Source organism: Catenisphaera adipataccumulans (assembly GCF_014202755.1).
Lineage (GTDB): Bacteria > Bacillota_I > Bacilli_A > Erysipelotrichales > Erysipelotrichaceae > Catenisphaera > Catenisphaera adipataccumulans.
Map to the genome: position 1 here is coordinate 112,776 of NZ_JACHHK010000005.1, position 56,926 is coordinate 169,701.

Here is a 56,926-nt window from a genome sequence, read left to right on the forward strand (position 1 = left end):
ATACGGACGGGTAATGTAGTATAATGTGGATATGTCAGAGAAATTAAAAAATAAGCTGATTTACTTTATCAGCCTCGCGATCATGATCGTGGTGTTATACGGCATTGCTTATATGTCCTTTATGCGCAAGGTCGATGTGAATGTAATGGAGAATGCCAAATTTGAATACAGCGGTGAAAACGGCAACGCGACGCTGACGGTCACCATGGATGACAGTTCGGAAATCAATCAGCGAACGGCGGCTTTTCTGGAGACGGTAGAATTCGAAGCCAGTCCGAATACCGAATTATCGAACGGTGATGTCGTGCATGTGACCGCAACCTATGATGAAGCGACAGCGGAAGAATACAATTTCAATCCTACACACCTCAGCGAAGATATCAAAGTTTCCGGTCTGCCGGATCAATATAGTTCATTAAAACAAATTGATAAGAGTTATCTGAGCAATATTCTGGAAGCAGCGGACCAATATATTGATGATCATGCGACAGAAATCTATCGGACAGAAGTCGGCGGATCTTCGGAACGGATTTCATTGGATAAATCGCGGGTGGTCTATTCGGCTTTCATGAAATCAAAAAATTCTGAAAACAGCGACCGTGTCATCCGGATCTATCAGTTGACTTATACGGCCGGTGAAACACAGACGGAGCTATACTATCTGGTCTGTGTGCCGGAAATCAATGATTCTGATGATGTCGCTGAGCAAGATATCTACGGCCTGAAGGCATACTTGACCGACGATGAAAAAAACAACCGCCAATACGCAGAATACGTACAGCGGCTGTATCAGGAACAATATACGATCGAAGAAATCACGAAGTAACATTACTTCGTGATTTTTAATAACTCTTCGAAATCTACTTCCGGAATCTCATGGAATTCCAGCGTAAGCGTATCGTTGTCGGCATAGCGCGGGATCAAATGCACATGAAAATGCATGACACTTTGCCCGGCTGCCTCATTGATATTGGTCAGCACGTTCATACCATCACAATGCAGAACGTCACATAAACGGTTCGCTAATTTCTGGGCTACTTCAAAGACATGATCCCGTACGTCGGCCGGGCAGTCCAGGAAGGATTCGCAGTGCTGCTTCGGCACGACGAGGCAGTGGCCGTAGCTGGTCGGGTTGATATCGAAGAATGCGATGACCTGGTCATCTTCGTACAATGTGTTGCTCGGGATCTTTCCGGCAGCGATATCACAAAAAATACACATATTATCTTCCTCCTGATGCTTATTATACGACACAAAAAAGGAAAAGTCAGGCTAAGGGGACGCCTGACTTTCCAAAATTAAGGGGATAGAAAATTGTATGAATACCATTTTGTTTATTCATACAGGCAAGGCCTTCTACTCCTTGCTTATACGAAGTATAGCACATAGTTTCTCTCGGAATGTGTGATAATTGTGGGAAAATGCGGATATTTTGTCAAAATAGGCCATTTTTGTACCAAAATAATGCAAAAGCCGCCCAAAATTCCTGTCGGGTGGGGACAAATCCCGTAAAATACGGGTGGGGAATATGCTATAATAACAACACATAAAGAGGAAGTTTTATGATCAAAAAAACAGTTCAGGAAATTGCCCGTATGGCAGGCGGCGAACTGATCGGATGTGACGATCCGGCCGCTTTCGTCTGCGGGGTTTCTATTGATTCACGTACACTGAATGAACATACATTGTATATACCGATGATCGGGGCCCATGTCGACGGGCATCAGTTTGTTGAACAGGTGCCGGGGGTTTCTCTGTGGCAGCGTGATCACACGCCGCTGCCGGCGCACCGTCCGCTGATCCTGGTCAATGATACAGAAAAAGCGCTGCAGGCGCTGGCCGCATCCTATATGGATACCCTTTCCTGCAAAGTGATCGGCATCACGGGCAGCAACGGCAAGACCGGTACCAAAGATATTTTCTGCAGTGTGTTTGCCCAGGCGAAAAAAACGCAGAAGACCCAAGGCAATCGGAACAACGAATTGGGCGTGCCGCTGACGATCCTGGAACTGGATGAAGACTGTGAGATCGCAGTGATCGAAATGGGTGTGGAAAATCCGGGCGATATTGATTTTTTGGCAACGATGGTCCGGCCGGATATTGCCGTGATCACGAATATCGGCAGTGCCCATATGGAAAATCTCGGCAGCAAGATGGGCATCGCGCGTGCCAAGTGTGAGATCTTAAAGAACTTAAAACCAGGAGGCTTGTTTCTGTACAACAGCGACAGTCCGGAAATTGCGGCCGTCATGGCGGATATGGAGATCGATCCGTCCAAGCGCATCGTTTCATTTGGGACCGACGGCATGATTTCACTGACTTCGCCGGTCGAAACGCGGAAAAACGGGATCTCCTTTACTTGTTCCGCACTGCAGGAACGGGTGTTCATGAACACGCTGGGAACGTTTCAGGCATTCAATGCCCTGCCGGCTATTTATGCGGCCAAAGATGCAGGCCTGAGCGAAACGCAGATCCTTTATGGTTTATCGCATTTGGAAATGACCAAGATGCGCACGCAGCTGATCGAAGTCGGTAAAGCCGTGATCTTGGATGATACCTATAAATCCAATCCGGAAAGTGCACAAGCCGCCATTGATACGTTGATGACGCTGCCGACGGCCAAGCATTATGCATTTTTAAGCGATATGTTGGACTTAGGCGATAATGAAAAACGTTTACATGAAATAATCGGCGAATACGCTTTAGAAAAAGGATTGAATGGAGTATATTGTGTAGGAGAACGGTCGCAGGCAACGGCTGAAGCTGCCGGAAAGATCGGTCATTGGTACGCTTCGAAAGAAGCAGCCGTAAACGATCTGCTTCCGCTTCTGGATACCGACTGCGCACTTTTAGTGAAAGGCAGCCGGGCCATGAAGATGGATGAAGCCGTTCAGATGTTACGGGAGGTAGAAGTATGAGCAAGTTAAAATTGGGGGTCATTTTCGGCGGACAGAGCAGTGAGTATTCGGTGTCTTTGCATTCAGCCGGATCGTTTCTTCGCCAGATCCACCGCGAACGATATGAACTGACGATGATCGGTATCGATACGCGCGGCCAATTTTACATATATGACGGACCAATCGAAAAAATTGAACATGATCAATGGAAAGAAAATGCCGTGCCGTGTGCCTGGGTGCACAAGGGCGTCATGCCGCTGGACGGTTCGAACCGTGCCATTGTTTTTGACTGTGTGTTCCCGATCCTGCACGGCAAAAACGGTGAAGACGGCTGTATCCAAGGCTTGTTGGAACTGATGAACATTCATTATGTCGGCTGCGATGTGCTGAGCAGCTCCATGATCATGGATAAAGAAATCATGCACATTTTATGCCGCCAGGCGAACATTCCATGTGCGGACTATGTTTGTTTACGCGAAGATGAACCGCATCCTGGCTTTGAAGAATTAAGCGCAAAACTGCCGCTGCCATGGGTCATCAAACCATGCAACGCGGGCAGCAGTTACGGCGTCCAATTTGTATCCGAAAAGGAACAATACGAGGATGCCATCGCTGAAGCGTGGAAATACGACGGCCGCGGCAAACTGCTTGTGGAAGAAGCTGTCGATGGTTTTGAGATCGGTATGGCAGTCATGGGCAACCGGGAACTGACGACTGGTAAAGCGGATGAGATCCGTATCCACGGTCATATTTTTGATTTTGAAGGAAAATATGAGATGAAAGGGGCCGAGATCATCTGTCCGGCCGAGATCGATGAAGACACTTTCAAACGGGCGCAGGAACTGGCCTGCCGTGTTTATCGGACCATGAACTGTACCGGTATGGCACGTGTTGATATGTTCGTGCTGCCGGATAAAAAAGTGATCCTTAATGAACTGAATACAATTCCTGGCTTTACGGCAACCAGCCGTTATCCGACGATGATGAGCGAAGCCGGTCTGGAATTTCCGGATCTGATCGACCGTCTGATCGATCTGGCCATGGAGCGCGAGGTCGGCGTATGTTAGAGGCACGCAGCCGTGCCTGGGCCGAGATCGATGAACAAGCCATCGTTCATAATTTGGCCGAAGTACAGAAACTTGTCGGTAAAACCAAGATCATGGGCATCGTCAAAGCCAATGCTTACGGGCACGGGGATGTAGCTTGTGCAAGGGTGCTGGCAGATGCTGGTGTGGATTTTTTTGGCGTTTCCAGTGTTGATGAAGCACTGAATCTGCGCGATCATGGCATTACGCAGGATATTTTGATCCTCGGTTATACACCGCCGGAACATTTTCACTATTTATATGAAAAAAATTTAGTACAGTCGTTATGCAGCTATGCTTATGCACAAAAACTGAATGATTTTGCCGGAGCGCATCACCAAGTGATCCGCGCTCATTGTAAAGTGGATACAGGAATGAACCGGACCGGCGTGATCTATCAACCGCAGGAAAAACACATGGACGAGATCCTTGCGGAATACCGCCTGCCGCATGTTCATACCGAAGGAATTTTCTCGCATTTTCCGGTCAGCGATGACTTGCAGGAAGACAGCCGGACCTTTACAGAACGACAGATCCGTTTGTTTCAAGAAGTGCTGAACGGCCTGCAGGAACAAGGCATCGATCCGGGCATCCGCCATATTCAGAATAGCTACGGCATTCTGAATTACGGTGATTTAGGAATGGACTACTGTCGGCCGGGGTTATTGTGGATGGGCGTCACTAGTGATGATGCGATCCCGATCCGCAGCGATCCGGATTTTATTCCGGTCTTATCTTTGTATGCCAATGTCAGTGTTGTGAAGACCATCCAGCCGGGCATGACGGTCAGCTATGGACGCCATTTTACGGCAGAAAGACCGACCAAGGTGGCCACCTTGTCGATCGGTTATGCGGATGGCCTGCCGCGCCTGGTATCCAACCAAGGATGGGAAGTTTTGATCCACGGACATCGCTGTCCGCAGATCGGCAACATCTGCATGGATCAGTTGATGGTCGATGCGACAGAGGTACCGGATGTGCAGGAAGGAGATACAGCTTGTCTGGTTGGTACGCAGAACGGTCAGCGTGTAACGATCGATGAGATCAGCCGGAAAGCACATACGATCAATAACGAAACCTTGTCAGCTTTGGCTGCACGGGTTCCGAGAATGAAAAAAAGAGGGAAATGAAGTGGCAAGAAAAAAGTACGGTGCAATTGATATTGCGAAATATATCTCAGCTCTGCTTGTAGTATGTATCCATACATATCCGTTTTATGAAGTTTCACCAACGTTTAATATGTATTGGATCCAAACGCTCTGCCGTATGGCAGTACCGTTTTTCTTTGTAACTTCGGGATTCTTTTTCTTCCGCAAATGGGAGAAAGACAATGAGGAAGCCAATTGGACCAACTTAAAAAAATATGAATCCCGTTTATTGAAATTATATTTGATCTGGACCGTGATATATCTTCCGTATACGATCTGGGATTATACCCGTGCGCAGTTTAAATGGTATCACATCTTTGCTTATCTGCGCGATTTGATCCTGAACGGAAGTTACTATCATTTGTGGTTCTTCCCGGCATTGATGCTTGGAATGGCTATCGTTTATGGACTGTACCGCCGGTACGGGATGAAACACACATTGTTCATTTCACTGATCTTGTACTTGATCGGTTATATGATCAACGTTTATACACCGCTCTGGGAATCGGGCCGCTGGCCGTACGTGACTTTCTTTTTTGGCTTTTTCACAAAAGTCTTTACGACGTCGCGCAACGGCATCTTCTTTGGACCGATGTTTATTTCCATCGGGCTGCTGCTTTCGCGGACACGCCGTCTGCCGCATCGGGTCTCGGTGATCGGCTGGGCCATCAGTTTTGTGCTGCTGATCATCGAAGTGTCGCTTTATGACCGGGCTGGTCTGCTGCGGGACTTAACGAGCATGGACTTGATGTTGGTTCCGTGTGTGTATTTCCTGGTCAACGCCCTGCTGACGGATGATCGGCCGTATAAAGCCCGTTATCTGAATATGCGGCATGAATCCTTGTTGATTTATACCTCACATATTCTGTTTGCGAAGATTTTACTGGCCGTGATGCCCCATGCCCATCTGGTCGTCTATTTCCTGACCTTGGGACTGGCGCAGTGCTTTGCCACGGCTGTACTGACATTAAAAGACCGCTATCCAGTTTTAGAGAACTTATTATGATCCGATTGTTTCAAGTAAAATGCGCAAGTGAAGATCAAAAAGAAATTGAAGCGCGTATACTGAAAAAACTCCATATAGAAAAAAGAGATCTTTTCGCATGGTCGATTCATCGCAAAAGCGTGGACGCGCGCCATCGCGAGATCTTTTTTTCGTATACTGTAGATTGTTCGGTACGAAATGAACAACGTTTTTTAAAACGGAAAGATATTCAGCCGACCCCGGACGAAACCTATCACCCGGCCCAGCCGGGCAGCCATCCGCTGAAGACCCGCCCGTATGTGATCGGCTTCGGTCCGGCGGGCATGTTTGCCGCTTATACATTGGCACAGGCAGGCTATTGTCCGGTCATCATTGAACGGGGCAGCCGTATTGAGCAGCGCCGGCAGAAAACGGAATCGTTCTGGCACGGCGGCCCGCTGGATCCGGAATGTAACGTTCAGTTTGGCGAAGGCGGCGCCGGTGCCTTCAGCGACGGCAAATTGACCACCCGCAGTAAAGATCCCCGCTGCCGCAAGGTCCTCAGCGACCTTGTGCACTTAGGCGCCGATCCGGAGATCCTGATCGATCAGCATCCGCACATTGGTACGGACGCTTTTGAACAAATCATCATTGCGCTGCGCAAAGAAATTGAACAGTTGGGCGGCACGTTTTGCTTTGACGCCCGCCTGGATGATCTGCAGATCGAAAACGGTAAGCTGACCGGGATCTGTGTGAACGGCAGCTGGTCAGACTGCAGTGCTTTGATCTTGGCCATCGGCCACAGCGCCCGTGATACTGTGATGATGCTCCATCACCGCGGGCTGGCCATGGAAAACAAACGCTTTGCGGTCGGTGTCCGCATCGAGCATACTCAGGAATGGGTCAACCGAGCGATGTTAAGGGACCACAGCACAGATCCTCGTTTAATTCCGGCCCGTTATCAGCTGACGTATACCACGTCCGCAAATAAAGGCGTGTATACATTCTGCATGTGTCCGGGCGGTTATGTGATTTCTGCCTGTGCCCAGCCGGGACATCTGGTCGTCAATGGCATGAGCTATGCCGACCGCGGCGGGACCAATGCCAACAGTGCGCTGTTGGTTCAGGTCGATGCTTCGGATTACGGGAATGAGCTCTTTGCGGGCCTGCATTATCAGGAAGCCATCGAACAGAAAGCCTATGAAGTGGTCGGCGGTTATCAGGCGTGCTGCCAGCGGGCCGACGATTATTTATACGGCGGCAAGCATGCATTTACGGTCCAGCCGACCTATCAGCCGGCCGTATCTGCCGTTGATCTTAATACGGTACTCCCGATGCCGGTCAATGATGCCCTGCATGAGGCACTGCCGCATTTTGAGGCCAAAGTGCCTGGGTTTGTTTCTTCCGGAGCCGTTCTGACTGCCCCGGAAACGCGCAGCAGTTCGGCTGTCCGCATCGTCCGGAACACGGACCTGACTGCCGGATTTACAGGCGTGTATCCATGCGGAGAGGGCAGCGGGTATGCCGGCGGGATCATGACCAGTGCTGTGGACGGGATCCGCTGTGCAGAGAAACTCATTGAATATTTTGCGTACGGACAGTAAAATAAATCCGAGGTAATAAGATTTGTGAAATTATTCAAACCCGATTACTATATCTCAAGCTACAGGAATTTGGATGTCCGCCGCTTGAAAGAAAATCACATCCGCCTGCTTTTATGCGACATTGACAATACGTTGGCCGGTCCGCATGAACGGGATGCCGATGTACAGGTTGCACAGTTTCTGCGGCGGGTACAGCAGGCCGGCATCGAAACTATGATCTGTTCTAATTCGCGGCCTTCGCGGGTGCGGCGCTTTGTCAAAGACCTGCCGGTCGATCAAGCATATGGGTTTTCTTTTAAACCATTGGTTTATCAGCTGAAACGGGCGATGCACCACGCTCATACGGATGCAGCGCATACGGCCATCATGGGCGATCAGATCTTCACGGATATTCTTGGCGGGAACCGCATCGGCTTGTACACGATCTTAACGAACCCGGTTTCAACATCGGATAAGGGGGTTACCATGTTGAACCGTTTACTGGAAAAATTTGTTTTCCGTTATTTAGAGAAAAAATATTCGTTCAGGAAAGGGGATTACGATGACTGAATATTGTAAAGGATGCGGCATCAAGCTGCAGAACGAAGACCCGGAAGCATTGGGCTATACGCCGACTTTGGATGCGGCCTATTGCCAACGTTGTTTCAAGCTGCGTCATTACGGGGAACTGACCGTTAATATGCAGAAGGGCATCAATGCCGAAGAGACTTTCTCAAAAATATTAAGCATTCACGGTCTGGTCTTCTGGATCGTTGATATATTTTGTTTTGAGTCCGACTGGATCACACGGATCAATAAACGGCTGCCGGATACAGATATTATAATGATATTGACCAAGCGGGATGTGCTGCCGTTGACCGTGACGGATGAAAAATTGCTGGATTTTGTCAACGCGCGTCTGCAGGAAGAAAATGTACAGGTCAAAGATATTTTGATCTGCGGCAATCTGCGGACCCGTTCGCCAAAGAGCCAGCTTTCCGAACCGGGACAGGCTGCGATCGACCGGATCCGTGCTGCTATAGAACGGGAGCGAAAAGGCCGTGATGTCGTTTTCATGGGAACGGCCAATGCCGGCAAGTCGACTTTGTTGAACCGTCTTTTGGAAGGCAAAGACCTGACGACCAGTCATAATCCGGGCACGACCCTGGATCTGGTACCGATCCCGCAGGACGGCTATACGATTTATGATACGCCGGGCATTGAGAATCACCACAGCATGCTTTCGTATCTGCAGCCGGAAGATCTGAAATCGGTCATTCCTGTGAAGCCGATCCGGCCGTTTGTTTCACAAGTTTATGAAGATCAGTCGTTTGCGGTCGGCGGTCTGGCCCGGCTGGATGTCGTGATCAAGGGGAAAGTCAGTGTTGTGGGATATTTTTCCCGGCAGCTGAAAATCCACCGCGGCAAGCTGGCGAATGCAGATGACTTGTGGAAAAAACATTTAAATGAGATGCTTGTGCCGGCTGTCGATACGTCGCTGCTGACGATGCATACCTATCAGATGCCGAAGTTGAAAGGAAAAATCGATGTCGTTTTCCATGGCTTAGGCTGGTTCTGCATCAGCGGCGAGGTCGAGTCGGTTTATGCGAGAGTACATAAAGGGGTGCAGGTCACCTTCAGAAAGGCGATGATTTAGTGTTATCCAAAGCAGATAAGAAATTGTTAAGAAAAAATGCCCAGGCTTTGCGGCCGATCGTCCAGGTCGGCAAAGACGGTATCGGTGAAAATATGATCCGTTCTTTGAACAATGCGCTGGAAGCGCGGGAACTGGTCAAATGTACACTGCTGAAAACCAGTCCGGTCGGCAGCCGGGAAGCAGCCATCGAATGTGCCGGGCGCACCCATAGTGAAATCATACAAATCATCGGTCATACCTTCGTGCTCTATCGGCGTTCCGATAAAAACATCATGGGGCTGAAGAAATGAAGATCGCTATTGTAGGGGGTTCCTTTGATCCGGTGCACGAAGGCCATATCGCCATGGCAGAACAGGCCGTCACCACATTGGGCTGTGACCAGGCTTGGTTCATGCCTTCAAAAAAGACGCCGCTCAAAGACCGCGGCCTGACCGACGATGTACATCGGCTGGCCATGCTCAAGATCGTTGCTGCCCGCAATGATCGTTTCCGCGTCTGTACGATGGAACTAGAACGCCAAGGGATCAGTTATACGGTTGATACGCTGCGGCAGCTGAAACAAATGTATCCGCATGATACGTTTTACTGGCTGATCGGCAACGATCAGCTCAAGCAGTTCGCGGATTGGAAAGAGCCGGAGACGTTGGTCAAACTGGCACACTTTGTGTGCTTTGACCGCAACGGTGAGCTAAATGATACGAACTATGCGATCCAACGCTGTCATATGCCGATGATGCCGGTCTCTTCCAGTGAGATCCGCTGCGGCAACAAGCTGAACTATCTGCCGCGTGAGGTGCTGAATTATATATATGATCATCGTTTATACGTAAAAGGATTTATCGAAAGCCGTGTCAAACCGCATCGATACCGTCATAGTGTATCCGTTGCCAATTTATGTGAAGAGATGGCACGGGCCAATCACTTGGACACGCAGAAAGCATATTATATTGGTTTATTCCATGATGTGGCCAAGGCGATGCCGAAGCAGGCGATGATCCAATGGATGGATATTCTCTGCCCCGAAAACGAAGCCTATCCCGTACCGGTATGGCATGGTTTCGTCGGCAGCGAGATCGTCGACCGCATTTTCTATATCGATGATCCGCAGATCAAGGCTGCCATCTATCATCATGTGCTGGGAACCAGCACGGATCCTTATGCGGAAATCGTCTTTTGTGCCGATAAGACCGATCCGCTGCGCGGGTATGATTCTTCGGCAATGATCGAAGCTTGTAAAAAGGATATTGACGCCGGCTTTGCCTGGTGTAAAGAGGAAAATAAAAAGTATTTAAATCAATAAGAAAGGAAACGAATGGAATTAAAAGAAGTTGTCATTCAAGCCATTTTAGAACGTAAAGGAACTCATGTCGTGGATTACGACTGCCGTACATTGACACCGTTTGTGGACGATATGATCGTTGCTACAACGATGAACCTGCGTCAGAACAACGCGATTGCCCGCAACATCAAAGATAAAGTGCGGGAAGCCGGTTTTCAAATTGATATCCGGCAGGAAGGGGAATCCGATTCCAAGTGGATCTTGATCGACCTGCAGGAAGTGGTCGTCCATCTGTTCGTGCAGGATGAACGGCAAGTCTATAAGATCGACCGTTTGTACGAAGACTGTCCGAAGGTAGAGTACGATGTATAACCGACTGGCTTCCTATTACGATGACCTGGTCCAGGATGATGAAGCGACCCAGGCCTGGGTCAGCTGGATCGAATCGTATACAGCGCCCGGCCCGTTTTTGGAACTGGCCTGCGGCTCCGGGGAGATCACCCGCAGATTGGCGCAGGACGGCTTTGATGTGACCGCCCTGGATCTCAGTCCGGAAATGATCAGCCGGGCGGCACAAAAATGTTCAAATGTCCGCTTTTTATGTCAGGATATGACACGGCTGGAGAATTTGCCGACGTATCCTGCGATCGGCTGCTTTTGTGACAGTTTCAATTATTTGATCGAACCGGAGGAAGTCCAGGCGTTTTTTCATCAGGTCCATGATCATCTAAAAACAGATGGATTGTTTCTGTTTGATACGCACGCGCTGGACCGGCTGACAGAATTTCAGAACGAGTGGAATGAAACGGGCCGTTTTACCGACGGGACCGATTACCAGTGGTCGATCGAGAGCGAGGATGACTGGATCTATCAGGATTTCGCGTTCTATCTGCCTGATGGGCAGACCATGCAGGAACATCATCTGCAGCGGGTCTACCAGCCGGAGGATTTATCTGAATGGGCAGCGCCGTGGTTCGATCTGGTCGATGTCAGGACAGATTTTGATCAGAAAGGAATCGTTCCAGGCGAAAAATATTTCTATGTGTTAAGGAGGAAAAATATATGATCGGAATTATTGCGGCGATGGATGTCGAAGTTGAAGCCATCGAGTCCGTTGCGAATATTCAGGGAACCAAGACCATTGCCGGTGTGCAGCTGGATCATGGTACGATCGGCGGCAAGGACGTCGTGATCGGCAAGAGCGGGATCGGAAAATCGACCGCGGCCATGACAACGGCCATCATGTGTATGGAATATGATCTGGAGGCCTTGATCAATGTCGGCACAGCCGGCGGGCTGAAAGAAGATGAACAAGTGCTGGATATCGTCATCAGCGATGAAGTGGTGCAGGCTGATTTTGATACCTCACCGATCGACGGCACAGCCGGCATCGGTCTGGTGTATCCGGTCGATGCGAATATGACCGCATCGTGTGCGAAAGCCGCAGAGGCAGTCGGCATCCGATATCATGTCGGAACCATTGCCAGCCAGGATCTATTTATGGCCCGGCCGGAAGATTTTGAAAAACTGATGAGCCGTTTTCCGCAGTCGGCTTGTTCCGAAATGGAAGGCGGTGCCATTGCTCAGGTTGCGACCTCGTTCCAGGTGCTATTTGTGATCGTGCGCTGCTTAAGCGATGTCGTACATCACACAGACAATCCGATGGAATTTTCTGAATATGCAGAAAAAGCCAGTCAACAAACTGCCAAGCTGATCCGCAGTTGGATCGAAGCACGCTAGAAAGGAGATAAACATGGCCAAAGAAAGTCGTTTTAATCGTCGCTTTACCGCTTTATTGTGGATCATTCTGATTTTCATGATCTTGGTTCTTTGGTCATTGTTTATCAGCGGGCCGAACCGGATCAAGGAAGCCGTCGAAGCGCAGAATATTGCGGTCATCGAAAAGAAGGTGCCGGGCATAAAAGGCGTGACGGTGCATCAATTTGACTATAAAACGTATCAGGGCTATACAAGCAAGAAGCTGTATTGGTTTGATGCCAACGGCAAGATCATCACGACCCGTAAGATGAGCACATTGGATTACGATAAAGCGGAAAAAATGGCGGCCGATAATTACGGCATCAAAGCCGAGTCCATCGAACTGGGCTATGGGTATGACAATCCGTGTTATGTGATCCAAGGAAAATGGGACATGATCTTGATCGATTATGATACATTTGAGCGAGTGTATCAAAGGGAGCTGCAATAATGGAATGGAATGCAAGTTATGTGGATCATTTGATGTGGATCCTTGACCATTTACAAGATCTGCATCTGGACCCCGAAGAGACCGTGGTCTTGTTTCTGATCGAATTTGCGAACCGTACCGGACGCAATATCACGCATGAATGGATCAGTGAAAAGACTGCCTTGGATGTAGAAAAAATCGAATCGGTTTTTCTGCGTCTGTCGGACAAGGGCTATCTGACGACAAAATTGGAAAACGGCAGTCTGATCTTCGATATTTCCGGTGTCGCGCAGGAAAACAATGACGGCACCGCGCTCGGACAGCCGCTGGTCGCACGCTTTGAAGATGCGATGAAACGCACTCTCAGTCCGAATGAGATGCAGCGGATCCTGGATATGGCAGGTGCCTACGATGAGCGGATGGTCATCTGTGCACTGAATGAAGCCATTGTTTACGGCAAAGTAAACCTGAACTATATTGAAACCATTTTAGTCCGATGGCAGGAAAAAGGACTGAGCCCGGAAGATGTGGAGAATGGAAAACGATGAATGCGAATGAAATTGTCGATGAAATGGAGAAATTATTTCCGCATGCACGATGCGAACTGAATCACGAAACGCCGTATCAATTATTGGCGGCAGTCGTGCTGTCCGCTCAGACGACCGATGCATCGGTGAACCGGGTCACTCCGGCGCTGTTTGCAGCATACCCGGATGCTGCAGCCATGGCAGAGGCTGATGTGAACGACATTGCACACTACATCCACAGCATCGGGCTTTACCGCAATAAAGCCCGCTCGCTGAAAGCGATGAGCCGGGCATTGATGGAACGTTACAACGGCGAAGTGCCTTCTTCGTTCAATGATCTGGAATCTTTGCCGGGAGTCGGACGGAAAACAGCGAACGTCGTGCGTTCGGTTGCTTTTGATATTCCCAGCTTTGCGGTCGATACACATGTTGAACGTGTCAGTAAACGTCTGGGTCTGGCCAAGCCGGAAGACGATGTCCGCAAGGTGGAAGAAAAGCTGAAGCGGAAGATCGACCGGGATCGTTGGAATCAGGCGCATCATGATTTCATCTTCTTCGGCCGGTATCAGTGCACCGCACGCAATCCGAAATGTGAAGATTGTCCGTTTGCGGATTTTTGTAAAAAAGAGAAGCTGGAAGCTTATAAGAAAAAACGATAAGAAATTCACTGAGGCATTGATGATTCAATGCTTTTTCTTTATTGATTTTGAAAACCTAGGTTTCGTGCTATGATAAAACCATGAATATTTTACGTTCGTATGTAAGAAAATATAAAAAAGAAAGTATCATTGCCCCGGCGTTCAAGATGCTCGAGGCGTTTTTTGATTTGCTTGTGCCGCTGGTGGTCGCCGACTGTATCGATGTCGGCATTGCCGGCAATGATAACAGTTATATTCTGCGCTGTTTTGGGATCCTGCTTGGCTTGGCAGCCATCGGCTTGGCCTGCAGTATCATTGCCCAGTATTTTGCGGCTAAGTCCGCTGTCGGCCTGGCCTGTGATCTGCGGCAGGCGATGTTTGATCACATCCAGACGCTGTCTTATACGGAACTGGATGAATTGGGCACGGATACGTTGATCACCCGGCTGACCAGTGATATCAACGAAGTGCAGAATGGCTGGAACATGGCGCTGCGGCTTCTTCTGCGCAGTCCGTTTATTGTCTTTGGTTCGATGATCATGGCCTTTACGATCGACCGGCGCTGCGGCTTGATCTTTGCGGCTGTTATTCCGCTGTTGGCAGCTGTGATCGCGTTGATCATGCGCACCTGCATTCCGATGTTTCAGAAAGTGCAGGAAAAACTTGATGTTCTGCTGCGCCGCACGCGGGAAAACCTGACCGGTGTCCGTGTACTGCGTGCCTTTTGTAAAGAACAAGATGAGATCGATGCATTCCATGCCCGCAATACCGCCCTGACACAGATGAATGAGAAGACCGGCCGCATCAACGCGCTGATGAATCCTCTCACTTATGCCATTGTGAATATCGCCGCGATCCTGCTGATCCGTCAAGGGGCTGTCCAAGTCCAGTTGGGTATCATTCAAACCGGGGATGTTGTGGCTTTATACAACTACATTGCACAGATCATCGTCGAACTGATCAAACTGGCCTCCTTGATCGTGACCATCAACCGTTCGCTGGCATGTGCCCGGCGGGTAGCCGATGTGCTGGCGGTGCAGCCGTCGATGACCTTCGGGAAGGAAACGGATGATCCGCAGGAAACTGTCCTTACGTTTGACCACGTATCCATGACCTATCCGCACGCAAAAGAACCCGCGCTCAACGATTTGAATTTTATGGTCAAACAGGGGCAGACCATCGGTATCATCGGGCCGACCGGGAGCGGCAAAAGTACGCTTGTTCATTTGGTGGACCGTTTCTATGATGCGGATCAAGGCACGATCACGATGGATGGGAAAAATATCCGTGCTTACCAACGCAGCAGCCTGCGGCAAATGATCGGCATGGTCCCTCAACAGGCCGTTTTGTTTAAAGGAACGATCCGGGACAATTTAAAATGGGGCAATGAAAATGCCGACGATGAAACGTTGTGGCAGGCTCTATCTATTGCACAGGCAGAAGATGTCGTGCGTCGGAAAGCCGGCGGACTGAATGCAGAAGTGGAACAAGAAGGACGGAATTTTTCCGGCGGGCAGCGCCAACGTTTGACGATTGCCCGGGCCTTGGTCCGACAGCCGCGCATTTTGATCCTGGATGACAGTGCGAGCGCCCTGGATTATGCGACTGATGCGAAACTGCGCCGGGCACTGCGCCAGCTGCCCATGACAGTTTTTGTCGTTTCCCAACGTATTTCAGGCGTCCGCGATACCGATCAGATCATCGTTTTGAATGACGGCGAACAGGTCGGCCTCGGTACCCATGAGGAATTACTGAAGAGCTGCCGCGTCTATCAGGAAATTTATGCATCACAGGGCAAGGGGGCTTCCGTATGACACAAAAAGAAACCGTCCGCCGTATCCTTCAATTCATCCGTGTGTATCGGATCCAAGTCGTGCTCAGTTTGATCCTCGCAGCTGTTTCGGTCTTTTTAAGTCTGTATATTCCCATTTTATTCGGTGACATGATCGACTGCATCGTTTCGCCGCAGCACGTGAATTGGTCATTGATGGGGATAAACGGCCGCCGCATTTTTGTGCTGATCATCGGTTATGCGGTCAGCACCTGGACCATGAATGTCATCAATAATCATATTGCCTATCAAGTCGTCAAAGATATGCGCGATCAAGTCATGGAAAAGATCCAATGTCTGCCGCTTTCTTACCTTGATCAGCGCGAGACCGGCGATCTGGTACAGCGCGTGATCGGAGACATCGATCAAATTTCTGACGGCCTGCTTCTTGGATTTACGCAACTGTTTACCGGTGTGCTGACGATCTTTGCGACATTGGTCTTCATGTTGGTAAAAAGCGTGCTCATTACGATATTTGTCGTCGTATGCACGCCGCTGAGCTTTGCGGTGGCACGTTTTATTGCTTCCCGTTCCTATCGTATGTTCCGGCTGCAGACGCAGACACGGGGCCGGCAGACGGGCTTGATCGATGAGATGATCGGCCATCAGAAAGTCGTGCAGGCGTTTGATCATCAGGACCGAGCTTCGGCTGCATTTGCGTCTTTGAATGATGAGCTTCATGCATACAGCTGGCGGGCCGTTTTCTACAGCAGTCTGACAAATCCATGCACACGCTTTGTCAACGGTATCATCTATGCCGGGGTGCTGGTCTTCGGCGCCCGGCAGATCCTTGCGCATGCGCTGACCATCGGCGGCTTATCCGTACTGCTGAATTATTCCAATCAATATATGAAGCCTTTTAATGACATCAGCAGCGTCATCAGTGAACTGCAGAATGCATTGGCTTGTGCTGCACGGGTCTTTGAACTGCTGGATGCCCGTCCGGAATCAACGGATCCGGCTGCGGAACTGAGTGATGTAAAAGGTGATATTGCGGTCTGTGATGTGAATTTTTCTTACGATCGGAACAAGCCGCTGCTCCGGCATATAAATGTGCATGCAAATGCGGGCCGTAAGATCGCGCTGGTCGGTCCGACCGGCTGCGGCAAGACCACCTTGATCAATTTACTGATGCGTTTTTATGATGTGGATGCCGGATCGATCCGCATCGACGGCATGGACATCCGCGATGTATCCCGGGCGTCTTTGCGGCGGTCTTTTGGTATGGTGCTGCAGGAAACGTGGATCCGGCAAGGAACCGTACGAGAAAATATCACCCTTGGCAAACCGGATGCTGCGGATGAGGAAATTTATGCGGCAGCGCGGGCTGCTCACAGTTATGAATTCATCCGGCGGCTGCCAGACGGTCTGGATACGGTTTTATATGCGGACAGCCTCAGTCAGGGACAGAAACAGCTGCTCTGTATCACTCGCGTCATGCTTGTGCATCCGCCGATGTTGATCTTGGACGAAGCCACCAGCTCGATCGATACCCGGACCGAAGTGCTCGTTCAAAAAGCGTTCGATGCTCTGATGAAAGGCCGGACGGCCTTCGTGGTGGCCCATCGGCTTTCGACCATACAGAATGCCGACTGGATCCTGGTCATGAAAGACGGACAAATCATTGAACAAGGAACACATGCCTCGCTGCTGGCGGAGCATGGCTTCTATGCGCAGCTTTATAACAGTCAGTTTCAGGCATAAAAAAACAAAGGCTCAGCCTTTGTTTTTCTTATAAATGATATTCAGCCCTTTGAAGATCAAATTCGGATCGTATACGTCGATCATTTTTGTATAATTTGAAACCATCCGGCCCAGACCGCCGGTCGCAACGACTTTTAGATTCGGGCAGCCGGTTTCTTTTTTGATCTGTCGGATCGTATATTCTGTACCGCCGATGTACTGATAGAAGATACCTGCCTGCATTTCGGTCTGCGTGCTTTTGGCCAGTACCGTACGCGGTTTTTTGATTTCGATTTCCGGCAGCTGTGCGGTTTGTGTCCACAAGGCATTGGCACCGGTCTGGAAGCCGACACTGATGACACCAGCTTTGAATGAACCATTTTCATCGACAAAATCATAGGTCGTGGCAGTTCCAAAATCGATGACCAGGACGGGGCCGCCGTATTCATAATAAGCACCGGCACAATCTGCGATCCGGTCCGCACCGACCGAACGCGGCGGATCCATCTGAACGCTGATGCCGCTTTTCACGCCTGGCCGCACGATGATCGGGCTCACACCGAAAAATTTGACCACGCCGTTCCGGCATGAATGCATGACTTTCGGCACGACGCTGGAAATGATCACGTCATCGATATCCGCCGGTGTGATGCCGGCCATATCGGCGAATGTTTTCAGTGTGAAACTAAATTCGTCACTGGTGCGGGAGGATGTTGTCGTCAGGCGGTAGCGTCCGACCAATTTATCATTGTCGATCAAACCGATCGTAATATTTGTATTTCCGATATCAATTGCTGCTAACATGTTTTTGTTCCTTTTCCAAATTCTGCAGTACTTCTAAGATTTTATAACCAAGTTCTTCTTTCGTCAATTTTGGCAGATGAATATTTTCCTTGCGCGTCAGCAAGGTGACGACATTGGTTTCGGTATTGAACCCGGCTCCTTTGGTGAACAGGTTGTTCGCGATCAACATGTCACAGTTCTTGGTTTCTAATTTATGGCGGGCGTTTTGGTCGAGATTTTCTGTCTCCATCGCAAACCCGCAGATGATCTGATGGGTTTTATGGGCCCCCAGATATTCTAGAATATCCGGATTCTTGACAAAACGGAACGTAATATTTTCATCTTTGTTTTTCATTTTCTGATCGAATACAACTTCCGGCCGGTAATCGGATACCGCTGCAGCCATGATGACATAATCTGCCCAGTCATACTGTGACTTCATTGCTTCGAACATATCGCAGGCACTGGTGACCTTGATCATCGTTACCCCTTGGATATCGGCCAGTTTGGTCGGGCCGGTGACCAATGTGACATCTGCGCCGCATGCCAAAGCTGCACGGGCGATCGCATAGCCTTGTTTGCCGCTGGAATGATTGGTAATATAACGGACAGGGTCCAGTGCTTCCTGCGTCGGGCCGGCGCTGATCAGCACATGTTTGCCTCTTAATGACTGTGAAGCTTCAAAATAATCATCGACAGCCTGAACGATATCGGGAACCGGCGCTAACTTACCTTTACCGGTATCCTGACAGGCAAGGATGCCCGTAGCAGGATCGATGATCTGATAACCAAGGCTGCGTGCTTTGGTCAAGTTTTCCTGTGTGACCGGATTTTCGTACATGTGAACGTTCATGGCCGGACAGATGATCTTATGACAAGTGCAGGCTAAAAAGGTCGTCGTCAGCAGATCGTCGGCGATGCCGTGCACTACTTTGGCAATGACATCGGCACTGGCCGGAATGAGCACGAACACATCGGCCCAGCGGGCCAGATTAATATGTGCGATCGGGTCTTCATTCGTTTCGTCGAACAAGGACACTTCGGCTTTGTGATGGCTCAGCGCTTCAAAATTGATCGGCGGGACGAAACGTGCCGCATTTTCGGTCAGGACCACTTTGATGTCGTATTCCTTTTTGGACAGTGTACTGACAAAATCGCAGGCTTTGTAGGCCGCAATGCCGCCGGAGACACCGACTAAAACATTCTTTTTCATGGGTTGGACCCCCTTTGCGTTGTTACTATTATATAGTATGGCTATATTGAACTCAATGTTTTATATGTTAAAATATTAACATGAAAATAGTGATTGCGAGCGATTCTTTTAAAGGAAGTCTGAGCGCTGCCAAAGCCTGTGCCAGTGCAGAAAAAGGCATTCTGCGCGCAGATCCGAACATCCAAACTGCCTGTCATCCGATGGCGGACGGCGGCGAAGGAACCGCCGATGTATTTGCGGAAATTCTGCATGCCGAACGTGTGGCCTGTGATACGGTCGATGCCTATGGGCAGCCGCTGCGCGCTTATTATGCGTATGATGGCTATACGGCAGTCATCGATGTCGCTTCGTGCATTGGTCTGAATCTGCGTCCCCGCAATGAACGCAATCCGATGGTTGCCAGCAGCCGCGGCGTCGGGATCTTGATGAAAGATGCTTTGGGCCGTGGATGCTCCCATTTGATCATCGGGCTGGGCGGCAGCAGCACCAATGACGGCGGTATGGGCCTGCTCAGTGAATTCGGCGTGACATTTTACGACCGGAACCGGCAGGTATTGGAACCGGATGTCTATGCATTGAATCGTATTGCTTATATTGATAAGAGCCATTTTAAGAAACCAGATGTTAAAATGACTGTTGCCTGTGATGTAAACAATCATTTACTAGGTCCTGAAGGCGCGACTTATGTTTTCGGCCGTCAGAAAGGTATTTATCCGAATCAGATGGCAGATATCGATCGCTGGATGCGGCGCTACCGCGACAAGATGCGGCAGACATTTCATGTGAACCTGGATGCGCCGGCGGGATCAGGCGCGGCCGGCGGTATTGGTTCGGTGCTGCTGAGCATTTTCCATGCGAAAGCCCGCAGCGGCATCGATGTGGTTTCAGAATACTCTGGATTGGAGCAGGATATTCAAGACTGTGACTGGGTCTTTACCGGTGAAGGACAGACCGATGCACAGACGATGTACGGCAAAGCGGTCTTCGGTGTCCTGCAGATCGCCAACCGTTATAATAAACCGGTCTTGTGCCTGAGCGGGGCCCTGGGACCGGGATATGAGGCATTGTATGAAGCCGGAATGGCCGGGATCTTTTCTAGTGCCGACCGGGCGATGTCTTTTCATCAGGCACTGGCCAGCAGTGCAGAGAAATTGGAAGCTTTGGCGTTTTCATTGACGCATATGATAGAAAGGATGGATGCGAATGAGGAAAAATAGAATTCTTTCCTTATTTCTAGTTGGATTATTAATGATCGGTCTGACAGCCTGTCAACAGGCTGAACCGTATAAACAAATCAATATCTCCGCAGCCCGCCTGCAGCGCATGTTGAATAAAAAGAAAGATTTTGTGCTTTTAGTGGAGCGGGACAACTGTCCATATTGTAAAAAACTGAATAAATACATCAAACAAACCAAGGATGAACATGATGGCGTGGTGATCTATCGTCTGGATATGTCCGGTGTGACCTTTGAACGGACCGAAGGCAGCGATCAGCTGACCACAGATGATGAAGACGGTCAGATCTTATTGAAGATGGCGCCGTACTACAGCTATACACCAGCTGTGTATGTGATCCGCAACGGCAAGGTGATCAAAGAGGGTATCGGCTTTGATGCCGATCATAATACGGTCGCGGTCTGGGATAATGATTCGCTCATCGACTTTTCAAATGCCGAAGCAGATGAGTACTGGGACTTTGTGGAAGACAATCAGCCGGATTGAAAGTGGATTTCACGGATTGAAAACATTTTCATTAATGTTATAATGTTTTCGTAAAAGGTTTACAGGAGGAATCATGAACGAAGTAGAAAACAATGCGTTATTCTGGCAGAAGCTGGATTCTCTGGTTTTGTCGGGAACGCTGAAAATCGAATATCCGAAAGGTTCCGCACATGAGCGTTATCACAATTTGATTTATCCGGTCGATTACGGTGCTTTGAGCGATGCGACCAGCCCGGAGGCAGAAAAAGTCTATGCATACAAGGGCTCAGAAAACACCAATGATGTGACCGCGATCGCGGTGACTACGGACATTCTGGACAAGGACTGCCTGGTCCGGCTGCTGATTGGCTGTACAGAAGAGGAATCGGCGCGGATCCTGGAATTTTTAAATCAAACTGAATTTCAAAAAGCCATTCTGGTTCGGCGCGTCAATACTGTGCCGTCATGGGCTATTAATGATTAGCTTGAGCAAACCTCAAGCTTTTTTTCGGCAATTCATGTTACAATAGGCGCAAGGAGGTATCCATATGAATTTAAAAGGATCAAAAACAGAACAAAATTTAATGACTGCTTTTGCAGGCGAAAGCCAGGCACGCGTAAAATATCAATTCTACGCATCGCAGGCAAAAAAAGACGGATATGTAAAATTGCAGAACATCTTTAATGAAACATCGGACAATGAAAAAGAACATGCCAAATTGTGGTTCAAAGCACTGCACGATGGTATGCCTTCCACATTGGATAACTTGAAGGACGCAGCTGCCGGTGAAAATTACGAATGGACAGAAATGTACAAAGGCTTTGCCGAAACAGCACGTGAAGAAGGATTCACGGATCTTGCCCGTTTGTTTGACGGCGTTGCAGCCATTGAAAAACGTCACGAGGCACGCTACAATGCGATGATCAAAGATGTGACCGACAATACGATGTTTGTCAAAGAAGATGAAACCGTATGGATCTGCCTGAACTGCGGTCATGTTTTCGTCGGCAAACAGGCGCCGGAAAAATGCCCGGTATGTGCGCATCCGAAAGCATATTTCCAGGAATTAAAAGAAAACTATTAAAAATTGCTTCTTGTGATTTTCACAAGAAGCTTTTTTTTTGATACTATAAGAGCATGAAGTACAGTGTTTCAGAAATCCTGCCGTATTTGGATGAAGGCGAAACGGCAGTGGAAACCGAAAACCGGATGATCGTCCGTAAAGTAAAGGATAAGATCTCGCTGTATCAGGATCACTGGCATACCAAGATCCCCGCCGAGGATTTTCTTACATTGTATGCGCAGTCTTCCTTTATATTGTATGACGCGGAGGATACAGGGATCTCTGAAGAAAAAGATGAAGAATATTATGCATGGCGGCGTCGGTCGCAGTAAGGAGGAAGAATCATGAAACTGAGTCATTTGGAAACAAACAATCGGAAATTTTCTGACAGTCACGGTCATTATTATGTGCTGGACTATCTGTCCAACGCAGACTTTGATCCGCAGACTGCCTACTATATGGATAAGGCCGATAAACACCGCCGGCAGCTGGTCCTGGAATTCAGCGGCAACAATCAGGCTGCGATTCAGCAGGGCAACATGCAGTGGATGGCCGGCCGCATTCATCCTGAAAGCGGCATTCAGGGAATGAGCGATCTGCTGGGCAAGGCAGTGAAAAATACAGTCGCAAAGCCACAGAAAAGTAAACCGATCTACGGCGGTATTGGTCTGATGGCTTTGAAACCGACGTTGGATCATATTTTATTTTTTGAAGGATCTGAATGGGGCATAGGCGGTATCGGCATAAAGGATGAGGTGTTCCTGGCCTGTGACGGTACGCTGCAGTCCCGTCCGACAAAACCGCAGAATACAGTCAACGATCCAGAATATACCTTGATATTATATGGCTCAGGAACTATAGCAGTGAAATGCCCGGTCCAACGAGAAGAATTGGCAGAAGTGACGCTGAACGGTGATGAACTGCGGATCAGCGAAGCGAAAGCGATTTGTTGGTCAGGCAGCCTGGAGACGGCGACGACAACGAGCACGGAAGGCAAAGTGCTCGTGCTGCGCGGATCCGGCAAAGTTCTCTATTATCCGGCATCGATATAACGATGAATGAAAGAAAATTTAAGAAAGATGTCAGCCGCATGGCACTCTGTGCACTAGGCGTGGCCTTTTTTCAAACGATCGCCAGTGTCTTATATGTGTTGAATCCATCATGGAACCATCACGTCATGGTATTGGTGCAGACGGCGGCCGGCTGTCTGCCGGTGATTTTGATCGCATCAAAAACATGGAGGACCAGACCATCTAAATTTCAGCTGCATACATCTTTATATACATTTATTCAAGAACTGGCCATGTTGATTGTTTTGGGCACCGCGGCTGCGGCGTGCTGGAACCAGGTCCTTGTGCATTGGCTGCCGGATGCGGCCGGCCCGGATCTTTCCATGCAGACGTCAGTTTCGTACAATCTGAGTCTGATCATCAGTGCGGTCTTTTTAGGACCGCTGTTGGAGGAGATGCTGTTCCGCGGTCTGCTGCTGCCGCAGGCGGCACGGTATGACCGTCGTTTTGCGATTTGTTTTACCTCAGAGCTGTTCGCATTGGCTCATTTTAATGCGGCGCAGATGGTTCCGGCTTTTTGTGTTGGTTTGTTTTTGGGTCATATCTACCTGAAACAGGATTCGCTTGGATTGGTGATCTTACTGCACATGGGCTACAATGGCTATGGTTTTTTGGTCAGCGCGTTTCAGCTGCCGATCATCCAGGCGGCTGCATGGCTCATTTTGATTCTCGGTATCTTAGGCTGGATCCACTGGCTGATGCATCATTCCATTCAGCCGCGCCGGGTACCCTATTGGGGCAAGGCCCATCAGCGGCCGGCTGTATGGGTGCTGATCCTGCTGGCTGCTGTCTCTATTGTTTTCGCTTAAGTACGGTTAAGATAAATTTATAAAAAAAGTTTGACAACTGTATTGGCAAATGATATATTAATTGAGCAGTCAGCAATATGGGCCTGTAGCTCAGGTGGTTAGAGCGCACCCCTGATAAGGGTGAGGTCGTTGGTTCAAGTCCATTCAGGCCCACCATATTGTTTGATTGGTTGTTGTTCAGATGGGGTGTTAGCTCAGCTGGGAGAGCACCTGCTTTGCAAGCAGGGGGTCATCGGTTCGATCCCGATACGCTCCACCATTTTGTTTATTCATGCCCTCGCGAAGGGCTTTTCTTTTGGGGTGTTAGCTCAGCTGGGAGAGCGCTTGCTTCGCATGTAAGAGGTCACCGGTTCGAACCCGGTACGCTCCACCAAGAAAATGCACCGTCTTGAAAAAGACGGTTTTTTTTGATATCGTTTTCATTATAAGTGTTGAAAGAGAAGGGAAAACTTTATGAAAGCCAATGAAATTGCCATTTTAATTACTATCATTGCTTACATGGTCTTTATGATCTGGATCGGCTATAAAGTGTCCGACCGGAATAAAACCGCTTCGGATTTCTTTTTAGGCGGCCGAAAGCTGGGACCATTCGTGACGGCGATGAGCGCCGAAGCATCCGATATGTCCAGCTGGCTGCTGATGGGGCTGCCCGGCGTGGCCTATTTATCCGGAGTTGCCTCGGCGGGCTGGACCGCGATCGGTCTGGCGGTCGGTACCTATGTGAACTGGCTGATCGTGGCGAAACGACTACGCCGCTATTCTGAACGTATCGATGCGATCACGCTGCCGGAGTTTTTCTCCAAGCGTTATCACGATAAAAAGAAGGTATTGACGCTGATCGCGGCAATCTGGATCATCATCTTCTTTGTTCCGTATACCGCATCGGGTTTTGTCGCCTGCGGTAAACTGTTCAACAGCTTGTTCGGCATTGATTATCATGTGGCGATGATCGTCAGTGCTTCCGTGATCATTATCTACACGACATTGGGAGGTTTCCTGGCTGCCAGTACGACCGATTTCATCCAGAGCATCATCATGAGCATCGCGTTATTGATGGTACTGGTCTTTGGCGTGCAGACGGCAGGCGGCTGGGATGCGGTCATTCAGAACGCCCAGGCACTGCCGGGCTATCTGAGCTTCACCAGCAGTTATGATGTCGCAACCGGCAAAGGCGTCGATATTTCCCTTTTGACCATTGTTTCAACGATGGCCTGGGGCTTGGGCTACTTTGGCATGCCGCATATTCTGCTGCGCTTTATGGCCATTGAAAACGAAGAGAAACTGAAAACTTCCCGCCGGGTGGCATCGATCTGGGTCGTGATTTCAATGGCAGTTTCAGTCTTGATCGGTATTGTCGGCTTAGCGATGGGCAAAGTCGGAGCGATCCCGCTGCTGGAAGGTTCTGCTTCTGAAACCGTCATCATTCAGATCGCACGGTTGTTGAGCACGCATGGCGTGATCTTTGCGCTGGCGGCCGGTTTGGTGATCTCCGGTATTCTGGCATCGACCATGTCCACATCGGATTCGCAGTTGCTGGCAGCTTCGTCTTCGGTGTCCAACGATATCTTGAACGGTTTCTTCCGGAAAGAATACCAGCAGAAACAACTGCTGAAAATTTCCCGCGGCAGCCTGCTGCTGATTGCTGTGATCGGCATCGTGCTGGCGTGGAATCCGGATTCTTCCGTTTTCCAGATCGTTTCGTTTGCGTGGGCCGGCTTCGGTGCCACCTTCGGACCGGTCGTCTTATTGGCCCTGTTCTGGAAACGTTCTAACGTGTACGGTGCGCTGGTCGGCATGATCAGCGGCGGTGCCATGGTCTTCATTTGGCACTTTATCATCAGCACGTGGGGCGGCTGGTTCGGCATTTATGAACTGCTGCCGGCTTTCGTACTGGCATTGGTTCTGAATATCATCGTCAGTCTGGCGACCGCAAAGCCGGATGCAGCGATGGCAGAAGAATTTGAAGTTGTCCATCAAAAATAATTTTATACGGACATGCAAGGAGGAAACGCATTGAAAAAGAAAGTATTTAAATGGATCGGCGTCATCGTACTGTGTGTGGCTTGTTTTCTGGCCGGTCACTATCAGGCTTTGGCCGGTGCATCGGAACAAGACAAGGAAATGCGCAAGTTTCAGAAAGTCTATAACATCCTGACCAACGACTGGTATTATGCCGATCAGGTCGATAATTTAGAAGAAACTTTGATGGAAAATGCGATCTCCGGCATGTCGACATTGGATAAAGATGAACATACCAATTATTTATCTTTGGAGCAGACAAAACTGTTTTCGGAAAGTCTGTCCGGATCACAAGTCGGATTGGGCGTGCAGTTTGATCAGAATGCCGACGGTAATCTGGTCATCCGTCATGTTTATGTGAATTCAGCGGCGGATCAAGCGGGTCTGCAGCCAGGGGATATCATCACACAAATCAACAAGAAAGTGGTCAGCTCCATGGATGCCGATGAGATCGTCAGCTATATTCAGTCACAGAAGAAAATAACGATTCATTACCAGCGGGACGGCGAAAGTCAGACCGTTGAGGTGAAACCGACCAATTTTGATTCCACGGTCGCTTTGGAACTGCACGATGATTATGCGTATATGATCATCAGCAGTTTTTCATCGCAGACCGGAGAAGACGTCGCTGAGGCGATGCAGCGCGTGAAAGATGCCGGCATCAAGAAATTGGTGCTGGATCTGCGCGACAACACCGGCGGTTATCTGTCGGCGGCGCAGGATGTCGGAGCTTCCCTGCTGCCGGAAGGATCGGTTTTGTTTATCGAGCATTATGCGGACGGTTCCACAAAGAAACAATACGTCAGCTCAGACTATGAACAGGTAAAAATGGATCAGATCGTCATTTTACAAAACGGCGAGACCGCCAGTGCTTCGGAAGCGCTGATCGGTGCACTGAAAGATCAGTTAGGCGACACGGTCACGACGGTCGGCACGACGACTTACGGCAAAGGTACGGAGCAGGCACAGGAACAGTTTGATGACGGTACAGAATTGAAATATACGGTGGCAGAATGGTATACGCCGAAGAACAAAAGTATCAATAAGAAGGGATTCAAACCGGATCACAAAGTCAAACCATTGGCGGTCGCTGCTGTGAAATATAAAAAGTTCAAGAAAAAGGATGTCATCGAACCGAACACGGTCAAGACCAATGCCAAAGCGCTGCAGACTTACCTGCAGTATCTTGGCTATCCGGTGGACCGCACCGATTCGTATTTTGATCAAGCCGGCAGCGAAGCCTTGAAACAGTTCCAGACGGACCACGGTTTGGAGGCAACCGGCACCTGTGACAAGAAAACATGGGATGCCGTGGTAGAGGCTGCAAAATATAAATATAATGATGAAGGCTACGCAGCAGATCCGCAGTATCAGGAGGCCATTCAACTCACAGAGTGAATGGCTTCTTTTTTCATCGCAAAGGGAGTATGGTAGAACTATGGAAAAGTTTGAACTTGTCTCAAAGTATAAACCAGCCGGCGATCAGCCGGAAGCCATCCAGGAATTGGTCGATGGCTTGAACGAACATAAAAAGTATCAGGTTCTTTTAGGCGCTACCGGCACCGGCAAGACGTTTACGATTTCTAATGTGATCGCCGCCGTGAACCGGCCGACGTTGGTATTTGCGCATAATAAGACTTTAGCCGGCCAGCTGTATTCGGAATTCAAAGAATTCTTCCCGCATAATCGCGTAGAATATTTCGTTTCGTATTTCGATTACTATCAACCAGAAGCGTACCTGCCCAAGACCGATACCTATATTGATAAGAATACCAAGACCAACGAGGAGCTGGACATGCTCCGGATGGCGGCGGTCAACAGCGTGCTGGAGCGGCGGGACACGATCATCGTAGCCAGCGTGGCCTCCATCTACGGCGCCAGCAATCCTGATCAGTACCGTCACATGATCTATACCTTGCGGGCCGGTCAGGAAATCGACCGCAATGAATTGATGATGGCCTTGGTCCGGCAGCAGTACAAGCGCAATGACAGCGATCCGCAGCGCGGCACGTTCCGGGTCCGCGGCGATGTGATCGAAATCACCCCGGGCCATACGGATAAATATTTGATCCGCATCGAAATGTTCGATGATGAAGTAGAACGAATCTGCGAAGTGGACCCGGTGACCGGGCATGTCAACCAGGCGTATCAGGTGTACGTCATTTATCCGGCCAACGGCTATGCCACAAGCATGGATGTCATCAATCATGCGGCGGATACGATCAGCGAAGAGCTGGAAGAACGTCTGAAATATTTTGATGAACAGGGCAAACCGCTGGAAAAAGAACGGCTGGAACAACGCTGCCGTTATGATATCGAAGCCCTGCGCCAATTCGGCGTCTGCCCGGGCATTGAAAATTATTCCCGGCACATCGACGGCCGCAAACCTGGCCAGCGTCCGTATACTTTGTTTGATTATTTTCCGAAAGATTATTTATTGGTCGTGGATGAAAGCCATGTTTCTCTGCCGCAGATCCGCGGCATGTACAATGGCGACCGCGCCCGCAAAGAAGTCTTGGTGGAATATGGATTCCGCCTGCCCAGCGCACTGGATAACCGGCCGCTGACTTTTCCGGAATTCGAAAGCATGATCAATCAGGCGATCTTTGTTTCCGCTACGCCGGGGGACTATGAACTAGAAAAAACCAACGGCAAGGTCGTCGAACAGATCATCCGGCCGACCGGTCTGCTGGATCCGGAAATTGAAGTCCGGCCGATCGAAGGACAAATCGATGATCTGGTCGATGAAATCAAACAGCGGACTGCCAAACATCAACGTACCTTGATCACGACGCTGACCGTACGCATGGCTGAGGACTTAACAACCTACCTGCGCAATATGGATATGAAGGTTGCCTGGCTGCACCATGAAGTGAAGACCATCGAGCGCACAGAAATCATTCACGACCTGCGGCAGGGCAAGTACGATGTGTTGGTCGGCATCAACTTGCTTCGGGAAGGGTTGGATATTCCGGAAGTGAGCCTGATTGCGATCCTGGATGCGGATAAGGAAGGCTTCCTGCGTTCGAAGCGCAGTTTGGTGCAGATTGCCGGGCGGGCCGCTCGTAATGCGGAAGGTAAGGTCATCATGTATGCGGATACGATCACTGAATCCATGCGCTATGCGATCGATGAGACCGCCCGCCGCCGGAAGATCCAAATGGCCTATAATGAGGCGCACGGCATCGTGCCGAAGACGATCATCAAACCGATCCACGATGTTGTTCGTTCCAAGGAAACCAAAGAAATGACCGCACGGTATTTGAAGAAGAAACGCATCGGTAAGAAACAGAAAGAAAAAATGCTGGCAGATCTGACCAAAGAAATGAAAGAAGCTGCGCGCACGCTGGATTTTGAGCGGGCAGCACAGCTTCGGGATATTTTATTTGAGATGCAGGATGATTAATTTGGTTCGACCCAATTGATCGGCGCTTTGCCGTGGCGGGGCAAAAACAAATTGGTGCTTTTAAAATGGTTGCAGCCAAAGAAACCGCGATGCGCCGATAACGGGCTAGGATGCGGGCAGGTCAGGATCAGATGATTTGGATTGTCCAGCAGTTTCATCGCAGCCTTTGCTTTAGCGCCCCATAATAAGAAGACCACCGGGTCTTCTTTTTTATTGATCTGGGCAAGCACCCGGTCGGTAAATGTCTGCCAGCCCAGGTTCGCATGGGAAAGCGGTTTGCCTTCTTCGACGGTCAGGATGGTATTGAGCAACAGGACGCCTTGGCGCGCCCAATCGGTAAGATCACCGTTTCGATGTAAGGAAATATGGTACTCCATTTCCAGTTCTTTATAGATATTTTGGAGCGAAGGCGGCAGCGGAAAGTCTGCCGGTACGCTGAAGGCAAAGCCTTGTGCCTGTCCTTGGCCGTGATAGGGATCCTGGCCGAGGATCACTACTTTGGTGTCGGCCAACGATGTGGTCTGCAGCGCGTTGAAAATGTGATCGCGCGCTGGATAGATATGTTTCGTTTGATACGCTTCATTCAGGAAAGCGTGGATCTGCTGCATGTAGGGCTTGTCCTGTTCTTCCTGCCAAAGCGCATCCCAGTCGTTATTCAGATGCATGATCGATGTCCTCCAGTGTTATAATAACACTATGAATATCCAAGAGAAAATAAATTATATGGAATCGAAACGTGGCAAGAATCACGATTTATTGGAATTCCGCGCATGGCTGAACGATGCCATGCCCAAGCACACCCAGATGCATAAGGTCCAGGTGGGCGGCACCAACGGCAAAGGCAGCACGATTGCGTGGCTGAATGCATTTCTGCAGGCATCCGGATGCCGAACAGGGGTCTTTACCTCACCGCATTTGATCCGCCACAATGAACGGATCAAAGTCAACGATACACCGATTTCGGATGCCGACTGGGAACGGATCTACGATCAGTATGCGGACTTTTTTGAAAGGCATCAGTTTACGATGTTTGAAATGGACGTATGGATGGCGCTGGCTTATTTCCTGGAACAGAAGGTGGACATCGCTTTGATGGAAGTCGGCATGGGCGGCCGTCTGGATGCGACGACTGCACTGGATTACGACATGACCCTGATCACCAATGTCAGTATGGAACACGAAGAATTTCTGGGCGATTCGATCGAACAGATCACCTATGAGAAATCCGGTATTTTCAAACCAGGCGTGGTCGCATTGACAACGGAAACCAAGCCCGCCAGTCAAAAAGTCATGGAACTGGTGGCTGGATACATGAAAACGCCGCTGGGGTTCGTAGAAATGCCGTATACCGTTCAGGACGGAACGATTTCTTTCGTATTTGAGGATGAGCGGTATGAATTTCCATTACCGCTTTATCAACTGTCCAACTGTGCGCTGGCTTTGGAAGCTATGGTCCAGCTGGGTTATCCGCTGACACCGCCGATGATCCGTGAGGCGATCGATCATTTTCAATGGCCGGGCCGCTTTACGATCATCCGGCAGGAGCCGCTGCTGCTGGTCGACGGCGCCCATAATATTGACGGGATCCGGGCACTGACCAAATCGATGCACCATTTTAAAGGACAGATCTTTTTTGCGGCGATGAAAGACAAACACATTCATCATATGCTGGAAATTTTAGAAACGTTAGGTGACCCGATCACACTGGTGCATATGCCTTACGAACGGGCCTCACAGATGGATATTCCGGGCTATCCGGTGATCGAAGAGGATGCAATGATGGCACAGCTGAAACAAACCGATCAGCCGGCCTGTGTCTGCGGCTCGCTGTATCTGGCCGGTGATGTGCTGCGCACCTTTTCTGATTTTGAGAAAAAGTAGAAATGAAAGTCGGATTATCTTATACTAAAAGAGTAAAAGCTTCATAAAAAGGAAAGAGGTACATCCAATGTTTATTGATGAATTAAAAAAGAAAGTTGTCGGCAAAGGCGTAAAAATCGTTTTTACCGAAGGCGAAGATTCCCGTATTCAGGAAGCAGCGTTTGAATTGTGGCGTGATGATGTCTGCGTACCGATCCTGCTGGGTGATCCGGACAAGATCCGCGAGGCTTCAGCTGCCCGCCGCATGGATTTATCGCCGGTAGAGATCATTGACCCGAAACATTATGAGGATATCGAACCAATGGTTCAGGAAATGATCAAACTGCGCAAAGGCAAGATGACCGAAGAACAGGTTCGTGAAAAAATTCTGCATGCGAATTATTTTGGTACGATGTTGGTAAAGATGGGCAAAGCCGACGGCTTACTGGGCGGTGCGACGTATTCAACGGCCGATACGGTCCGTCCGGCACTGCAGCTGATCAAGGCGGCACCAGGAAACAAGGGCGTCAGCTCCTGCTTCTTGTTGACCAAAGATATTCCGGTTGCCAACTCGGTCAGTCAGATCATCATGAGCGACTGCGGCATTGTCATTGAACCGGATGCCGACCAGCTGACAGAAATTGCCATTCAGGCTGCCCGCAGCATGCGCCAGTTCGGCGGCGATCCAGTCGTTGCGCTTCTGAGTTATTCCACCAACGGCAGCGCCGGCGGTGATGATGTCGAAAAGATGAAACAGGTCAAGAAGAACCTGACCGACTTGCATGTTGATTTCCCGTTTGACGGTGAAATGCAGTTTGACTGCGCCATCGTACCGGATGTAGCGGAGAAGAAGTTCCCGGAATCGAAAGTGGCCGGCCATGCCAATACGTTTATTTTCCCGAACTTATCTGCGGGAAACATCGGTTACAAGATCGCAGCCCGTTTAGGCGGCTATGAAGCAATGGGCCCGATCCTGCAGGGATTGAACGCACCGATCAACGATCTGAGCCGCGGCTGCAATGCCGATGAAGTCTATGATATGGCCATCGTAACTGCGACGCAGAAGTTATTCTTTGAATAAGATCCGAAAGGGCAAACGAAAGTTTGTCCTTTTTTTATCCTTGCCGAAAATCGTTTCATTCTTGGCAAAAATTATATATACTTGATGTATGAACAAAAAGAAGAAATTTGCGTACGACGTGGAATTGGGCGCCGTGATGGATTATGTCGAAGATCATTTTATGCTTGTGATCAAAGACGAAGACTGGAATGAGGAAGAACTGGAGCTGCTGAAAGCGCCAATCGATCTGCACTTCTGCTACACGCAGGATATTGCGATCTTCGTGCTGGAAGGCGGCGATATCGATTCCAGCGATTTTTACTTTAACGTTCAAGATTGTGATTGGAAAGATCAGCTGCTCGCTTCAGATCAGGTCGATGTCGAAGTGATCCTGCTCAACAAAAAGAACGAAATCTGCTGGTCGAGAAGAAAAACCTTGAACCCGGAACAAAGCCGGAAGATCCTGGACTGTATCCGCCGACAGGCAGAGACAACGTTCATGCCGGGCGAATACGATGTCAATGTACAGGGGATCCAAAGTGCCTATGAGCCCTATGAATTGAATAAATTTGCGGTCGTTTCGATCCGCTTCTAAGGAGGAAAAATGAAAGCAGTCATCAGTGTTGTCGGAGAAGACAAAGTCGGAATCTTAGCTACGGTTTCCGGAGAATGTGCGAAAGCCAAGATCAATATCCTGGATGTTTCACAGACCATTGTCAACGGCGTGTTTACCATGACCATGATCGTTGAAATGACCAATGAAGATTACACGCTCTCGCAGTTTGCCGAACATATGGAAAAGATCGGCAAGCAGCGCGGATTGGTGATCCGGGTCATGCATCAGGACATTTTCAAATCGATGTACGAAATCTAGGAGGAACCGAAACATGCAGACAGATGATATACAAAGAACAATACGCATGATCGATGAGGAATGCCTGGACATCCGGACGATCACCATGGGCATCAGCCTGCTGGACTGCATCGATACAGACATTCATGCATCCTGCCGGAAGATCGAAGAAAAAATCTGTACCAAGGCCAAAGACCTTGTTTCGGTCGGTGAGGAAATTTCGCATACTTACGGTATTCCGGTCGTCAATAAACGGATCAGTGTGACGCCGATTTCAATGCTTGTCGCTGCCAGCGGCGGCGATCCGGTCGAATATGCGGTCACGTTGGAAAAATGTGCACGCCGCCTAGGCGTCAATTTTATCGGCGGTTATTCTGCTTTGGTGCAGAAGGGATATGCAGCCGGTGACCGTGAGCTGATCGATTCGATCCCGGAAGCCTTGGCCCGTACGCAGCATGTCTGTGCCAGTGTGAATGTCGGTTCCACCAAAGCCGGCATCAACATGGATGCCGTCAGACAGATGGGCGAGATCGTGGTCGAGTCGGCACTGAAGACCAAAGACGATAACTGCATGGGACCGGCAAAACTGGTCGTATTCTGCAACGCCGTCGAGGACAATCCATTTATGGCCGGCGCTTTCCATGGCACCGGCGAGGCGGATTGTGTGATCAATGTCGGTGTGTCCGGCCCAGGTGTGGTCCGTGCGGTCCTGGCAAAAGCGGATAAAAATCTGCCGATGGATACGATCGCTGATTTGATCAAACGCACAGCCTTTAAGATCACCCGGATGGGTCAGCTGGTCGGTTCGGTCGCCAGCCAGAAATTGGGCGTGCCGTTCGGTATCGTGGACTTGAGTCTCGCGCCGACACCGGCGGTCGGTGATTCGGTAGCGCATATTTTAGAGGAAATGGGACTGGAGACATGCGGTGCCTATGGCACAACGGCTTGTCTGGCAATGTTGAATGATGCCGTCAAAAAGGGCGGCGTGATGGCCACCAGCAATGTCGGCGGTCTGTCCGGCGCGTTCATTCCGGTCAGCGAGGATGCCGGTATGATCCGGGCAGCGGAAGAAGGCGTGCTGACGATGGAGAAATTGGAAGCCATGACAGCGGTCTGCAGCGTCGGCCTGGATATGATCATCATTCCGGGCAGCACCAAGCCAGAGATCATTTCCGGGATCATCGCGGACGAGGCGGCCATCGGCATGGTCAATTCCAAGACGACGGCGGTGCGTGTCATCCCGGCCATCGGCAAAGATGTCGGTGATACATTGGATTTCGGCGGCCTGTTAGGCGGCGGTCCGGTCATGCCGGTCAACCAGACGAAAAACGATGTCATGATCCATCGCGGCGGGCGGATCCCGGCACCGATCCAGGCTTTGAAGAATTAAATAAAAAATTTGCATTCTCAAAACTTATCAGTATAATGTTTATATAAACATCGAAGAGAAGTAGTACAGATGATTCAGAAACAGAGAGCTGACGGTCGGTGCGAGTCAGCCGAGATAGTCTGGAACGTGTCTTGGAGTTGCGTTGTCGAAGCGTGAGGCAGCGCCGTGAATTCGCGTTAAGAATGAGTGTCATTCCGAAAGGAATGGAAGTAAGGTGGTACCGCGACAAAGTCGTCCTTTTCGAAGGACGGCTTTTTTTGGATACTGCCGGGAAGAGAGGTTCATATGAAAAAATTATTAAAAGCACTGCTGGCAGTCAGCATGATCGTCACGATGGGCGGTTTTGCGGAAGCAAAAAGCTCAAAAGAAAAAGAAGTCATCACCGTCGGTATTTCTCCGGACTATAAGCCGTATGAATATCTGACCAAAAAAGACAAACTGACGGGTTTCGATGTCGAAATGGTCGAGTATTTTGAAGATTACTTGAGCGAAGAAGAAGGCAAAGAAGTTGACTTCCAGTTCAAACAGATGGATTTTGATAACATCGTGACCCAGATCCAAGGCGATCAGGTCGATGTCGGTATCTCCGGCTTTACGTATTCGAAAAAACGTAAAGTAGAATGGAGCGATCCATATCTGGAATCCAAAGAAGTAGCTGTTGTACCGGCTGATTCCGATATCAGTTCATTGGATGATCTGGAAGGCAAGAAACTGGTAGCTCAGACCGGATCAACCGGTGAAGAAGCCGCTAAAAGTGTAAAGAAAGCCGATGTGACCGGACTGAAAGATGTTCAGGAAATCATGAATGCGGTCAAAGCCAATCAGTATGATGCGGCGATCGTCGATACCGGTGTTGCAGAGCAGTATGCGTCCAGCGGCGACTACAAAGTCTTGGACGGCGCTTTGAAAGATGAAAAGAACTACATCATTGCCAAGAAGGGCAATAAGAAAATGATCAAAAAGATCAACAAGTGCATCGCAGCGTTCCGCGCCAGCGATGAATATCAGACCTTATGTGACAAATACGGATTGAATCCGGTCACTGAGGAAGAAACGGAATAAGCATTGACAGATAGAAGGGTGATAAAATGTTTCCGGCATTTCAACAAATTTTTACAACCGAAAATTTAGCATATTTAGGCAAAGGGGCACTTTTATCACTCCTTATTGCCGCTATTTCATTGATCATCGGAACGCTTCTGGGGATCCTGGGCGCTTCCGGAAAACGTTCGCATCATATCGTTCCTAAGGTGATCGCCAACTTATATGTGGAGATCATCCGCGGTACGCCGCTGCTGCTGCAGATCTTGATCATCTTCTCTGTGATCCCGTCGATGTATACGGCCATCACCGGCAATGTGCTGCGCATCAATGTATATTTGATCGGCGTCATCGCACTATCGATCAACTCCGGTGCCTATCAGACCGAGCTGATCCGAAGCGGGATCAACGGGGTCGATAAAGGCCAGTGGGAAGCGTGTGAAACATTGGGAATGAGTGAAAAACAAACGATGCGGAGAGTTATCTTACCGCAGGCTTTCAAAAGGATCGTACCGCCGGTCATCAGCGAGTTCATCACGCTGATCAAGGACTCGTCGCTGATCAGTACCATCGGTGCGGTTGAATTATTGAAAGGTGCGCAGGTTTTAGGAACCGAATACTACGATGTCATGTCGCCGTATATCCTGGCTGCCATCTATTATTTGATCATGACCGTCAGTATTTCGTATGTCGGCCGTTATGTAGAAAAGAGGTTGGCTGTCAGTGATTAAAGTTGAACATGTCAGTAAAAAATTTAAACATACGCAGGCGTTGAAAGATGTCAGCCTGGAAGTAAAACAAGGCGAGATCGTCAGCCTGATCGGTCCTTCGGGATCGGGAAAAAGTACGCTGCTGCGCTGTATTCACGGCTTGGAAGTGCCGGAAAGCGGCAAGATCTACCTGGAAGGGGAACTGATGGACCGTCATGATCCGGTTAAATATCGTGCGCAGCGCAATAAAATGGGATTTGTCTTCCAGCACTTTAATTTATTTCCGAATATGACCGTGCTGCAGAACTGCACGTTGGCGCCGATCCAGGTGCTTAATCAAAGCGAAAGTGAAGCCGAAGCAACCGCTATGCGCTATTTGAATCGAGTCGGTTTGGCGGAAAAACGCGATGAGTATCCGAACAAGCTTTCCGGCGGACAGAAACAGCGTGTTGCGATCGCACGGGCGTTATGTATGTCACCGGAAATCATGTTGTTTGATGAACCGACCAGTGCGCTGGATCCGGAAATGATCAAAGAAGTACTGGATGTTATGGGGGATCTGGCCAAAGAGGGCATGACGATGATCGTCGTGACGCACGAGATGGGCTTTGCCCATAAGGTCGGCAACCGCGTTGTCTTTTTGGATCAGGGCGTCATCATGGAAGATGCACCGAGCGAACAGTTCTTCACTGATCCGCAGTCGGAACGTGCAAAAGATTTCTTGAGCAAGGTGCTGTACGAATGAGACTGCCGGATTTTAAAGTTGAACAATGGATGAACGTCTACGAAGGACAGGCGGTCTATAATCTGACGGATACATGTGCCAAAGCGCTGACCGTTCAGGAACTGCTGGATCTGGAACCGATGGATCTCAACCATATTCGGCTGGATTACGGTGAGATCACCGGTGACCGGGAGCTGAAAAAACGCATCGTGGAATTGTATAAGACCGGTTCGATCGATACGGTCACCACGTGTCACGGCTGTCTGGAAGCCAATGATCTGGTCATGAATACCTTGTTGGAGCCTGGGGATGAAGTGATCATCTGTCAGCCGAGTTATCAGCAGTTTGAAGATATTCCGAAAAGCCTGGGCTGTATCGTGCACAAGGTGGAATTGGATGAGTCCAACCACTGGCTGCCGAAGCTGGAGGATTTTAAAAAGTATCTTGGTCCGAAAACCAAGATGATCATTCTGAACAATCCGAACAATCCGACCGGAACACTGTTGGATGAAGCGTATTTGACCGCGTTGGCTGCATTGTGCCGGCCGTTCGGAACGTATATTTTTTGTGATGAAGTTTATCGCGGATTCAGTGATGAACCATCGATCAGCGACTTGTATGAGAACGGCATTTCGACCAGTTCTTTAAGCAAGGTCTATGCGCTGGCGGGACTGCGGTTCGGCTGGATCAAGGCCAATACAGATGTGATCCATGCGATCAATGTCCGCCGGGATTATACGATGATTTCCACCGGTCCTTGGATCGATGCCCTGGCTGACCTGGCTTTGCGCCATCGTGAAGAGTTGGTGCAGCGCAATATTGAATTGATCCATAAAAACAAGGCTGCGGTCCGCAGCTGGCTGGAAACAGAATCCCGTTATTCGGTCGAGCTGCCGGCCTCCGGCACGGTTGCGTTTATGAAATATCATTTTGATCTGCCTAGTGAAACACTGGCGAAACAACTGCTGGCAGACACGGGGGTGTTCTTCGTGCCTGGATCTTGTTTCGATCATGAATACCATGTTCGTCTGGGACTGGCCCAAGATCCGAAAATCTTGAAACAAGGGCTTTCAGTTTTGTCAGATTGGACAAATCGACACGTCGGTTGATTCCAGATTCAAATTTGTGTTACACTGAAGTCAATAATGATCAAGGGGTGTATAGCCATGAAAAAATGGATAGGAATGTTATTGATCGGAGCGCTCGTGCTGACCGGCTGCTCAAGTCAATCCGGAGAAAGCACCGGCGATACGACGCCGGATACCCAGGAGAGCACCAAAAGCAAGGTCCTGGTCTGCACAGGAGACAACGATGAACAAGTGACACTGGAAGCAACGGGCGATAAAATCAAAAAGATGACGATCGTTTCGTATATGGAAAAGTCAGATCTTGGCATCACCGATGAAATGGATGCAGAAACCATTCAGAATGCGATCAATGATTCTTTAAGTGAAAAATATAATATTGACGGTGTGACAGCCGAAGGTGCACTGGAAGATGATCGTGTCAAGATCACGGTCACAGTGAACTATGAAGAGGCCAATCAGGAAGATCTGATCAATGCCGGCCTGGTTGAAAAGGGCGAAAAACAAAGCCAGTACACATCGTTGAAGGCAACGAAAAAGGCTTACAAAAACGCCGGTTACAGTTGTGATTATCAATAAAAAGCGGTAGGACCGCTTTTTTTCTGCAGAAGGAGGCCATGTGCATGCGGTATTATATTGCGGACTGCCATTTTTTTCACAGTGCCCTGAATGAGAAGATGGACTGCCGGGGATTTGGTTCAACAGAAGAAATGAACGATTTTATGATCCGGCAATGGAACAGCCGTGTCCGTAAAAATGATGAAGTCGTTATTATTGGTGATTTTTCCTGGGGCAATGCGCAGCAGACGCAGTCTGTCTTGGATCAGATCAAAGGGCAGCTGATCCTCATCCGCGGCAATCACGATCGATTTCTGGAAGATAAAAAATTTGATGCTTCCCGTTTCAAGGTGATCGCCGATTATAAAGAGATGCATGACAACAAGCGGAAAGTAGTCCTATGTCATTATCCGATTGCCTGTTATAATGGACAATACCGGCGCGATGATCAAGGCAATCCAAAGACATATATGCTTCATGGACATATACATAATACGTATGACCAGGTGCTTTTAGATCAATATCAGCAATATGTATCGTCTCAGACCCATCAGCGAATTCAGGGCGGAACGGAGCACATTCCATGTGAACTGATCAACTGTTTCTGTATGTTTTCACATTATTTGCCATTAACATTGGATGAATGGATCAAAATAACACAAAAACGACGAATTGAAAAATAGAAAAATATATGTAACATTTTGAAAATGCGATGTAATATCATGATAAAATATGTTGCCGTATTTGACATTTGTATTATAATTAGAATATATTTAAAGCAGTAGACAGTAATTTATAGAACATGGAGATGACTATATGAGCAGAACCAAATTAGATGAAAGCGCAAAACCACTATATGTTCAGATCAAAGATATTTACCGGCATAAAATTCTGACGCAGGAATTGAAACGCGGTGATAAAATTGAGAGCGAACTGGAGATCCAGAAAAAGTTTTCTGTTTCCCGGATCACGGTCCGGCAGGCGATGCTTGATCTGGAAAAAGAAGGCATGGTCAAACGTGGCCGCGGCAAAGGAACATTTGTTATTTGGCGGCCGGGATTTGAGATTCCGCTGAATAAATTTTCCGGTTTTACTGCTGAAATGGAACGGCAGGGAGCTGAAGTTGCCACGCTGCAGCTGCAGGTCAGCCGCCGCAGCATGGATCCGAAAACCGAACGGATGTTTAAAAAACATGTGAAAGAGGAAATGATCTGTGTTGAGCGTGTACGGACAGTTGATGATATCAAAGCAGTTTTCTCACGCAGCTATTATCCGCTGGATGATGGCCTGCCGGAAGACGAGCAGGAATATGGCGAGTCTGTCTATGAAATGCTGAAGGAACGCGGCGTAGGAGCTCCGGCCCGTACAAAAGAATGGATGCATACGGAACTGCCGAACGAAGAAGTGGAAAAAGCATTGAACATTGCAGCCAACCAGCCAGTATTGGTCTGCTGCTGCGAAGTATTTGATAAAGATGATCAGGTCATCGAGTATGGTGTCAACTATTATCGCGGCGATATGTATTCTTTTACATATGAACTGAAAGATGAGTAAAATTATAGATCTTAATCTGTAAAAAGTTCTTGCACAAAGAAAAGTAACATGATATTATATGTGAGCACTTGCCGGAGACGGCAGGTTTCACATATATGGCGCGTTGGAGAAACGGTTAACTCACATGCCTTTCACGCATGCATTCACGGGTTCAAATCCCGTACGCGTCACCAATTGAAAAGAACCGGATCAAAGATCCGGTATTTTTTTATTGATTTTTACTTTAAATCAGCGTATCATAAACTAGCATGCGTGGCAGAGTGAGCAGACACTCGTTTTGACCACTGCATAAGATAAAATATAGGAGGTATCTTATGGCTAAAAAGAAAACTGCAAAAGTAGCGAAGATCGTTAAACTGCAATTCCAGGCCGGCATGGCAAAACCGGGACCGGCGTTGGCCAGTGCAGGCATCAACATGCCGCAGTTCTGTACGGCATTTAATGATGCAACGAAAGATCGTCGCGGAGACATTGTCCCTGTTGTCATTACTGCATACGAAGACAAGAGCTTTGATTTCGTCTGCAAGACAACTCCGGCCGCAAACTTGTTAAAGAAGGCTGCCGGTATTCAGAAAGCCAGCGGTGACCAGAAGGAAATCGCCGGTACGATCACGAAAGATCAATTGAAAGAGATTGCTGAATACAAAATGCCGGACTTGAACGCTAACGATGTAGAAGGCGCAATGCGCATTGTCGCAGGTACGGCACGTAATATGGGCATCAAAGTAGAAGGATTCGAATAGGAGGGAGATCAAGATGGCTAAAGTAAGTAAGAGATATGCCGAAGCAGCGAAATTGGTTGACCGCACGAAAGAATACCCGATCGAGGAAGCCGTTGCTTTGATGAAAAAAACCAGTACGGTCAAATTTGATGCGACCGTGGAAGTCAGCTTCCATTTGAATGTCGATCCGCGTCATGCAGATCAGTTGATCCGCGGGGCCATGGTCCTGCCGAACGGAACCGGACGCTCGCAGACCGTATGCGTTGTTGCCGATGGTGACAAGGCAAAAGAAGCACAGGATGCAGGTGCTGACTTTGTCGGCGATCAGGATATCATCGATAAGATCTCCAAAGGATGGTTTGATTTCGATGTATTGATCGCGACCCCGAATATGATGGGTAAATTGGGCCGTCTGGGCCGTGTTTTAGGTCCGAAAGGCTTGATGCCGAACCCGAAGACCGGTACGGTAACGATGGATGTTGCCAATGCCGTTGATGAAGTCAAAAAAGGTAAAGTAACGTACCGTGTTGATAAAGAAGGAAACATCAACGTATTGATCGGAAAAGTAAGTTTCGATGATGAAAAACTGATCGAAAACTTCCAGGCGATCTATCAGCGAATTGCTAAGGCTCGTCCGACGACGATCAAAGGTACTTATATGAAGTCCCTGACCCTGTCTTCGACGATGGCGCCGGGCATCAAAGTCGCTCACGACTAATTGACAAAAGTTAAAATATAGTTTACTATCACGTTGTTATCAATATTCCAAAGACAGTAACGGCCGTCCGGCTTAATCATGTTACCGAGGGTTGATGCGTATTTTGCATACTTTCCCCGTGCCTTTGGCGCGGGTTTTCTTTTGAATATTGTAATAATATAGAAAGAAGAGGTGGACTTGTATGAACAAAGACATCCTTGCTCAAAAGGAAGCTGAAGTAGCAGCTTTGGCAGACAAGATGAAAGCGGCAAGCTCGATCGTCATGGTCGAATACCGCGGTCTGACTGTTAAAGAGGTTACAGAACTGCGCCGCAATCTGCGTGATGAAGATGTAGATTTTAAAGTTTATAAAAACGCAATTGCCCGCCGTGCTGCATCCCAATTGGGATACGATGCATTCAGCGACCAGTTGGTCGGCCCGAATGCGCTGGCTTTCGGTAAGGATCCGGTCGCACCGGCACGTGTATTGGCAAAATTTGCCAAGGAACACGATAAACTGGTGCTGAAAACGGGTGTTGTCGACGGTGATGTCGTTGACACAGATGTGATCATGAAGCTGTCTGCATTGCCGAACAAGGAAGGCATGCTGGCAAAATTCGCTTCCTGCCTGAATGCACCGGTCATCAAATTTGCGATGACGATCAAGGCATTGGCAGAAGCAAAAGAAAATGGTACCGTAAAGACTGCTGAAGCAGAAGAAGCTGCACCGCAGGAGAGTGCCGACAAACCGGCTGAAGAAGCAGCCGCTGAATAGAGGAGGAACTAACAATGGCAAAATTAACACAAGAAGACATTCTGGCTTACTTGGAAGAAGCTACAATTTTAGAGTTAAATGATTTGGTCAGCGCGATCGAAGATAAATTCGGTGTTGTTGCAGCTGCTGCAGTTGCTGCACCGGCTGCTGACGAAGCTGCAGCTGACGAAGGACCGAGCGAAGTTACTGTAACGTTGACGGATATCGGACAGACTAAGGTTGCTGTCATCAAAGCCGTACGTTCGATCACTGGTCTGGGTCTGGTTGATGCGAAGAAATTGGTCGATTCCGCTCCGTGCGCGATCAAAGAAAACATCGATCCGGAAGAAGCAGACAAGATCAAAGAAGAACTGGTTGCTGCCGGTGCTACGGTTGAAGTGAAGTAATTTCAGCTTAAATTTCCCTTCGGAGATTCTCCGAAGGTTTTTTTAAGCTTTTTTTTACGGTTTTCTGTTATAAATAAAAGCAGGGGGCGATACTATCAGCTGGAAACTATTTAGTAAACACCGTCAGATGATTTATGGCATTGCCGCATTGTCGATCGTACTTTTTCATTTTACGAAAGACGTTGTTTCTTATCATATCGGGGGTGCCTGGGAACAATTTGCCGACTGGTATCTGGTTTGGAACGATGCCATGGGCGTAGAATGGTTTTTATTTTTATCCGGCATGGGATTGTTTGTGTCGATGGAAAAAAACGGTGCGGTAAAATTTGAACAGCATCGTCTGAAACGAATATTGATTCCTTATTGTTTATTGGCCATACCGTATTGGATCTTCCATCATTTAATCGATGGGCCCGCCCACTGGCTGGCAGATACAACACTGGTCAGTGTGTTCACCGATCATCAGCTGCAGTTCTGGTATGTGCTGTTTATATTGACCATGTATGCGTTCTATCCGCTGATCATACTGCTGATCCGGAATCGAAAACATCTATATTTAAAGCTTTGGAGCGCGGCAGGCATTTTATCGGCTGTATTCATTTGGCTTTCCCTTCATTGGGCGCCGTTTGACCGGACGGATGTTTTTTATTGCCGGGTGCTGATTTTTGTGATCGGCTGCATCTGCGGCGTCTGGATCTATGACGGCAAACCGTGGCAGAAAAAAGATACTTTTCTATTTACGGCCGGCATTGCGCTGAAGATCTGGTTTGTCTCTTCCGGGGTCGAAAATGATGCCTTGGAACGGATCGTTGCTTGTTTCTACAGTCTGAGCGTACTGGGGGCACTGGTGCTCGTGTTGGAAAAAATATCATTGCCGGCGTTTGTTTCCTGGTGCGGCACGGTATCGTTGGAAATGTATATTGCGCATATTTCTTATCGTTCGGTATTCAAGGAAACGATCTACCAGCCGTTTCATTTCTCTTATCCAACCGTCTATCTGCTTGTATTCTTGTGTACGCTGCTGACCTGCTTCGTTGTTCAGAAATTGTATACAAATGTACGCAAGATAAAAGAAATCCAGTCCACTTGGTTTGTTTTTCCAGGTTTCGAATCTCAAAAATTTTAGGTCCTTCGGGGCCTTTTTTCTTTGCATTTTTCTAACGATTGTTTACACGGTCTTTACATTGCATGATTCTGCCTTTTACATTGGGTTGTTATCATCTAGATGTAAAAGAAAGATAGACTTTAGGAGGAAAAAACACTATGAAACGAATAGCCTCAATTGCATTGAGCGGTTTGCTGGCCTTGGGAATGTTGACGGGCTGCGGATCGAATACGTCTGATTCTTCATCTTCATCTGAAGATTTAAGCGGTACGATTTCTGCTGCCGGATCTTCGGCATTAAAGCCATTGGCAGATGAAGCCGCAAAGGACTTCCAGGAAAAATATCCGGATGTAAGTATTACGGTTGATGCCGGCGGTTCCGGTGAAGGTCTGAAACAGGTTTCCGATGGAACGGTTACGATCGGTATGTCGGATGTTGCAGCGGAAGAAAAACTGGATGCCGATCAGGCAAAAGAACTGACTGACCATCAGGTAGCCGTGATCACGATGGCTCCGATCGTAAATAAAGATGTCAAAGAAGGCGGCGTCGATAACTTGACGACCGAACAGTTGATCGACATTTTCACTGGTAAAATTACGAACTGGAAAGATGTCGGCGGACCGGATGAAGACATTGTATTGGTTACACGTCCGTCATCTTCCGGAACTCGTGCAACATTTACGAAGTATGCATTGAATGGTAATGAAGAAGCTGAAAACAAATCGATGGAAACCGATGATTCTGGTGTCCTGCTGAAGAACGTTCAGGATACAAAAGGTGCAATTGGTTATGTTGCATTATCTTACTTGGTTGACAACGATGATGTTGCAACCGTATCGATCGATGGTGTAGAGCCGACTTTGGAAAATACCTACAGCGGCGACTACAAAGTTTGGGCTGTAGAGCACATGTACACAAAGGGCAAAGGTTCAAAGACGGACCGCGCATTCATTAAGTACATGATGTCGGATGACTTTGCAAAAACAACAGAGAAGTTGGGCTACGGTGTTGCATCGAAGATGAGCTCGATGGATCACTAATGGACCGGAACAAACGAATTCGATCAACAAGACGGGCGCTGCAGCCCGTTTTCTGCGAGGTGAGAAATAGATATGTTTAAAAAAGAATATGCTTGGCGCGGGATCGCGACCATCGGCGGATTGATCGTGATTGGTTTGACACTGACGATCGGTGTGTTTCTGGCATACCGGGGCAGTGCTACCTTCTTTCAGTTCCATCATACTTTAGGTGAATTTTTAGGATCGGCAGACTGGAATCCGGTCGACAGTGCAGCCGGCGGCGGTACAGTCGGAGCCCTGATCTTCATTGTCGGTTCCCTGGTGACATGCGGTCTGGCACTGTTGATCGCCACCCCGTTATCGTTGGGGGCAGCTGTATTCATGACGCAGATTTCACCGCGTATCGGTGAGAAATTCTTCCGGCCGGTCGTACAGATCTTTGCCGGTATTCCTTCTGTCGTTTATGGCTGGGTCGGTTTGAGCGTACTGGTTCCGTTTATGCGCGTGGCATTTCATCAGCAGGTCGGACAGTCGATCCTGGTGGCGGCTATCGTGCTGGCTGTCATGATCTTCCCAACGATCACAAGCATGACAGCGGATGCGCTGACGGCGGTTCCGAAAACCAATCGGGACGGTGCCTATGGTTTAGGTTCGACGCGCTGGCAGACCATTTACCGGGTCATCATCCCAGCCGCGAAGTCCGGCATCATCACAGCGATCATCATGGGCCTGGCCCGTGCGTTTGGTGAAGCACTGGCTGTAGCGATGGTCATCGGTCAGACGACCGCACTGCCGACAAGCATTTTCTCTACCTCGAAAACCATTACTACGGAAGTTGCCGCACAGATGGGAAATGCCATGGAAGGCGGCGAATTGAAAGCAGCTTTGTGGACCTTGTCATTCTTGTTATTCTTGATCTCATTGTTCATGATCTGGCTGATCCACCGTGTGAATGCACCGAAGAAGGAGGATTGATCATGGATAAACGGATCGCTTCCGCTAAACGGGCGGATAAAATTGCTACTGTGATTTTCTGTATTATTGCGGCAATGTTCTTCCTGCTGCTGTTTGGTTTTGCCGGATATGTGATTATCCGCGGTATTATGAGTGCCAAACCAAGCATGTTCGGCTTTACGGGTTATGACGATATTGGCAATCAGTTGTTTAATACGATTTACCTTGTATTTATCTCTTTATTGGTCTGTGTGCCGATTGGAGTTTTTGCGGGAATTTATCTGGCGATGTATGCCAAACCAGGACGATTTACGAAATTCCTGCGGATGTGTATTGAGACCTTGTCTTCACTGCCGTCGATCGTTGTCGGCTTGTTCGGTTATCTGGTGTTCTTGATCGTTTTGGGCATGGACCGCAGTCTGCTGGCCGGTGCCTTGTCGATTTCGATCATCACGCTGCCGCTGATCACAACGACGACCGAAGATGCGATCAAAGGTCTGCCGTCCGGATATTTACAGGGCAGTCTGGGCATGGGTGCCACCAAGTGGCAGTCCGTGTATCATGTGCTGCTGCCGGCTTGTCTGCCGCGGATCATGACAGGTGTCATCCTGGCTGCCGGGCGTGGTTTTGGTGAAGCCGCTGCCCTGCTGTATACAGCTGGTTCCGGAAGCCGTTTGTATTGGGCATCGACGAACATCCACAGTGCAGTCAATCCATGGAATGTCATGCGTCCGGCAGAGACATTGTCCATTCAGATCTGGAACTTACAGGTAAACGGACAGAATCAGGATCTGGCAAATGTTTCATCAGCCGTGCTGATGGTGCTGGTTTTAGCGTTTAGTATTTTGGCAAACGCATTGTCGCGTCATATTCAGGCGAAGAATGCCGGACAGGTTTCGGGAGGAAAGAAACGATGAGTGAGAAGGTAAAGTTTGAGATTCGTAATGTCAATTTGCATTACGGGGATTTCCATGCACTGAAAAATGTGAACATGGATATTATGGAGAATGAGATAACGGCGTTTATCGGACCGTCCGGATGCGGTAAATCGACGTTCTTGAAAACGTTGAACCGGATGCAGGATTTTGAAGAAAGTGCGAGAGTAGACGGCACGATCAAGATGGACGGTACAGATATTTATAAAGATATGGACGGTATTGCGCTGCGTCATACAGTTGGTATGGTATTCCAGCAGCCGAACCCGTTTCCGAAAAGCGTATACGACAACGTTGCGTACGGACCGCGGATCTTCGGCATCAAAAAGAAAGCCCAGCTCGATCAGATCGTCGAACGTTCACTGCGTCAGGCAGCGATCTGGGATGAGCTGAAAGACCGGCTGAATAAAAGTGCGCTGGGTTTATCCGGCGGACAGCAGCAGCGTTTGTGCATTGCCCGGGCGCTGGCTGTCAATCCGGATGTCTTGTTGATGGATGAGCCGACCAGTGCGCTGGATCCGATTTCGACTTCAAAGATCGAGGATCTTGCAGTAGAGCTGAAAAAAGATTATACGATCATCATGGTAACGCATAATATGCAGCAGGCAGCACGTATTTCCGATCGTACAGCGTTCTTCCTGCTGGGTGAAATGGTTGAATATGGACCGACGGCGCAGTTGTTCGCCAATCCAAGCGATCCGCGCACGGAGCGTTATATTACAGGAAGGTTTGGTTAAAAAACATGAGAGATGCTTATCAAAGAGAATTATTAAAGCTGCATGATAGTTTGATCGAAATGGGCAATACATGTGAGAAGATCATTCATGAAACGTATCAGGCATTGATCCAGAATGATACAGATATCCTGGATGATATCGAACGATTAGAGTCTTCGATCAACCGTCAGGAACGTCAGATCGAACGTGACTGCATGAACTTGCTGCTACTCCAGCAGCCGGTAGCGACCGATCTGCGGGAAGTATCGTCGGCCCTGAAAATGATCACGGATCTGGAACGGATCGGGGACCAAGCTTTCGATATTGCAGACATCATCCGGAAACATCCGAATTTAAGCGAGGATGTCAAGAAAGTGCCGATGCAGGAAATGGCGCAGGTGACCATGGAAATGGTGCACGAAAGCGTCATGTCGTATGTGAAGAGTGATCTGGCACAGGCAAAGAAAGTATTGGGCATGGATGATAAAGTAGATGAGTTGTTTGAGGTCATTCATCGCAGTGTCAAGGCGAATATCGAGCAGGAAACGGCGCTGGAAATTTTGATGATCGCCAAATATTACGAGCGCATCGGCGATCATGCTACCAATGTTGCCGAGTGGGTGGAATACTCGATCACTGGAGAACATTAAACGGACTTCCCTGCTGCGGCAGGGAAGTTTTTGCATGAAAAAAAAGGCCGGTGTCCGGCCTATTTCTCTTCTTCGGCAAAGATCTTTTTGAAAGCGTTGGCGATACCGTCATCGTATACCGATGTGGTGGAGAAGTCGGCAAAGCTTTTGACGTAGTCTGTGGCGCCTCCCATCGCGACTCCGATGCCGGCTTTCTCCAGCATGCGGATATCGTTGGTGCTGTCACCGAAACAGATGGTTTCTTCCCAGGTGGCACCGATGTCATGCAGCAGCGATTCAATGCCGACCGCTTTGTCATTGTTGGCGTTGAAGATATCAAAACCGAAGCCATCGGTCTTGACATTGATCAGATCCGCGCGCAGGGCCGGATGCTCTTCGATAAAATTATCGATGGTGCGCTTGTCTTTGCAGATGAGGAAAGCATTGAATGCGCGGTGGCGGCGGTGGAATGACTGGCTTGGATCATAGAACAGGGAGTCCAGGACGTTGGCGTATTTGCAGAAGTCATACATTGGATAAAAATTATTATAAATGTAGGATGCGTCGCCGAAATGAAAGCCTAGACCAAAATTGTGTTCCTTGCACAGCTCGACCAGTTCATCGCAGTATTGGCGGGGGATCGGATTGGCTTCCAATTCATTGAAATCACCGTCCAGGACGAAGCTGCCGTTGATCAGTACGTAGAAGTCGAACTGCACGCGCTGCAGGATCAGTTTCATCTGGTTGAGCGGACGGCCGGTCGCTGCGCAGACCATATAGCCTTTTTTGCGCAGTGTATCGATCGTTTCTAAAGTAGATTCTTGAATGACGTCGTTCTCGGTTTGATACAAGGTACCATCCATATCAAAGAATACGATTTTATGCTTCATGATTTATTTTCCTCTCATTCATTGACATTATAACAAAAATCTGAAAAAAGAATTGACAAAAGTTTTTATTCCGAGTAAATTAATCTTGCATGCGGTTTGGGCTTTTGTAGCCTTTTTAAATCGGGTAATAAAGACCCACCCGGAAACGTGTGCTTATTTTGAATGAAAGGAGAGCCAATAATGCCTACAATTAACCAGTTGATCCACAATGCCCGCAAGGACAGCAAAGCAAAGTCAAAATCACCTGCGTTGAATCGTGGTTATAACTCACTGCAGTCCCGCCCGACAGCGGTAAACAGTCCGCAGAAGCGTGGTGTCTGCACGCGTGTCGGTACGATGACGCCGAAGAAGCCAAACTCGGCTCTGCGTAAATATGCCCGTGTTCGTCTGAGCAACGGTATGGAGGTCACAGCCTACATTCCGGGTATCGGACATAACTTGCAGGAGCATAGCGTGGTATTGATCCGCGGCGGCCGTGTCAAAGACCTGCCAGGTGTTCGTTACCACATCATCCGCGGTACGTTGGACTGCGCCGGTGTGACGGATCGTAAACAAGGACGTTCATTATACGGAACGAAGAAACCAAAGAACTAGTCAGTCGTGAGAGGAGGAAACAGGAATGCCTAGAAAAGGACACATCGCAAAGCGTGATGTACAAGTAGACCCTATTTACAACTCGAAGTTGGTTACTCGTTTGATCAACAAAATCATGATTGATGGTAAAAAAGGTGTCGCGCAGAAAATCTTGTACAATGCATTTGATATCGTAGAGGTCAAGACGGGAAAACCGCCGATGGAAGTTTTCGAACAAGCGTTGGAAAACGTCATGCCTCAGTTGGAATTGAAAGTTAGACGAGTGGGCGGAGCCAATTATCAGGTGCCGGTCGAAGTCAGCGACGAGCGTCGTCTGACATTGGGCCTGCGTTGGATCGTCAACTATGCGCGTCTGAGAAATGAAAAGACAATGGAACAGCGGTTGGCAGCGGAAATCATCGATGCTTCCAACGGTACCGGAGCCAGTGTCAAGAAGCGTGAAGACACGCACAGAATGGCGGAAGCAAACAAGGCTTTTGCTCACTACCGTTGGTAGGAAAGGAGATTGGCAGCTATGCCTAGAGAATATAGTTTACAGAATACTCGTAATATCGGTATCATGGCGCACATCGATGCCGGTAAAACAACAACCACTGAACGTATTCTTTACTATTCAGGTGTAAACCACAAAATCGGCGAAACGCACGATGGTGCCAGCACCATGGACTGGATGGCGCAGGAACAAGAGCGTGGTATCACCATTACTTCTGCGGCAACAACTTGCCACTGGAAGAAACAGGACGGAACCGGTGAGGAATGCCGGATCAACATCATCGATACACCGGGCCACGTAGACTTCACGGTCGAAGTAGAACGTTCGCTGCGGGTCTTAGATGGTGCCGTTACGGTACTGGATGCCAAAGCCGGTGTGGAACCGCAGACGGAAACCGTATGGCGTCAGGCGACGACTTACGGCGTACCGCGAATCGTTTTCGTCAATAAGATGGATGCGACGGGTGCTGACTTTATCATGTCCTGCAACACGATCATCGATCGTTTGGGCGCAAAGTCCTGCCCGATCCAATTGCCGATCGGTGCCGAGAATACGTTTGAAGGATTAGTAGACATTATTGAGCGTAAAGCATATACATTCAGCGGAGATTACGGACGGATCGTTACGGAGATCCCGGTACCGGATGATCTGAAAGAAATGATGGAAGACTATCGTATGAAATTGCTGGAATATCTGGCTGATTACGATGAGGATTTCATGATGCAGGTCCTGGAAGGAGAAGAGCCAAGCATTGCGGATATCAAACGTGTTCTGCGTGTTGCCGTATGTAAAGGTGATTTCTTCCCGGTATTGTGCGGATCTGCCTATAAAAACAAAGGTGTCCAGATGGTTCTGGATGCAGTTGTTGATTATCTGCCAAGTCCGGTCGACGTTCCTTCGATCAAGGGTACGACGCTGGACGGCGAAGAAGAATTCCGTCATCCAAGCGATGATGAACCGTTCTCTGCCCTGGCATTTAAGATCGCTACCGATCCATATGTCGGAAAATTATCTTTCTTCCGTGTTTACTCAGGAACGGCTGAGGCCGGAAGTTATGTACTGAACTCAACGAAGGATAAACGAGAGCGTTTCGGACGTATCGTACAGATGCACGCGAATGCCCGCCGTGAGATCGATCAGGTTTATGCCGGTGATATTGCCGCTGCCGTTGGTTTAAAAGTAACGACGACCGGTGATACGCTGTGCGATGAAAAGAATCCGATCATCCTGGAATCCATGGAATTCCCAGAACCGGTTATTGAGATGTCTTTGGAGCCGAAGACAAAGGCAGACCAGGATAAGATGGGTCTGGCATTGTCAAAGCTGGCTGAAGAAGACCCGACGTTCAAAACATATACGAACGAGGAAACCGGACAGACGATCATCGCCGGTGTCGGTGAGCTGCACCTGGATATCATCGTCGACCGTCTGCGCCGTGAGTTCAAAGTGGAAGCAAATATTGGTAAACCGCAGGTTGCTTATCGTGAGACGATCCGCAAAGCTGCTGAATGCGAAGGTAAATACATTCGTCAGTCCGGCGGCCGCGGTCAGTATGGTCACGTTTGGATCAAGTTCGAACCGAATGAAGGCAAAGGCTTTGAATTCGTTGATGCGGTCGTCGGCGGCAGTGTACCGCGTGAATACATCAAACCGACCCAGGAAGGTTTGGAAGATGCATTGAAGAACGGTATGATCGCCGGTTATCCGGTCATCGATGTAAAAGCAACCTTGTTCGATGGATCCAGTCACGATGTCGATTCCAGTGAAATGGCATATAAGATCGCTGCCAGCATGGCACTGCGTGAAGCAGCCAAGAAGTGCGATCCGGTTCTGCTGGAGCCGATCATGTTCGTGGAAATCACGGCACCAAGTGAATATTTAGGAAGCGTCATGGGCGATGTTTCCAGCCGCCGCGGTTCGATCACCGAACAGGAAGAACGCGGCAACGCAACCATCGTTCGTGCGAATATCCCACTGGCTGAGATGTTCGGTTATGTAACCGATCTGCGCAGTTTCACACAGGGCCGCGGCAACTTCTCGATGAAATTTGATCATTACGAAGAAGTACCGAAGAGCATCGCTGCAAAGATCATCGAAGAAAACGCGAAGTAATAAATCATCATTGACTTTTAATCGGTCAATGAATTAAAATTAATTTGTGTATATAAAAAACAACAATAGGAGGATTTAGCAATGGCTAAGGAAAAATTTGACAGAAGTAAGGTTCATGTTAATATTGGAACCATCGGCCACGTTGACCATGGTAAAACAACGCTGACGGCCGCTATCACTAAAGTATTATCCGAAAAAGGTTTGGCAAAAGCCGAAGCTTATGATGAAATCGATGGTGCACCGGAAGAAAAAGAACGTGGTATCACCATCAATACCGCACACGTTGAGTACCAGACAGAAAAACGTCACTATGCACACGTTGACTGCCCGGGCCACGCCGATTATGTAAAGAACATGATCACTGGTGCCGCTCAGATGGATGGTGCGATCCTGGTTGTCGCTGCTTCGGATGGCCCGATGCCGCAGACTCGTGAGCACATCCTGCTGGCTCGTCAGGTAGGCGTTCCGTACATCGTTGTTTACCTGAACAAGTGCGATATGGTTGATGATGAAGAATTGATCGACCTGGTAGAAATGGAAATCCGCGAACTGCTGAACGAATATGACTTCGACGGTGACAACACACCGATCATCCGCGGTTCTGCATTGAAAGCATTGGAAGGCGATCCAGAAGCTGTTCAGTCGATCTATGATCTGATGGACGCAGTTGATACTTGGATCCCGGATCCGGTTCGTGATATCGATAAACCGTTCCTGATGGCAGTCGAAGACGTTATGACCATCTCCGGACGTGGTACTGTAGCAACCGGCCGTGTTGAGCGTGGACAGGCTCATTTGAATGATGAAGTTGAAATCGTCGGAATCAAACCGACTCAGAAAACGGTCATCACTGGTTTGGAAATGTTCCACAAGACATTGGACGTTGCCGAAGCCGGCGACAACATTGGTGCATTGTTACGTGGTATCGCACGTAATGAGATCCAGCGTGGTCAGGTATTGGCAAAACCAGGTACGGTTCATCCGCACACAAAATTCAAAGCCAGAGTTTACGTTCTGACAAAAGATGAAGGCGGACGACATACACCGTTCGTTTCCAACTATCGTCCGCAGTTCTACTTCCGTACAACGGATGTTACTGGTGTCATCACTCTGCCGGAAGGCGTAGATATGGTTATGCCGGGCGACAACGTTGATATGTTCGTAGAATTGATCGCGCCGATCGCTATCGAAAACGGTACTCGTTTCTCTATCCGTGAAGGTGGACACACTGTCGGAGCCGGAAACGTTACCGAAATCATGGAATAATCATTCTGATTTCCAAGAGCTGCAGAAATGCAGCTCTTTTTTTGATACTGAATAAAATTTAAATATAAAAAGATGGGATTAGCTAGTCTGCATTCCATTGGAATAGGATGGAGATCCTCTTGGCAGTTTGTGTATTTTCAGTCATAAAAATTCATCAATAGAAGTATTTAAGCTCGCATCAAACAATTTTTTATTTTACAATAAGTTACATATTTACATGAAAGCATGAAAACGAAACGTAAATTATTGAAAGAAATGAAATTGGAAAAAGCAGTTTACATGTGAAATAATAGTTCTGTTACTTGAATATTGGAAGAAAACAAGTGCCCATAATCAGCAGCACGCATTTATTTGTTTACTTTACATGTTCAAGATGAGAGAGAAAAGGAGTTATAGTAAAAATCATGGATTCTGAAAAGAAAATCAAATGGTACATGCTTGCGTTCATGTGCTTTTCGACTCTGTGGGGATTCGGAAACGTCGCGAACGGATACATGTATTTCAACGGAACCCAGGTCATCTTCTCTTGGATCTGGATGTTCCTGCTGTACTTTGTCCCGTATGCATTGATGGTCGGTGAATTAGGATCGGCCTTCAAAGACTTAGGCGGAGGTGTTACCTCCTGGGTACAGGAAACGACAGGCTCAAAGCTGGCATACTATGCCGGATGGACGTACTGGGCATGCCACGTTACGTATATTGCTTCAAAAGGTTCCGGCGGACTGAAAGCCCTGAGCTGGATGGTCTTCCAGAACGCGGAAACTTATGATTCGTTCCCGACACGTTATGTACAGCTGGCAACATTGGCTGTCTTCCTGTTCTTCTGCTGGGTAGCAAGCCGCGGCCTGAACCCGCTGAAAAAACTGGCTACGATAGCAGGAAGCAGTATGTTTGTCATGAGTATTCTGTACATCATCATGATGTTTGCCGCACCGGCAATCAATCCAAACGGCGGATACGTTGCGCTGGACTTCAGTCTTGATAAGATGATCCCGACCTTCGATATCACATACTTCACGAACTTGTCCATCTTGGTATTTGCGGTCGGCGGTATCGAAAAGATTTCTCCGTACGTCAACAAGATGGAAGGCGATGCTTCGAAGGAATTCCCGAAGAGCATGATCTTCGCCGCTGTGATGGTCATGGTCTGCGCGATCTTCGGTACCATTGCCATGGGTATGATGTTCGATCCGAAAGTCGTCTTCGCAAGTGCTGAAAGCCAGACTTCTTACATTGCCAACGGTGCTTACTGGGCCTTTGAAAAATTAGGACAGTATTATGGAATCGGCAATGCACTGATGATCATCTATGCCGCATGCAACGCTATCGGACAGTTCTCGACACTGGTCGTTTCCATTGATGCGCCGCTGCGTATGCTGCTGGATGACCCGAACGCTCGTGAGTATGTGCCGAAACAGCTGCTGAAACAAAACAAATACGGAGCTTATATTAATGGTATCTGGATGGTCATCATTTTATCCGGTGCGATCATTCTGGTACAGATCGCGATGCCGGGTGCTGCCGGTGTCCTGGCTCAGCTGAACAAGCTGAACTCTGTCTGCATGCCGTTCCGTTATTTGTGGGGATTCTTTGCATATATTATGTTACGCCGCCAAAGTTCGAAATTCCCGCGTGCGTATCAGTTCACGAAGAAACAAGGCTTGGCTACTTTCTTCGGATGGTTCTGCTTCATTTTGACACTTGCTTGCTGTATCATGGGTATGTACTCCCCGGATGCCAAGACCATGGCGCTGAATGTCATCACGCCGGTGGTATTGGTTGCTTTGGGTGTGATCATGCCGATGATCCGCAAACGTCAGGACGAAAGAGAAGCGGCTTAAGTCAACAAAAGAGAAACCGCAAGGTTTCTCTTTCTTTTTAGGAGGAAAATATGAACAAACAAACATCTCAAGAACTGCTGGACTTTATTCAATCCAGCCCGAGCATGTTCCACACGGTCAAGACCGTACGCACAGAACTGGAACAAGCCGGATTCACGTATCTGCCGGAAGGCAGCCGCTGGGCACTGGAAAAAGGCGGAAAATATTACACCATCCGCAATCACTCCAGCATCATTGCCTTTACGGTTGGTGCTGAGCTGGACAACTACCATTTCCAGATGAGCGCTGCACATTCCGATTCGCCGACATTCAAAGTCAAAAGCGTCCCGGAACTGACCGGACCGAATGAATATCTGCGTCTGGATGTAGAAGGTTACGGCGGCATGATCGATTACACATGGCTGGACCGTCCGCTGAGCATCGCCGGACGTGTCCTGGTACAAAACGGCACACGTATGGAAACCAAACTGCTCTATATTGATAAGGATATCCTGATCATTCCGAGCCTGTGCATCCATATGAACCGCGGTGTCAACGACGGCTATGCGTTTAACCACAAAACCGATCTGTGCCCGCTGTTCTCGACCGGTGCACTGAAGAAGGGCGATTTCGATAAGATGGTCGCCGAAGAACTGGGCGTGCAGCCGGATCAGATCCTGGCCAAGGATCTCTTCTTGGTCAACCGTCAGGCTCCGTCGATCTGGGGATATAAGGATGAATTCGTTTCATCGCCGAAACTGGATGATCTGCAATGTGCCTTCGTTTCATTAAAAGGATTCCTGAATGCGAAAAACACGCACGGGGTCAATGTATACTGCTGCTTTGACAATGAAGAAGTCGGCTCCAACACAAAACAAGGGGCGATGTCGACCTTCCTGCACGATGTACTGACACGGATCAACGGTGCATTGGGAAAAGACGAAGATGCATATTATCAAGCCGTCTCCAAATCGTTCCTGGTCAGCTGCGACAATGCGCATGCCGTACATCCGAATCATGGCGACAAGACCGATGCGGTCAACTATGCCATGATGAACAAAGGACCGGTCATCAAGGAAGCGGCCAATCAGAAATATACGACGGATGCGTTCAGCCGCGGTCTGTTCACCTATATTTGTAAAAAGGCGGGCGTACCGGTGCAGACATTTGCCAACCGCAGTGACATGGCCGGCGGCTCGACTTTGGGCAACTTATCCAATACGCAGGTCAGTGTCCATGCGGTGGACATCGGACTGCCGCAGTTAGCGATGCACTCCAGCTATGAAACCGCCGGCATTGCTGATACCGACTATGCCATCGATGCTTTGACCGCTTACTTCAATGCTGATCTGCACATTGATGAAGCAGCCGCTGTTGATTTCGAATGAGCAAAGAAAAAGGATATCAATGGCTCGATCCGACGCTGATCGTCG

At 48.7% G+C, this 56,926-nt stretch carries 62 protein-coding genes, 4 tRNA genes and 2 other annotated features (1 of these 68 running past the window's edge); of the genes, 61 read left to right on the forward strand and 5 right to left on the reverse strand.

Going from position 1 to position 56,926, the window contains the following annotated elements:
• The first annotated feature begins 31 nt into the window (after positions 1-31).
• Positions 32-826 (forward strand): hypothetical protein, encoded by a 795-nt coding sequence (locus HNQ47_RS07410; protein ID WP_183328759.1) that lies wholly within the window; start codon positions 32-34, stop codon positions 824-826.
• Between the two features lie 2 nt (positions 827-828).
• Here HNQ47_RS07410 and HNQ47_RS07415 read toward each other — a convergent pair whose 3' ends face one another.
• Positions 829-1,221: an HIT family protein gene (locus tag HNQ47_RS07415; RefSeq protein WP_183328760.1), complete on the reverse strand. Its 393-nt coding sequence runs from the start codon at positions 1,219-1,221 to the stop codon at positions 829-831.
• A 341-nt stretch (positions 1,222-1,562) separates the two neighbouring features.
• Here HNQ47_RS07415 and HNQ47_RS07420 point away from each other — a divergent pair, with 341 nt between their 5' ends.
• From HNQ47_RS07420 to HNQ47_RS07500, 17 genes are all read left to right on the forward strand, one after another.
• Complete coding sequence (locus HNQ47_RS07420; protein WP_183328761.1) at positions 1,563-2,918, forward strand: UDP-N-acetylmuramoyl-tripeptide--D-alanyl-D-alanine ligase; 1,356 nt, start codon at positions 1,563-1,565, stop codon at positions 2,916-2,918.
• Positions 2,915-3,964, forward strand: coding sequence for a D-alanine--D-alanine ligase family protein (locus HNQ47_RS07425; protein WP_183328762.1), 1,050 nt, complete (start codon positions 2,915-2,917; stop codon positions 3,962-3,964). The genes HNQ47_RS07420 and HNQ47_RS07425 overlap by 4 nt, the downstream gene beginning before the upstream one ends.
• The gene (gene alr, locus HNQ47_RS07430) at positions 3,958-5,112 is read left to right on the forward strand and encodes an alanine racemase (protein WP_183328763.1); all 1,155 of its coding nucleotides are present in this window, start codon (positions 3,958-3,960) and stop codon (positions 5,110-5,112) included. The genes HNQ47_RS07425 and alr overlap by 7 nt, the downstream gene beginning before the upstream one ends.
• Position 5,113: 1 nt before the next feature.
• Positions 5,114-6,136, forward strand: coding sequence for an acyltransferase family protein (locus HNQ47_RS07435; RefSeq protein ID WP_183328764.1), 1,023 nt, complete (start codon positions 5,114-5,116; stop codon positions 6,134-6,136).
• The gene (locus tag HNQ47_RS07440) at positions 6,133-7,698 is read left to right on the forward strand and encodes an NAD(P)/FAD-dependent oxidoreductase (RefSeq protein WP_183328765.1); all 1,566 of its coding nucleotides are present in this window, start codon (positions 6,133-6,135) and stop codon (positions 7,696-7,698) included. Before HNQ47_RS07435 ends, HNQ47_RS07440 begins: the two co-directional genes overlap by 4 nt.
• Positions 7,699-7,713: 15 nt before the next feature.
• Positions 7,714-8,247 carry a YqeG family HAD IIIA-type phosphatase gene (locus HNQ47_RS07445; protein WP_343052949.1) on the forward strand — a complete coding sequence of 178 codons (534 nt, stop codon included), beginning with the start codon at positions 7,714-7,716 and terminating at the stop codon, positions 8,245-8,247.
• Positions 8,240-9,334, forward strand: a complete 1,095-nt coding sequence (locus HNQ47_RS07450; protein WP_183328767.1) for a GTPase — start codon at positions 8,240-8,242, stop codon at positions 9,332-9,334. The genes HNQ47_RS07445 and HNQ47_RS07450 overlap by 8 nt, the downstream gene beginning before the upstream one ends.
• Complete coding sequence (locus HNQ47_RS07455; protein WP_183328768.1) at positions 9,334-9,624, forward strand: YhbY family RNA-binding protein; 291 nt, start codon at positions 9,334-9,336, stop codon at positions 9,622-9,624. Before HNQ47_RS07450 ends, HNQ47_RS07455 begins: the two co-directional genes overlap by 1 nt.
• On the forward strand, positions 9,621-10,634 hold the full coding sequence (gene nadD, locus HNQ47_RS07460; protein WP_183328769.1) for a nicotinate (nicotinamide) nucleotide adenylyltransferase: 1,014 nt from the start codon (positions 9,621-9,623) through the stop codon (positions 10,632-10,634). Before HNQ47_RS07455 ends, nadD begins: the two co-directional genes overlap by 4 nt.
• 12 nt (positions 10,635-10,646) lie before the next feature.
• Positions 10,647-10,985: a ribosome silencing factor gene (gene rsfS / locus HNQ47_RS07465; protein ID WP_183328770.1), complete on the forward strand. Its 339-nt coding sequence runs from the start codon at positions 10,647-10,649 to the stop codon at positions 10,983-10,985.
• Entirely contained in the window at positions 10,978-11,679 is a 702-nt protein-coding gene (locus tag HNQ47_RS07470) for a class I SAM-dependent DNA methyltransferase (protein ID WP_183328771.1), read from the forward strand. Before rsfS ends, HNQ47_RS07470 begins: the two co-directional genes overlap by 8 nt.
• Positions 11,676-12,353 (forward strand): 5'-methylthioadenosine/adenosylhomocysteine nucleosidase, encoded by a 678-nt coding sequence (locus tag HNQ47_RS07475; RefSeq protein WP_183328772.1) that lies wholly within the window; start codon positions 11,676-11,678, stop codon positions 12,351-12,353. The genes HNQ47_RS07470 and HNQ47_RS07475 overlap by 4 nt, the downstream gene beginning before the upstream one ends.
• 13 nt (positions 12,354-12,366) lie before the next feature.
• Positions 12,367-12,822, forward strand: coding sequence for a hypothetical protein (locus tag HNQ47_RS07480; protein ID WP_183328773.1), 456 nt, complete (start codon positions 12,367-12,369; stop codon positions 12,820-12,822).
• A complete protein-coding gene (locus tag HNQ47_RS07485) occupies positions 12,822-13,349 on the forward strand; it encodes a DnaD domain-containing protein (RefSeq protein ID WP_183328774.1) in 528 nt (175 codons plus the stop codon). The genes HNQ47_RS07480 and HNQ47_RS07485 overlap by 1 nt, the downstream gene beginning before the upstream one ends.
• Positions 13,346-13,987 (forward strand): endonuclease III, encoded by a 642-nt coding sequence (gene nth / locus HNQ47_RS07490; RefSeq protein ID WP_183328775.1) that lies wholly within the window; start codon positions 13,346-13,348, stop codon positions 13,985-13,987. The genes HNQ47_RS07485 and nth overlap by 4 nt, the downstream gene beginning before the upstream one ends.
• An 80-nt stretch (positions 13,988-14,067) precedes the next feature.
• A complete protein-coding gene (locus HNQ47_RS07495; protein WP_183328776.1) occupies positions 14,068-15,780 on the forward strand; it encodes an ABC transporter ATP-binding protein in 1,713 nt (570 codons plus the stop codon).
• Complete coding sequence (locus HNQ47_RS07500; protein WP_183328777.1) at positions 15,777-17,501, forward strand: ABC transporter ATP-binding protein; 1,725 nt, start codon at positions 15,777-15,779, stop codon at positions 17,499-17,501. Before HNQ47_RS07495 ends, HNQ47_RS07500 begins: the two co-directional genes overlap by 4 nt.
• 12 nt (positions 17,502-17,513) lie before the next feature.
• On the opposite strand, the gene HNQ47_RS07505 is transcribed toward HNQ47_RS07500, so the two are convergent.
• Together HNQ47_RS07505 and coaBC are read right to left on the reverse strand one after the other, a co-directional pair.
• Entirely contained in the window at positions 17,514-18,284 is a 771-nt protein-coding gene (locus HNQ47_RS07505) for a type III pantothenate kinase (RefSeq protein ID WP_183328778.1), read from the reverse strand.
• Entirely contained in the window at positions 18,268-19,476 is a 1,209-nt protein-coding gene (gene coaBC / locus HNQ47_RS07510) for a bifunctional phosphopantothenoylcysteine decarboxylase/phosphopantothenate--cysteine ligase CoaBC (protein ID WP_183328779.1), read from the reverse strand. The genes HNQ47_RS07505 and coaBC overlap by 17 nt, the downstream gene beginning before the upstream one ends.
• 80 nt (positions 19,477-19,556) lie before the next feature.
• Between coaBC and HNQ47_RS07515 the strand changes: the two genes are divergently transcribed.
• The 13 genes from HNQ47_RS07515 to uvrB all read left to right on the forward strand — a co-directional run bounded on the left by HNQ47_RS07515 (position 19,557) and on the right by uvrB (position 29,545).
• A complete protein-coding gene (locus HNQ47_RS07515; RefSeq protein WP_183328780.1) occupies positions 19,557-20,693 on the forward strand; it encodes a glycerate kinase family protein in 1,137 nt (378 codons plus the stop codon).
• Positions 20,680-21,198 carry a thioredoxin domain-containing protein gene (locus HNQ47_RS07520; RefSeq protein ID WP_183328781.1) on the forward strand — a complete coding sequence of 173 codons (519 nt, stop codon included), beginning with the start codon at positions 20,680-20,682 and terminating at the stop codon, positions 21,196-21,198. Before HNQ47_RS07515 ends, HNQ47_RS07520 begins: the two co-directional genes overlap by 14 nt.
• A 73-nt stretch (positions 21,199-21,271) precedes the next feature.
• Entirely contained in the window at positions 21,272-21,661 is a 390-nt protein-coding gene (locus HNQ47_RS07525; RefSeq protein ID WP_183328782.1) for an Inorganic pyrophosphatase, read from the forward strand.
• Positions 21,662-21,725: 64 nt separating this feature from the next.
• Positions 21,726-22,262 carry a rubrerythrin gene (rbr, locus tag HNQ47_RS07530; protein WP_183328783.1) on the forward strand — a complete coding sequence of 179 codons (537 nt, stop codon included), beginning with the start codon at positions 21,726-21,728 and terminating at the stop codon, positions 22,260-22,262.
• 53 nt (positions 22,263-22,315) lie between these two features.
• Entirely contained in the window at positions 22,316-22,573 is a 258-nt protein-coding gene (locus tag HNQ47_RS07535) for a hypothetical protein (RefSeq protein ID WP_183328784.1), read from the forward strand.
• Positions 22,574-22,585: 12 nt separating this feature from the next.
• A complete protein-coding gene (locus HNQ47_RS07540; protein WP_183328785.1) occupies positions 22,586-23,293 on the forward strand; it encodes an AIM24 family protein in 708 nt (235 codons plus the stop codon).
• 2 nt (positions 23,294-23,295) lie between these two features.
• Positions 23,296-24,120, forward strand: a complete 825-nt coding sequence (locus HNQ47_RS07545) for a CPBP family intramembrane glutamic endopeptidase (protein ID WP_183328786.1) — start codon at positions 23,296-23,298, stop codon at positions 24,118-24,120.
• Between the two features lie 79 nt (positions 24,121-24,199).
• A tRNA-Ile gene (locus HNQ47_RS07550) sits at positions 24,200-24,276 on the forward strand.
• A 27-nt stretch (positions 24,277-24,303) separates the two neighbouring features.
• Positions 24,304-24,379: transfer RNA gene (locus HNQ47_RS07555), tRNA-Ala, on the forward strand.
• 38 nt (positions 24,380-24,417) lie between these two features.
• Positions 24,418-24,493 (forward strand) — tRNA-Ala (locus HNQ47_RS07560).
• Between the two features lie 80 nt (positions 24,494-24,573).
• The gene (gene putP, locus HNQ47_RS07565; RefSeq protein ID WP_183328787.1) at positions 24,574-26,103 is read left to right on the forward strand and encodes a sodium/proline symporter PutP; all 1,530 of its coding nucleotides are present in this window, start codon (positions 24,574-24,576) and stop codon (positions 26,101-26,103) included.
• Positions 26,104-26,133: 30 nt separating this feature from the next.
• A complete protein-coding gene (locus HNQ47_RS07570) occupies positions 26,134-27,537 on the forward strand; it encodes a S41 family peptidase (RefSeq protein ID WP_183328788.1) in 1,404 nt (467 codons plus the stop codon).
• A 40-nt stretch (positions 27,538-27,577) separates the two neighbouring features.
• Positions 27,578-29,545, forward strand: a complete 1,968-nt coding sequence (gene uvrB / locus HNQ47_RS07575; RefSeq protein ID WP_183328789.1) for an excinuclease ABC subunit UvrB — start codon at positions 27,578-27,580, stop codon at positions 29,543-29,545.
• Here the strand turns inward: uvrB and ung are convergent.
• On the reverse strand, positions 29,542-30,210 hold the full coding sequence (gene ung / locus HNQ47_RS07580; protein ID WP_183328790.1) for a uracil-DNA glycosylase: 669 nt from the start codon (positions 30,208-30,210) through the stop codon (positions 29,542-29,544). The two genes, uvrB and ung, sit on opposite strands and share 4 nt — an antisense overlap.
• A gap of 58 nt (positions 30,211-30,268) precedes the next feature.
• Here ung and HNQ47_RS07585 point away from each other — a divergent pair, with 58 nt between their 5' ends.
• From HNQ47_RS07585 to phoU, 23 genes are all read left to right on the forward strand, one after another.
• The gene (locus tag HNQ47_RS07585; protein WP_246346115.1) at positions 30,269-31,426 is read left to right on the forward strand and encodes a bifunctional folylpolyglutamate synthase/dihydrofolate synthase; all 1,158 of its coding nucleotides are present in this window, start codon (positions 30,269-30,271) and stop codon (positions 31,424-31,426) included.
• Positions 31,427-31,493: 67 nt separating this feature from the next.
• Positions 31,494-32,486 carry a phosphate acetyltransferase gene (pta, locus tag HNQ47_RS07590; protein WP_183328792.1) on the forward strand — a complete coding sequence of 331 codons (993 nt, stop codon included), beginning with the start codon at positions 31,494-31,496 and terminating at the stop codon, positions 32,484-32,486.
• Positions 32,487-32,574: 88 nt separating this feature from the next.
• Positions 32,575-33,060 (forward strand): hypothetical protein, encoded by a 486-nt coding sequence (locus tag HNQ47_RS07595; protein WP_183328793.1) that lies wholly within the window; start codon positions 32,575-32,577, stop codon positions 33,058-33,060.
• Between the two features lie 9 nt (positions 33,061-33,069).
• On the forward strand, positions 33,070-33,339 hold the full coding sequence (locus HNQ47_RS07600; protein ID WP_183328794.1) for an ACT domain-containing protein: 270 nt from the start codon (positions 33,070-33,072) through the stop codon (positions 33,337-33,339).
• Between the two features lie 13 nt (positions 33,340-33,352).
• Entirely contained in the window at positions 33,353-34,708 is a 1,356-nt protein-coding gene (locus HNQ47_RS07605; protein ID WP_183328795.1) for a PFL family protein, read from the forward strand.
• A gap of 41 nt (positions 34,709-34,749) precedes the next feature.
• Positions 34,750-34,950, forward strand: a binding site (T-box leader).
• 43 nt (positions 34,951-34,993) lie between these two features.
• A complete protein-coding gene (locus tag HNQ47_RS07610; protein WP_183328796.1) occupies positions 34,994-35,770 on the forward strand; it encodes a substrate-binding periplasmic protein in 777 nt (258 codons plus the stop codon).
• A gap of 26 nt (positions 35,771-35,796) precedes the next feature.
• Entirely contained in the window at positions 35,797-36,480 is a 684-nt protein-coding gene (locus HNQ47_RS07615; protein WP_183328797.1) for an amino acid ABC transporter permease, read from the forward strand.
• The gene (locus tag HNQ47_RS07620) at positions 36,473-37,204 is read left to right on the forward strand and encodes an ATP-binding cassette domain-containing protein (protein WP_183328798.1); all 732 of its coding nucleotides are present in this window, start codon (positions 36,473-36,475) and stop codon (positions 37,202-37,204) included. Before HNQ47_RS07615 ends, HNQ47_RS07620 begins: the two co-directional genes overlap by 8 nt.
• On the forward strand, positions 37,201-38,292 hold the full coding sequence (locus HNQ47_RS07625) for an aminotransferase class I/II-fold pyridoxal phosphate-dependent enzyme (RefSeq protein WP_183328799.1): 1,092 nt from the start codon (positions 37,201-37,203) through the stop codon (positions 38,290-38,292). The genes HNQ47_RS07620 and HNQ47_RS07625 overlap by 4 nt, the downstream gene beginning before the upstream one ends.
• A gap of 57 nt (positions 38,293-38,349) precedes the next feature.
• Entirely contained in the window at positions 38,350-38,847 is a 498-nt protein-coding gene (locus HNQ47_RS07630; protein WP_183328800.1) for a DUF1307 domain-containing protein, read from the forward strand.
• A gap of 44 nt (positions 38,848-38,891) precedes the next feature.
• Complete coding sequence (locus HNQ47_RS07635; protein ID WP_183328801.1) at positions 38,892-39,509, forward strand: metallophosphoesterase family protein; 618 nt, start codon at positions 38,892-38,894, stop codon at positions 39,507-39,509.
• A 133-nt stretch (positions 39,510-39,642) separates the two neighbouring features.
• Positions 39,643-40,380, forward strand: a complete 738-nt coding sequence (locus tag HNQ47_RS07640) for a GntR family transcriptional regulator (RefSeq protein WP_183328802.1) — start codon at positions 39,643-39,645, stop codon at positions 40,378-40,380.
• A 97-nt stretch (positions 40,381-40,477) separates the two neighbouring features.
• Positions 40,478-40,553 (forward strand) — tRNA-Glu (locus tag HNQ47_RS07645).
• A 141-nt stretch (positions 40,554-40,694) separates the two neighbouring features.
• Entirely contained in the window at positions 40,695-41,123 is a 429-nt protein-coding gene (gene rplK / locus HNQ47_RS07650) for a 50S ribosomal protein L11 (RefSeq protein ID WP_183328803.1), read from the forward strand.
• A gap of 13 nt (positions 41,124-41,136) precedes the next feature.
• Positions 41,137-41,820 (forward strand): 50S ribosomal protein L1, encoded by a 684-nt coding sequence (gene rplA, locus HNQ47_RS07655; protein WP_183328804.1) that lies wholly within the window; start codon positions 41,137-41,139, stop codon positions 41,818-41,820.
• A gap of 29 nt (positions 41,821-41,849) precedes the next feature.
• Positions 41,850-41,969, forward strand: a sequence feature (ribosomal protein L10 leader region).
• Between the two features lie 32 nt (positions 41,970-42,001).
• The gene (gene rplJ, locus HNQ47_RS07660; RefSeq protein ID WP_183328805.1) at positions 42,002-42,574 is read left to right on the forward strand and encodes a 50S ribosomal protein L10; all 573 of its coding nucleotides are present in this window, start codon (positions 42,002-42,004) and stop codon (positions 42,572-42,574) included.
• 14 nt (positions 42,575-42,588) lie between these two features.
• Complete coding sequence (gene rplL, locus HNQ47_RS07665; protein WP_183328806.1) at positions 42,589-42,960, forward strand: 50S ribosomal protein L7/L12; 372 nt, start codon at positions 42,589-42,591, stop codon at positions 42,958-42,960.
• Between the two features lie 127 nt (positions 42,961-43,087).
• Complete coding sequence (locus tag HNQ47_RS07670; RefSeq protein WP_183328807.1) at positions 43,088-44,086, forward strand: acyltransferase family protein; 999 nt, start codon at positions 43,088-43,090, stop codon at positions 44,084-44,086.
• A gap of 137 nt (positions 44,087-44,223) precedes the next feature.
• Positions 44,224-45,105, forward strand: coding sequence for a phosphate ABC transporter substrate-binding protein (locus HNQ47_RS07675; RefSeq protein WP_183328808.1), 882 nt, complete (start codon positions 44,224-44,226; stop codon positions 45,103-45,105).
• Positions 45,106-45,177: 72 nt separating this feature from the next.
• Positions 45,178-46,059, forward strand: coding sequence for a phosphate ABC transporter permease subunit PstC (pstC, locus tag HNQ47_RS07680; protein ID WP_183328809.1), 882 nt, complete (start codon positions 45,178-45,180; stop codon positions 46,057-46,059).
• A gap of 2 nt (positions 46,060-46,061) precedes the next feature.
• Entirely contained in the window at positions 46,062-46,955 is an 894-nt protein-coding gene (gene pstA / locus HNQ47_RS07685) for a phosphate ABC transporter permease PstA (RefSeq protein ID WP_183328810.1), read from the forward strand.
• Positions 46,952-47,710 (forward strand): phosphate ABC transporter ATP-binding protein PstB, encoded by a 759-nt coding sequence (gene pstB / locus HNQ47_RS07690; RefSeq protein WP_183328811.1) that lies wholly within the window; start codon positions 46,952-46,954, stop codon positions 47,708-47,710. The genes pstA and pstB overlap by 4 nt, the downstream gene beginning before the upstream one ends.
• Positions 47,711-47,715: 5 nt before the next feature.
• A complete protein-coding gene (gene phoU / locus HNQ47_RS07695) occupies positions 47,716-48,339 on the forward strand; it encodes a phosphate signaling complex protein PhoU (RefSeq protein ID WP_183328812.1) in 624 nt (207 codons plus the stop codon).
• Between the two features lie 59 nt (positions 48,340-48,398).
• Here the strand turns inward: phoU and HNQ47_RS07700 are convergent, their stop codons facing one another.
• Positions 48,399-49,208 carry an HAD family hydrolase gene (locus HNQ47_RS07700; RefSeq protein ID WP_183328813.1) on the reverse strand — a complete coding sequence of 270 codons (810 nt, stop codon included), beginning with the start codon at positions 49,206-49,208 and terminating at the stop codon, positions 48,399-48,401.
• 180 nt (positions 49,209-49,388) lie between these two features.
• Between HNQ47_RS07700 and rpsL the strand changes: the two genes are divergently transcribed.
• From rpsL to HNQ47_RS10035, 7 genes are all read left to right on the forward strand, one after another.
• Complete coding sequence (gene rpsL, locus HNQ47_RS07705) at positions 49,389-49,802, forward strand: 30S ribosomal protein S12 (RefSeq protein WP_183328814.1); 414 nt, start codon at positions 49,389-49,391, stop codon at positions 49,800-49,802.
• Between the two features lie 25 nt (positions 49,803-49,827).
• Positions 49,828-50,298: a 30S ribosomal protein S7 gene (gene rpsG / locus HNQ47_RS07710; protein ID WP_183328815.1), complete on the forward strand. Its 471-nt coding sequence runs from the start codon at positions 49,828-49,830 to the stop codon at positions 50,296-50,298.
• Between the two features lie 18 nt (positions 50,299-50,316).
• Positions 50,317-52,407, forward strand: a complete 2,091-nt coding sequence (fusA, locus tag HNQ47_RS07715) for an elongation factor G (RefSeq protein ID WP_183328816.1) — start codon at positions 50,317-50,319, stop codon at positions 52,405-52,407.
• A gap of 81 nt (positions 52,408-52,488) precedes the next feature.
• The gene (gene tuf / locus HNQ47_RS07720) at positions 52,489-53,673 is read left to right on the forward strand and encodes an elongation factor Tu (protein ID WP_183328817.1); all 1,185 of its coding nucleotides are present in this window, start codon (positions 52,489-52,491) and stop codon (positions 53,671-53,673) included.
• Between the two features lie 404 nt (positions 53,674-54,077).
• Complete coding sequence (locus HNQ47_RS07725; RefSeq protein ID WP_183328818.1) at positions 54,078-55,514, forward strand: APC family permease; 1,437 nt, start codon at positions 54,078-54,080, stop codon at positions 55,512-55,514.
• Between the two features lie 50 nt (positions 55,515-55,564).
• Positions 55,565-56,881: a M18 family aminopeptidase gene (locus HNQ47_RS07730; RefSeq protein WP_183328819.1), complete on the forward strand. Its 1,317-nt coding sequence runs from the start codon at positions 55,565-55,567 to the stop codon at positions 56,879-56,881.
• Positions 56,878-56,926: the 5' end (the start) of a hypothetical protein gene (locus HNQ47_RS10035; protein ID WP_221248075.1), read on the forward strand. The gene runs 545 nt beyond the window's last position; only the first 49 of its 594 coding nucleotides appear in the window; the start codon lies at positions 56,878-56,880; the stop codon falls past the right edge of the window. The genes HNQ47_RS07730 and HNQ47_RS10035 overlap by 4 nt, the downstream gene beginning before the upstream one ends.

Bases quoted from the DNA above. Each gene is read 5' to 3' on its own strand.
- HNQ47_RS07410 (WP_183328759.1), top strand. From the start codon at position 32: ATGTCAGAGAAATTAAAAAATAAGCTGATTTACTTTATCAGCCTCGCG.
- HNQ47_RS07415 (WP_183328760.1), bottom strand. From the start codon at position 1,221: ATGTGTATTTTTTGTGATATCGCTGCCGGAAAGATCCCGAGCAACACA.
- HNQ47_RS07420 (WP_183328761.1), top strand. From the start codon at position 1,563: ATGATCAAAAAAACAGTTCAGGAAATTGCCCGTATGGCAGGCGGCGAA.
- HNQ47_RS07425 (WP_183328762.1), top strand. From the start codon at position 2,915: ATGAGCAAGTTAAAATTGGGGGTCATTTTCGGCGGACAGAGCAGTGAG.
- alr (WP_183328763.1), top strand. From the start codon at position 3,958: ATGTTAGAGGCACGCAGCCGTGCCTGGGCCGAGATCGATGAACAAGCC.
- HNQ47_RS07440 (WP_183328765.1), top strand. From the start codon at position 6,133: ATGATCCGATTGTTTCAAGTAAAATGCGCAAGTGAAGATCAAAAAGAA.
- HNQ47_RS07450 (WP_183328767.1), top strand. From the start codon at position 8,240: ATGACTGAATATTGTAAAGGATGCGGCATCAAGCTGCAGAACGAAGAC.
- nadD (WP_183328769.1), top strand. From the start codon at position 9,621: ATGAAGATCGCTATTGTAGGGGGTTCCTTTGATCCGGTGCACGAAGGC.
- rsfS (WP_183328770.1), top strand. From the start codon at position 10,647: ATGGAATTAAAAGAAGTTGTCATTCAAGCCATTTTAGAACGTAAAGGA.
- HNQ47_RS07470 (WP_183328771.1), top strand. From the start codon at position 10,978: ATGTATAACCGACTGGCTTCCTATTACGATGACCTGGTCCAGGATGAT.
- HNQ47_RS07475 (WP_183328772.1), top strand. From the start codon at position 11,676: ATGATCGGAATTATTGCGGCGATGGATGTCGAAGTTGAAGCCATCGAG.
- HNQ47_RS07480 (WP_183328773.1), top strand. From the start codon at position 12,367: ATGGCCAAAGAAAGTCGTTTTAATCGTCGCTTTACCGCTTTATTGTGG.
- HNQ47_RS07485 (WP_183328774.1), top strand. From the start codon at position 12,822: ATGGAATGGAATGCAAGTTATGTGGATCATTTGATGTGGATCCTTGAC.
- nth (WP_183328775.1), top strand. From the start codon at position 13,346: ATGAATGCGAATGAAATTGTCGATGAAATGGAGAAATTATTTCCGCAT.
- HNQ47_RS07495 (WP_183328776.1), top strand. From the start codon at position 14,068: ATGAATATTTTACGTTCGTATGTAAGAAAATATAAAAAAGAAAGTATC.
- HNQ47_RS07500 (WP_183328777.1), top strand. From the start codon at position 15,777: ATGACACAAAAAGAAACCGTCCGCCGTATCCTTCAATTCATCCGTGTG.
- HNQ47_RS07505 (WP_183328778.1), bottom strand. From the start codon at position 18,284: ATGTTAGCAGCAATTGATATCGGAAATACAAATATTACGATCGGTTTG.
- coaBC (WP_183328779.1), bottom strand. From the start codon at position 19,476: ATGAAAAAGAATGTTTTAGTCGGTGTCTCCGGCGGCATTGCGGCCTAC.
- HNQ47_RS07515 (WP_183328780.1), top strand. From the start codon at position 19,557: ATGAAAATAGTGATTGCGAGCGATTCTTTTAAAGGAAGTCTGAGCGCT.
- HNQ47_RS07520 (WP_183328781.1), top strand. From the start codon at position 20,680: ATGAGGAAAAATAGAATTCTTTCCTTATTTCTAGTTGGATTATTAATG.
- HNQ47_RS07525 (WP_183328782.1), top strand. From the start codon at position 21,272: ATGAACGAAGTAGAAAACAATGCGTTATTCTGGCAGAAGCTGGATTCT.
- rbr (WP_183328783.1), top strand. From the start codon at position 21,726: ATGAATTTAAAAGGATCAAAAACAGAACAAAATTTAATGACTGCTTTT.
- HNQ47_RS07535 (WP_183328784.1), top strand. From the start codon at position 22,316: ATGAAGTACAGTGTTTCAGAAATCCTGCCGTATTTGGATGAAGGCGAA.
- HNQ47_RS07540 (WP_183328785.1), top strand. From the start codon at position 22,586: ATGAAACTGAGTCATTTGGAAACAAACAATCGGAAATTTTCTGACAGT.
- HNQ47_RS07545 (WP_183328786.1), top strand. From the start codon at position 23,296: ATGAATGAAAGAAAATTTAAGAAAGATGTCAGCCGCATGGCACTCTGT.
- putP (WP_183328787.1), top strand. From the start codon at position 24,574: ATGAAAGCCAATGAAATTGCCATTTTAATTACTATCATTGCTTACATG.
- uvrB (WP_183328789.1), top strand. From the start codon at position 27,578: ATGGAAAAGTTTGAACTTGTCTCAAAGTATAAACCAGCCGGCGATCAG.
- ung (WP_183328790.1), bottom strand. From the start codon at position 30,210: ATGCATCTGAATAACGACTGGGATGCGCTTTGGCAGGAAGAACAGGAC.
- HNQ47_RS07585 (WP_246346115.1), top strand. From the start codon at position 30,269: ATGGAATCGAAACGTGGCAAGAATCACGATTTATTGGAATTCCGCGCA.
- pta (WP_183328792.1), top strand. From the start codon at position 31,494: ATGTTTATTGATGAATTAAAAAAGAAAGTTGTCGGCAAAGGCGTAAAA.
- HNQ47_RS07595 (WP_183328793.1), top strand. From the start codon at position 32,575: ATGAACAAAAAGAAGAAATTTGCGTACGACGTGGAATTGGGCGCCGTG.
- HNQ47_RS07600 (WP_183328794.1), top strand. From the start codon at position 33,070: ATGAAAGCAGTCATCAGTGTTGTCGGAGAAGACAAAGTCGGAATCTTA.
- HNQ47_RS07605 (WP_183328795.1), top strand. From the start codon at position 33,353: ATGCAGACAGATGATATACAAAGAACAATACGCATGATCGATGAGGAA.
- HNQ47_RS07610 (WP_183328796.1), top strand. From the start codon at position 34,994: ATGAAAAAATTATTAAAAGCACTGCTGGCAGTCAGCATGATCGTCACG.
- HNQ47_RS07615 (WP_183328797.1), top strand. From the start codon at position 35,797: ATGTTTCCGGCATTTCAACAAATTTTTACAACCGAAAATTTAGCATAT.
- HNQ47_RS07625 (WP_183328799.1), top strand. From the start codon at position 37,201: ATGAGACTGCCGGATTTTAAAGTTGAACAATGGATGAACGTCTACGAA.
- HNQ47_RS07630 (WP_183328800.1), top strand. From the start codon at position 38,350: ATGAAAAAATGGATAGGAATGTTATTGATCGGAGCGCTCGTGCTGACC.
- HNQ47_RS07635 (WP_183328801.1), top strand. From the start codon at position 38,892: ATGCGGTATTATATTGCGGACTGCCATTTTTTTCACAGTGCCCTGAAT.
- HNQ47_RS07640 (WP_183328802.1), top strand. From the start codon at position 39,643: ATGAGCAGAACCAAATTAGATGAAAGCGCAAAACCACTATATGTTCAG.
- rplK (WP_183328803.1), top strand. From the start codon at position 40,695: ATGGCTAAAAAGAAAACTGCAAAAGTAGCGAAGATCGTTAAACTGCAA.
- rplA (WP_183328804.1), top strand. From the start codon at position 41,137: ATGGCTAAAGTAAGTAAGAGATATGCCGAAGCAGCGAAATTGGTTGAC.
- rplJ (WP_183328805.1), top strand. From the start codon at position 42,002: ATGAACAAAGACATCCTTGCTCAAAAGGAAGCTGAAGTAGCAGCTTTG.
- rplL (WP_183328806.1), top strand. From the start codon at position 42,589: ATGGCAAAATTAACACAAGAAGACATTCTGGCTTACTTGGAAGAAGCT.
- HNQ47_RS07670 (WP_183328807.1), top strand. From the start codon at position 43,088: ATGATTTATGGCATTGCCGCATTGTCGATCGTACTTTTTCATTTTACG.
- HNQ47_RS07675 (WP_183328808.1), top strand. From the start codon at position 44,224: ATGAAACGAATAGCCTCAATTGCATTGAGCGGTTTGCTGGCCTTGGGA.
- pstC (WP_183328809.1), top strand. From the start codon at position 45,178: ATGTTTAAAAAAGAATATGCTTGGCGCGGGATCGCGACCATCGGCGGA.
- pstA (WP_183328810.1), top strand. From the start codon at position 46,062: ATGGATAAACGGATCGCTTCCGCTAAACGGGCGGATAAAATTGCTACT.
- pstB (WP_183328811.1), top strand. From the start codon at position 46,952: ATGAGTGAGAAGGTAAAGTTTGAGATTCGTAATGTCAATTTGCATTAC.
- phoU (WP_183328812.1), top strand. From the start codon at position 47,716: ATGAGAGATGCTTATCAAAGAGAATTATTAAAGCTGCATGATAGTTTG.
- HNQ47_RS07700 (WP_183328813.1), bottom strand. From the start codon at position 49,208: ATGAAGCATAAAATCGTATTCTTTGATATGGATGGTACCTTGTATCAA.
- rpsL (WP_183328814.1), top strand. From the start codon at position 49,389: ATGCCTACAATTAACCAGTTGATCCACAATGCCCGCAAGGACAGCAAA.
- rpsG (WP_183328815.1), top strand. From the start codon at position 49,828: ATGCCTAGAAAAGGACACATCGCAAAGCGTGATGTACAAGTAGACCCT.
- fusA (WP_183328816.1), top strand. From the start codon at position 50,317: ATGCCTAGAGAATATAGTTTACAGAATACTCGTAATATCGGTATCATG.
- tuf (WP_183328817.1), top strand. From the start codon at position 52,489: ATGGCTAAGGAAAAATTTGACAGAAGTAAGGTTCATGTTAATATTGGA.
- HNQ47_RS07725 (WP_183328818.1), top strand. From the start codon at position 54,078: ATGGATTCTGAAAAGAAAATCAAATGGTACATGCTTGCGTTCATGTGC.
- HNQ47_RS07730 (WP_183328819.1), top strand. From the start codon at position 55,565: ATGAACAAACAAACATCTCAAGAACTGCTGGACTTTATTCAATCCAGC.